Raw genomic sequence first — 56,153 nt, 5'->3', positions numbered from 1 at the left:
TTGACTACCTGGTGGTGGCCACCGGCGTGCGGCCGAGCTACTTCGGGCACGATGATTTCGCCGCCCACGCGCCGAGCCTCAAGACGCTGGCGGATGCCGAAGCCATCCGTGCCCGCATCCTGTCGGCCTACGAGCGCGCCGAGCAGGCGGAGGACATCGCCGAGCGCCGTCGCGCGATGACGTTCGTGCTGGTCGGCGCCGGCCCGACCGGCGTCGAGCTTGCCGCATCGATGGCCCAGATGGCACGCAGCACGCTGCAGCGCAACTTCCGCCGAATCGACCCTGCCCAGACGCGCATCGTCCTGATCGAGGCGGGGCCGCGCACGCTGGCTTCGTTCGACGAGTCGCTGGCACGCAGGACGGTCGAGAGGCTGGAGGCGCTCGGCGTCGAGGTCCGCACCGGCGTGCGCGTGGACGCGATCGACGCCCAGGGCGTGCTCGCGGGCGGTGAACGCATCGAAAGCGCGACGGTGCTGTGGACCGCCGGCGTGCAGGCCTCGCGTCTCGTGGCCATGCTCGACACGAAGACCGACCGCGCGGGCCGGGCCAGCGTCGAGCCGGGGCTGGATCTTCCGGGGGACGCGAAAGTCTTCGTCGTCGGCGACGCCGCCAGCGTGGTGCAGGACGGACGGCCCGTGCCCGGCGTGGCGCAGGCCGCGATCCAGCAGGGTCGGCATGCGGGCCGCGCCATCGCGGCCCGCATTCGCGGGGCGACCATCGATACGCCGCCCTTTCGCTACAGCGATCGCGGAAACATGGCCGTCGTTGGCAAGAACTTCGCCGTGCTGCAGCGCGGTCGGTGGCGCACCAGCGGCATCGCGACCTGGCTCCTGTGGGCGCTGATCCATGTCGCCTTCCTGCCGCAACTGCAGAACCGCCTGCGTGTGCAGATCCAGTGGCTGTGGTCGTACCTGAGCGGCCAACGCAGCTCAAGACTAATCCCTGAAACCCCGTCCGACGCTTGAGAGCAATGGAGACCCCATGTCTGAATTTGCGAACCTGAAGTATCAGAAGAGCAGTGCGATCGCGACGCTGACGATCGACCGTCCCAAGGCGCTGAATGCGCTCAACCAGGCCACGTTGGAGGAGATCCAGCGTGCATTGCAGGACGCGGCGAACGATTCGTCCGTGCATGGCGTCATCGTGACCGGCGCGGGCGACAAGGCCTTCGTCGCGGGCGCCGACATCACCGAGATCGCCTCGGCGTCGCCGCTGCAGGCGCAAGCGTTCACGCGCCACGGACAGGCCGTCTGCGATCTTGTCGAAACCCTGGGCAAGCCGGTCATCGCGGCCGTCAACGGCTATGCGCTGGGCGGCGGCTGCGAGCTGGCCATGGCGTGCACGCTGCGCATTGCTGCGGAGAACGCTTCCTTCGGGCAGCCCGAGGTCAAGCTGGGTGTCATGCCGGGATTCGGCGGCACGCAGCGACTGCCGCGCCTCGTGGGCAAGGGCAGGGCGATGCAGATCATCCTGACGGCGGAGAACATCGATGCGCGCGAGGCGCATCGCATCGGGCTCGTGAACGAGGTGGTCGAACCGGCGCGGCTCATGTCGCGCGCGGAGGAAATCCTGCTGAAGATCATCGCCAACGCACCGGTGGCCGTTCGCTTGTCGATGGACGCCGTGAACCACGGGCTGGAGGCCGGGCAGGCGCAAGGCCTGGCCCTCGAGAGCGCGTCCTTCGCGCTGTGTGCCAGCACGAGCGACAAGCGCGAGGGCACGACCGCCTTCCTGGAGCGGCGGCGGCCGCAGTTCAGCGGACGGTGAGCGAGCATCGGACTTGCGGGGCGAGATCGGCCGAGGTCGATCGTCCGTGCCCCATCCGGGGGATTCAATCCCGAAGACGGGAGACGGATAGTGGTGCCCATGGAACTCTCCAACGACCCCGTGTTGTCCCCGCAACGAACCCATGTCGTCGTCGTCCACGACAACTTTCTGACGAGCGCCGGCCTGACCAGCACGTTGGCGGCTTGCGATGACTTCACCGTGCAAACGATTTCCCCGGAGGACGACGCACTTCTGTGCTGCGACGTCGTCATCGCGGACCTCGAGAGCGGCATGCATGTCTTGAACCTCTTGGGCAAGCTGCGAACGGGCGTGCGACGCCCGAGAGTCGTGATCGTCACTGCCTCGGAGCGGGAGTGGCAAATCCGGCAAGCCTTGGCGCTGGGCGCGGCCGCTTATCTGCTTCTCGGCACGACCGGCGAAGAATTGGTGAGTGCCGTGCGTAGCGTGTCCCGGGGTGGTTGCCATCTGAGTCAGCCTGTCTCGGCCAAGCTGGCGGAGAGCCTCACTGTCGAACCCTTGACCGCGCGTGAGGAAGACGTGCTCGCGCTGGTGACCGATGGGTTGTGCAACAAGCACATCGCTGCGCGGCTAGGCATCTCGGTGGGAACGGTGAAGACGCACTTGCGATCGGCGTTCGAAAAGCTGCAGGTGCGCAGTCGCACGGAGGCCGTCGCTGCGGCAGGGCGGCGGGGAATCCTGCGCCATGCAGCCGGGCGTGGCGAAGCAGAGGCATCCAACGGGTTTCTGGCCGCAGGCACATATCGTCGAGTCCCGAGCGCCGCTCCACTGGGCGCCTGAACCCGTCCAGGTACGACCCCCGAGATATTCCCTGCAATTCGCCTGCCGCAGCTCGAGCGGTAACATGGGTGCCACTCCATTGACGCAGTTCGGTGCCACGAGAAAAGCATGACCGAGGACAATGACCGTCGCAACGGCTTGTAACGCTTCCCATGTCTTCCCTGATCTTTTCGACGCAGGGCCTCGAAAATCTCCGCGAGGAAGGCGGCTTGACCCTGTATCGAGGTGCGAAAGGGGCCGACGGCTCGTCACTGCTGACCGTCGCCGTCACGGCCAACGTGGTCGACGAGGGACGAAGACGACTCGAGCGCGAGTTCGCCCTGCGCGACTTGCTGCATGAGCAGTGGTCGGCTCGTCCGATCGCGCTGGTGACCGAGGGGCCGCGGCTGGCACTCCTGCTGACCGATCCGGGCGGCCAATTGCTGAGCCACCGGAATCGTCATCTCTGGGAGCCGGCTGACTTCTTGCGGACGGCGATCGGCATTGCTGCCGCACTCGGAGGCGCGCACCTCGCCGGGCTGATCCACAGGGACCTCAAGCCCGGCAATATCCTGATCGAAGCGGAGTCCGGCAAGGCTTGGCTGACAGGGTTCGCGGTTGCGTCGCGCCAGCCGCGCGAACAGGTGACCGGTTCACCCGAAGTGATTGCGGGCACACTGGCTTACATCGCTCCGGAGCAGACCGGACGAATGAACCGGTCGGTGGACACGCGCAGCGACCTCTACGCCCTGGGCGTCGTGTTCTACCAGATGCTGTCGGGCGAGCTGCCGTTCCAGGCATCCGATCCCCTCGAATGGATACACCGCCACGTCGCTCATCAGCCCCAGCCGCTGTCCGAGCGGCAGCCGTCCGTGCCGGCTGCGATTTCGGCGATCGTGATGAAGTTGCTCGCGAAGGCGCCCGAATGGCGATACCAGACCGCGGGTCGGCTCGAAGCAGACCTTCGGTCGTGCCTGGAAGAATTGGAATCGCAAGGCCGAATCAGCTGGATCCGACCCGACTCGCCCAAGGTCTCCGGACGCTTGAAGATGCCAGAGAAGCTCCACGGGCGGCCGGCCGAAGTCTTGTCGCTGCTTGCCGCCTTCGAGCGGGTCGTCGCTCGCGGGAGGCCCGAAGTGACGCTGGTCTCGGGGTACTCCGGCATCGGCAAGTCCTCCGTGGTCAACGCGTTGCGCAACGAGATCGAGCCGGCGCGCGGGCTCTTCGTCTCCGGCAAGTTCGACTTCCGGCAGCGCGACACGCCTTACTCGACGGTCGCGGATCCATTCCGAGCGCTCCTGCGGCAGATCCTGGCCGGCGATGCCGCGTCACTTGCCAGCTGGAAGCGGTCGATCAGCGAGGCCGTCGGCGTGCAGGGAGGCTTGCTGTTCGAGCTGCTCCCCGAGCTGAAGGCGCTGATCGGCTCGCAGCGACCCCTGCCGGAGGTCGGTGGGGCGGAGGCCACGCTCCGCTTCCGGTCCGTGTTCCAGCGCTTCGTCTCTGCCTTCGCGCGGGCCGGGCGTCCGTTGGTGGTCTTCCTGGACGACCTGCAATGGCTGGACCCGGCGACGCTCGCGCTCGTCGAATACCTCGTCGTCCATCCCGACACCCGCCATCTTCATCTCATCGGTGCCTACCGCGACAACGAGGTCGCGGCGAACGATCCGCTCATGTCGGCCATCGCATCGATCCGCAGCGGTGGCGCAAACGTCGGGCAGCTGGTTCTCGGTCCTCTGGGCATCGGTGACTTCACTGCGCTCGTTGCAGATGCCCTGCGAGTCGATCCCTCCCGAGCGCGCAGCCTGGCGGAACTGGTGCATGGGAAGACGGGCGGAAATCCGTTCTTCGCCGGACAGTTCCTCGCCAGCCTCGAGGAAGAAGGCTTGCTGAGATTCGACGCTGTCGCCAGCGACTGGACGTGGGATGAGAGCAGGATCGGTGCGAAAGGCTTCACCGACAACCTGGTCGACCTGGTGGTCCAACGCCTCGAGCGCCTGCCGTCACCGACGCAGCAAGTACTGAAGATGCTGTCATGCCTCGGAAGCCGGGCGGATTTCCAGACCTTGGCGCTGCTGGCGCCACCGGAGCGCGTGATGCACCGCCGGTTCGTCGCCGCCGTGGATGCCGGCGTCGTCCTGGCCGACGACGCGAGATACCGCTTCCTCCATGACCGCGTGCGGGAGGCCTCCTATGCGCTCATCCCTGCCAGCGCGCGCAGTGCGATGCACCTTCAGATCGGCAAGACGCTGGCCGAGGGCTTGACGGCGGAGCAGGTTGCGGAACGCGTCTTCGACATCGCCAACCAGATGAACGCGGGGCTGGCTGCCCTCTGCGACCGGTGCGACAGGGTCATGGTGTCCGAGCTCAACCTGCAAGCGGGACGCAAGGCCAAGGCGTCGACGGCGTACGCCGCGGCGTGTGGATATTTCGCCAGCGGCCTGGAGGCGCTGGGCGAGGACGAAGGGGATCATCACCACGCGCTTTCGTTCGCACTGCGCCGCGAGCGTGCGGAGTGCGAGATCAGTCGCGCCAATCTCGACGACGCTGATGCGCTCGTCGACGAGTTGCTCGCTCGTGGGCGTTCGAAAGTCGATCGCGCGCAAGCGGTCGTGCTTCGGATGACGCTGCAGATGATGCGCGGCGATCATGACCTTGCGGTTCGCACGGCGCTCGAGGGATTGCGGCTGCTGGGACATGAGTTTGCCGACCGCTGCGATGCCGACCAGATGCGAGCCGAGTACGACAGCCTGTGCGAAGCCATGGGCCATCGCGCGATCGAGCGCCTCGCCGACCTGCCGTTCATGGAGAACCCCGAGATGCACGCCGCCATGACGATCATGGTGCAGCTCGGCAGGGCGTCATTCGTCAGCGACAAGCATCTCTTCGGCACGTTGGTCTGCCGATTGGTGAAGCTGACGCTGCGCCACGGCATCTCCGAGTCCTCCATCCACGGGTGCGGCGGCATAGCCACCTTCCTCGGACCGGTGTTCCAACGTCATGCGGATGGCGTTCGTTTTGCGCGTGCAGCGGTCGACATCGCGGAAAAGGGTGGCTACCTTGCGTACCGACCGGGTGCCTACCTGGCGATGGAGATGGCCCTGCTCTGGACGCGGCCGGTTTCGGAGGCGTTGGCCTGCGCGGACATGGCGCTCGCGTACGCCAAGGAGGCCGGCGCCCTGCTCTTCGCCGGCATCAGCTTGGAGCACCGTCTCACGGACCTCATCTTCCGCGGCGATCCGCTGGACGAGGTCTGGAACGAGGCCGTCGCCGGCCTCTCGTTCGCCGAGACGAACAACGTCAGGCATTGCGCTGAGCACATCCGGAGCATGATGGCCTTCGTCCGCGCACTGCGAGGACGACCGGACGAGGTTGCGGGGCTCGACGACGTCGAGCTGGACGCCAGGGTCACGAAGTGCCGCGTTCCGCAAATCGTCTGCTTCCATTGGATCCTGCGAATGCAGCGGCTGTTCATGCTGGGCGACGCGGCCGGGTCGCTGGAGTTCGCTGCCAAGGCCGCTCCCATCCTGTGGGCGGCCCAATCCCAGGTTCAGTCCGTCGAATTCCGCGTCTTCCAGTCGCTCGCGATGGCGGAGGTCTACATCAAGACGGACGCGGCGCGGCAAGCGGACTTCCGCGGGGCGATCCAAGCGAACCTCGCCGTGCTGGCGCACCTGGCGGACAGCCACGCCCCGACCTTCTTCCACAAGCATGCGCTGGTCGCGGCCGAATGCGCTCGCATCGAGGGGCGCGACCTCGAAGCGCTGCGCCTCTACGAAGAATCCATCAAGTCCGCGCTCGACAACGGATTCACGCCGGACGCCGCATTGGCCAGCGAACGGGCCGCGCGCTTCTGCCTCTCGCTCGGGTTGGAGACTGCCGGCCGGGCCCACCTGCGCGAGGCGCGCGAAGGCTACCTGCGCTGGGGCGCTGGCGTCAAGGTCGCCCTGCTGGACAAGCAGTTCCCCGGTATCGATCGGCCCGTGATCCATCCCAGACCCACGACCATCGAGGCTTCGGTCGAGCAATTGGACCTCGCGGCCATCGTCAAGGTATCGCAGACGCTGTCGAGCGAGATCGTGACCGGCAGGCTGATCGAGCGGTTGATGGTGATCGCCGTCGAGCACGCCGCCGCGCAACGAGGCCTGCTGATCCTGCAAAGGGGGGATGAGCGACGCCTGGAAGCACTGGCCATGTCCTCCGGCGGCGGCGTCACGGTGCGGCGGGTGGGCCGAGCCGTGACGCCGATGGACCTTCCCGAGACCATCCTCACGCAGGTGACGCGGCAAGGCCAATGCGTCATTCTGGACGATGCCAGCGTGCCGAACGCCTTCTCGCACGACGAATACGTCCGGCAGATGGCGCCGCGCTCGGTGCTGTGTCTGCCCTTGAGGAGGGAGGGCGATCTCATCGGGGTGCTCTACTTCGAGAACAACCTGGCTTCCCACGTCTTCACGCCGGCCCGCCGCACGGTGCTCGACCTGCTTTCATCGCAGGCCGCCATCTCTCTTCAGAACGCCGAGTTGTACGCGAAGCTCGAACACGAGAACGCCGAGCGCAGGCAGTCCGAGGCTGCATTGCGCCGCTCCGAGGAGCGCTACGCCCTGGCGATCGATGCCGCGGCGGACGGCCACGGTGAATACCTCGCCGACGACGGCCTCTTCTATTCGTCGCCCCGCCTGCTCGAGCAATGGGGGCTTCCTCCGGAACTGGCCACTGTCCCGCGGGAACGGATGCTGGAGCTGTTTCCGTTCCACCCGGACGATCGCCAGCGCGCGGTGGCGTTGCTGGACCAGCACCGCGACAGCGACACGAAGCGGCTGGAGTTCGACGCTCGCGTGATCCGGCGCGGGGAGGTCCGCTGGATGCATTGCACGACGCTGTATGTGAGAGACGCGACGGGCAAGCTGCTGCGCTCGAGCACGGCCACCACCGACGTGACCGAGCGCAAGAGGGCCGAGGAGGAGCTGAGGCGGTCCGAGGAGCGCTACGCGCTGGCCCTGGCGGGGTCGAACGAAGGCGTTTTTGACTGGGACCTCCGCACCGATCGCATCTACGCGGCTGCGCGCACGCAGGAACTGCTCGACCTTCCCGTCGGGGACCCGTGGCGGACCCGTGAGGAGTGGGAGAGCCTCCTCCGGTACCACCCCGGCGACTATGAACGCATGCAAGCGGCGCTGGAGGCGCACTTCGCAGGCCGGACGCCCAGGTACGACGGAGAGGTGCGAATCATCCTGGCCAGCGGCCGGATCCGTTGTTTCCGCCATCGCGGCACCGTGCTTCGCGATGCCGACGGCACGCCCTATCGCTTTGTCGGCTCCCTGGACGACATCACCGAGCACAAGCGCCAGCAGAAGGAGATGGCGCGGCTGGAAAGCCGCCTGCGGCAGGCCGAGCGCTTCGAAGCGATGGGCACGCTCGCCGGCGGTATTGCGCACGACTTCAACAACATCCTGGGCGCGATCCTGGGTTTCGGCGAGCGGGCGTTGCACGCAGCGCGGGAAGGCAGTCGGATGCATCGCGATCTGAGCAACGTCGTGATGGCTGGGGAGCGCGGCCGCGCGCTGGTCGACCGCATCCTTTCGTTCAGCCGCGGCACGCCGGGTGAGCAGGTGCCGGTGAACGTGGAGCGTGTGGTGCGCGAGGCGCTGAATCTCCTGCAGGGCAAGCTGCCAGGGCACGTGAGACTGCGCACCCGCCTGCAATCCGGTCGCGCGGCGATCCTCGGCGATGCAGTGCAGATTCACCAGTTGCTGATGAATCTGGCGACGAACGCGGCGCATGCGATGACGCAAGCGGGCAAGTTGACCGTGTCGCTGGAGGTGGCCGAAGTTCTGCAATCGCGCCAAGCCAGGGTGGGCACCGTGGGGCCTGGCACTTGGATCGTGCTGCGCGTTGCGGACCAGGGGAGTGGGATGACGCCCGAAATGCTGGCGCGCATCTTCGATCCATTTTTCACGACCAAGGAATTGGGCGTCGGAACGGGCCTGGGGCTGTCCCTGGTGCTGCGCATCGTGACACAGGCCGAAGGGGCCATCGATGTGCACAGCAAGCCGGGGGTGGGCAGCGTGTTCACCGTCTATTTGCCGCGTGCCGGGGACGCGCCCGAGGAACCGGCGGACGCCGGCGAGGCACCGCCGCGAGGGAGCGGCCAGCGCGTGATGGTGGTCGACGACGAGGAGCCGCTGCTGGAGATCATGACACACGCGCTGCACGTGCTGGGCTACGAGCCGATGGGGCATGGATCGGCGCGAGCAGCCCTGGAGGCGTTCCGCTCGAACCCCGACGATTACGACGCGCTGATCACCGACCAGTGCATGCCGGGCATGTCCGGCGATACGCTCATTCGCGAAGTTCGGCAACTGCGCCCGTTGTTGCCTGTCATTCTGGTCAGTGGCAACGTGGGCGCCGCCGCCGCCGCGACTTCGCACGGCGCCTTGGCCGACGAGGTGCTGACCAAACCCCTGCGGGCCAACGCGCTCGCGACCAGCCTGGCGCGACTGCTCGACGCCGCGTGACTTCAGCAGGATGTGCGAGGTGTCATGATGCGGGCTTCGGGCCGAGGCAGCGCGCAACCGTCGTCGCGCGCAGGCAATTGCCGCCGACGCGGATTTCAGGCTTCTTTCCCGAAGGCGTCGAGGCGCATGGGAGCTCTCAGATCATCCCCAAACCCAAGGCCCGCGACACGGCTTCGACCCGCGTCTGGGCGGCGAGCTTCAACAGGATGTGCTTTGCATGCGACTTGACCGTCTCCGGCGCGATGCCCAGTTGCTTGGCGATGCGCTTGTTCGACAGACCGTGGCTCATGAGCGTCACGATGTGGCGCTCGCGCGGAGAGAGTGACTCGCCGGAGCGATGTTTGGTCCGAGCGCCCGCAGGCTGCTCAGGTCGCTCGGAAAGGCCCACGAGCAGATTGCGGACGTAGGGCCGAAGCTCACCCAGCACACCGGCGTCATCGACACGGCGTTCGTAGAGCCAGCGCAGCAAATGGCGGTTCGTCTCGCCGCCGTCGACGAAGGTGCGATACAAGCCCGCGGTCGCACCCAGTTCGATGGCATGCGTCGCTTCGGCCGCGGCTTCGTCCTCCTCGCCGACCTCGAGCAAGACGCACGCCAGCAACATCGTCAGCTCGATGGCGAGATGGCATTCGCGCCGCCGCAAGGCCTCCGAGACGATGCGTCGCAACGAGGACACCGCTTGCGCGCCGGCCCCTTGCGCCAGGTCCAGGCGAGCGCGCGAGACAGCCACATAGCGCGCCAACAGGTAGTCGTTGGTCGCTGCGGCCGATTTCGCCGGCATCTGCGCGAGCCGCTTCAGGCAGGCCTCGGCTTCGCTCATGCGAGCGTGCTCGACGAGCAGCCGGACACGTTCGGCAAGGCTGGCGGCGATCAGCCGCGGCCAGCGCCGGTCTTCGCCAAGCAGTTCGGCTTCGTGGAGCTGCAGCATGGCGAAAGGAAGCTGGCCCCGTGCCGCGGCGATCCTGGCGCCGACGATGTACGCACTCAAAGCGCCTTCGATGCCGCCCTCCGATCCGCTCGGCGCCAATCGGTCGCGAAGCAGGCGGTCGGCTGCGTCGACAGCATCTTGCTCGTAGAGCACCTTGGCGCTGACTGTTGCGGCCAGCCGGCTGCCGGAGAAGTTGGACCCGTAGAACCGCGTGGACATCTCCAGCGCCTCGTTCGCGAGGCGCCCGGCATACACCAGTCGGAGCTGCTCTGCTTCGACCGCGGCTTCCATCGACAGGTGCACGATGCGCCAGAGGGCCTCGCGGCGATGGGCGGGGGCGTGGCTGACAGAGCCCGACAGCTCGCAGCATGCGTCGAGGCGGCGCGCTTTCCAGTGACCGAGTCGGACAATGAGCGATGTCGCGGGATGGGCGACACTGCCTTCGTACGTCCTCAGGGCGCTCTCCACCAAGTGGGCAGCCGTTTCGGCGTCGTCATTCAGCGCCACCGATGTGGCATGCAGCAGTGCGCATTGCAGGTCGGTTGACGCCATGGACAAGGGCTTGCACTGCGCCTCGATGGTGTCGATGGTCGCCAGGGCTTCGGCGAACTTCATCGTGGCCAATTCCGACCATGCTTGCAGCACGAGCTTCTTGTGGCGCTCCGCTCGGGAAAGTGCTTGCAGTGTGGCCTCCTGATCGTGAGATCGCCAGGCCGCCGGAAAGCAGGTCAGCACGGGGAATGCGGAGGATTCACGTTGACGTTCAAGAAGCATGCGCTGGCTCCGGTTCGTGGGTGCCAGGCCGCTGACACGGGTCAAGTCAGGCCATGCACGATATGGCCCGTACGTTAGAGATGGATCGCTACCTCGGGCTTGCCGGGCAGCCGCGGACGTTGCAGACGAAATATCGAAAATTTCGCTCGTAACACAACTTGCCATATCTCCGTCCCGGGGCGAGACGCCCAGTTCCTCTTTGATCCGTATCGGCAAGGTGTCCATTGAATAGCTGGTGGTGTCCATGACTATCTCCGTAGGTACTCTCTTGAGGCGGGGCACCGGGTAGGGGTATGCTCTGGCGAGCCTGGGCAGCGACCGCATCAGTCTGCGCGCACGCGACGTCATCATCCGCACGCTGCCCGATGGCGAGCCGCGGCGAGAGGACGTCGCCGGGCACCTTTGCATGAGCGAGCGCACGCTGCAGCGGCGCTTCCATGAAGAGGGCATCTCGTTCCAGCAACTGCTGGATGGCACCCGCAAGGACCTCGCGCAGCAGTACTTGCGGCAGCCGAAGTTGTCCTTGGCGCAAACGGCCTATCTGCTCGGGTTCTCCGACCAGAGCAATCTTCACCGCGCCTGCAAGCGCTGGTTCGAAATGTCGCCCGGCCAGTATCGCGCGCGCTTCGAAGCCGACCGGCGCGGCCTGCACGCCACCCATTGAGCCGGCGCCGGGAGGCGTGCGGCCGGTGGCTCAGTTCAGGACTTCGACCGGCGTCGCGAAGACGTAGCCGGCACCGCGCTCGGTCCGAATGAGCTTCTGCGACTCGTCATCCCCGCCAATCTTGCGGCGCAGCCTGAAGACCTGCACGTCGATGGAGCGGTCGTAGATCTCGTCGCCATGCAGGCGCGACAGGTCGAGCAGCTGGTCGCGGGAAAGCACGCGCTGCGGCGCTTCGCAGAAGGCCAGCAACAGGTTGAATTCGCTGTTGCTCAGCACGACTTTCCCGCCTTGCGGATCCATGACATGACGCGCCCAGGCGTTCAGCTCCCAGCCCGAAAAACGATAGGCGCGTGGCTTGGTGTCGCGCGAGGATGCGGCCGCGGCCTGCTTGCCGCGGTAGCGCCGCAAAACCGCGCGCACGCGCGCCAGCAGCTCACGGTTGCTGAACGGCTTGGTGACATAGTCATCGGCGGCGATCTCGAGTCCCATGACACGGTCTGCCTCCTCGCGCCGGCCGGTCACGATGATGAGGGGCATGTCCGTCCGCTCACGCAGCTGGCGTGCGAGCTGCATGCCGTCCTCGGCCTCCAGCCGCAAGTCCAGCAACACGAGGTCGATGACCTGTTCGCTCAGGATGCGATTCATGTCCGCGCCGTCTTCGGCGCTCGACACCCGCAGGCCGCTCTCGAGGAGGTAGTCGCCGATCAGTTCCCGCATGAGCGGGTCGTCGTCGACGACAAGGATGTGGGGCTGGATCGCAGACATGATGGGAAGCGCTTCGTTGCGGCCTCGGGTTCGGCGCTGAAGGTTATCACCAGATCGAAGAGACGTGTTTCATCTGCATTGCTGGCGTGGGCATTGAAATGCCGAGGGAATACTTGCGAACGACATTCAACAGGAACTCAACGATCACAAAACTTCCGAATGAGCAACATTTCTCCCCGCGAAACGGCGAGGCTCGTGCCCCAGGCGGGGGATATTCGCGGTGCCGCTGATTCCCGAGCATTCTGTCCAATCGACGGAGGATTCCCGATGGAAGCAAGACAGCGATCGTTTCGAGCCAGCGTGATCGGCGCGGCACTGGCGACGGCCGCCCTGAGCGGCCGGGCCGAGGGGGTGCTGGACCCCTGGGGCCCCGTCGGTGCGACCCAGCGACAGCTGCTCTACGAGTGCCTGGGCGTGATGCTGCTCGTCGTGGTCCCGGTGATCGTGCTGACGCTCGCCTTCGCATGGTGGTTCCGCGCCTCCAACAAGCGGGCGGCCTACCGGCCGGATTGGAACTACAGCGGCAAGGTCGAGTTCACGATCTGGGTCATCCCGCTGCTGATCGTCCTCTTCCTGGCAGCGGTCGCCTGGGTCGGCTCGCAAGAGCTCGACCCGTATCGGCCGCTGCACGCGTCCAGGAAGCGATTGCGGGTGGAGGTGGTCTCGATGGACTGGAAGTGGCTGTTCATCTATCCCGAACTCGGTGTCGCAAGCGTCAACGAACTTGCTCTGCCCCTCGATACGCCGGTGCGGATGGACATCACCTCGGCGAGCGTCATGAACGCGATCTTCATCCCGGGGCTCGCGGGGCAGATCTATGCCATGGCCGGAATGTGCACGCAGATGTCCGTCCTTGCCGACAAGGAGGGCAGCTACAGCGGACTGTCGTCGCAGTTCAGCGGGGATGGCTTCACGGACATGCAATTCAAGGTGATCGCCGCGGACCGGCCGGGCTTTGAGCGCTGGGTCGAGGGGCTGCGCCGGTCGGGGCAAGTGCTCGACAAGCCGGCTTACGAGCGGCTGGTCGGCCATCGCGGCACCGCTGCGGCCTCCTACTACGCGGCAGCCGACAACGATCTCTTCGACTACGCCATGCAGCGCAGCACCAAGCCGATATCCGCCGTCACGGCTCGAACGGTCGATCCACGGATCGGCATCTGCCGCGACATGATCCTCACGAACGGAGTGCACTGACATGCTCGGCAAGCTGACCTTGGCAGCGATTCCCTTCGATCAGCCCATCATCATGGTGACGTGCGTGGTGCTGCTGATCGGGATCGCGTTCGTGCTCGGCCTTCTTAGCTGGCTCGGGCGATGGAAGTGGTTGTGGGAAGAGTGGCTGACCACTGTGGACCACAAGCGCGTGGGCATCATGTATGTCCTGGTGGCCGTCGTGATGTTGCTGCGCGGCTTCAGCGACGCGATCATGATGCGGTCGCAGCAGGCGCTGGCTGCCGGAGGCGGCGCGGGCTTCCTGCCGCCCGAGCACTACGATCAGGTCTTCTCGGCGCACGGCACGATCATGATCTTCTTCATGGCGATGCCGTTCGTCGTCGGATTGATGAACTTCGTGGTCCCGCTGCAGATCGGCGCGCGCGACGTCGCCTTCCCGGTGATGAACGCGCTCAGCTTCTGGCTTACGGCCGCGGGCGCGTTGCTCATCAACATTTCGCTCGGCGTCGGCGAGTTCGCGCGGACCGGCTGGCTCGTCTATCCCCCGCTGTCCGAGCTGGCCTACAGCCCCGGCGTCGGCGTCGACTACTACTTGTGGTCGCTGCAGGTCTCCGGCCTCGGCACGCTGCTGTCGGGCATCAACCTCATCACGACCATCATGCGATGCCGGGCCCCGGGGATGAAACTCGAACACATGCCGATCTTCTCGTGGACGGCGCTGGCAGCCAACATGCTGATCGTCGCGGCCTTTCCGGTGTTGACCGCCACCTTCGCGATGCTGCTGCTGGACCGCTATGCGGACATGCACTTCTTCACCAACGGCGCCGGCGGCGACCCGATGATGTTCATCAACCTCATCTGGATGTGGGGACACCCGGAGGTCTACATCCTCGTCATCCCCGCGTTCGGCGTGTTCTCCGAGGTCATCGCGACGTTCTCCGGCAAGCCGCTGTTCGGCTACCGTTCGATGGTGATCGCAACCATGGCCATCACCGTGCTTGCCTTCACGACCTGGCTGCACCATTTCTTCACGATGGGTGCGGGCGCGAACGTGAACGGCTTCTTCGGCATCACGACGATGATCATCTCGATCCCGACCGGCGTGAAGATCTTCAACTGGCTGTTCACGATGTACGGCGGACGCGTGCGCTTCACGTCACCGGTGCTGTGGACCATCGGCTTCATGGTCACCTTCACGATCGGCGGCATGACCGGCGTGCTGATGTCCATCCCGCCGGTGGACTTCGTGCTGCACAACAGCCTCTTTTTGGTCGCGCACTTCCACAACGTCATCATCGGAGGCGTAGTCTTCGCATGCATGGCCGCGCTGACGTACTGGTTCCCCAAGGCCTTCGGCTTCACGCTCGACGAGCGGCTCGGCAAGATGGTGTTCTGGTGCTGGTTCGTCGGCTTCTACCTGGCGTTCATGCCGCTCTACGCGCTCGGCTTGCTTGGCATGACCCGGCGCATGAATCACTCCGACAACCCCGCCTGGACGCCGTATCTCTACGTCGCGGTGGCCGGCGCTGCCCTGATCATGATCGGCATCGTGCTGCAGGTCGTGCAACTGGTCGTCAGCATCCGTACGCGTCATCTGCGTCGCGACTTGAGCGGCGATCCGTGGCAAGGGCGCACGCTCGAGTGGTCCACGGCGTCGCCGCCGCCTCCGTACAACTTCGCAGTCCTTCCGGCGGTCCAAGGCATCGACGCACATTGGGCGGCTCGGCGCGACGACACGCCGGCGCAAGCTCAGCCGATCGAAGACATCGAGATGCCGAGGCGATCGGCACTCGGATTCGTCGTCGCATTCTTTGCGGTCACGGGCGGATTCGGCATGGTGTGGCACATCTATTGGCTCGGCGCCGTTTCGCTGCTCGCTGCCGTGGCCTGCTGGATCTTCCAGTCGTGGGGCGACGATGACGAGACGACGCTGACGGCACGCGAGGTCGAGGCTTTCGAGACGAACTCGCGCCTGCGCACCGTTCATGCCTGAGGAGAGCCACATGCAACAACGTGTCCCGGATGTCCGGCTCGCCGCCACCTCCCTCGCTGGCCATTCAGAACGTCGGGGGACGACAGCGTTCGGCTTCTACCTGTATTTGCTGAGCGACTGCATCCTCTTCGCGACGCTCTTCGCCGCGTTTTCGGTCCTGCATCGCTCGGTGGCGGACGGGCCGAGCGGGGCGGAGTTGTTCGACCTGCGCAACGCGTTCATCGAGACGGCGGTCCTGCTGACCAGCAGCGTGACCTGCGGCATGGCCATGCTGGCATGCGATCGTCGGGAAGTCAGGGCGGCCTTCGCAGCGCTTGCGGCGACCTTCGTCCTCGGGCTCGCGTTCCTGGCGCTGGAGATCAGGGAATTCGCGCGGATGGTGGCAGAAGGTGCAGGCCCAGGCAGCAGTGCATTCCTGTCGGCCTTCTACACGCTCGTGGGCACGCACGGGCTGCATGTCACGGCAGGTCTCGCGTGGCTGGTTTTCATCTTCGTGCAACTGCGGCAGCGGGGCTTCAGCGACGGTGTCGTGCGACGGATGTACTGCTTCAGCCTGTTCTGGCACGTGATCGACGTCGTGTGGATCGCCGTGTTTTCATTTGCCTACATCATCGGATCGGCATCATGACCCAGCCCTCGATTGCCTCCAGCGAAATTGTCCGCGTTGCCCCGGGCACCCACGACGGACGGGGACACGGCTCTCTGCGGGGGTACCTGGTCGGGTATCTCGTTGCGATGCTGCTGACGATCGCATCGTTTCTCGCGGCCGGCACGGGCGCGCTGGCGCCGTCGAGCGTGACCGCTGCCGTCACCGTGCTTGCCATCGCCCAGATGCTGGTGCACCTCATCTTCTTCCTGCACATCAGCACGTCGCCGAATCAGCGCACGAACATCCTCGCGTTCGTGGTGACTGCGATGGTCGTTTTCATGATCGTCGCGGGCTCGTTGTGGATCATGTCGCACTTGCACTCGAACATGATGCCTGTCGATCCGCAGATGCTCATGCAGATGGAGCCCTAGGAGCGACCGCGGGAGCATCACGATGAAGCGGGTCGCGTTGGGCGAGAAGGTGGTCTGCATCGCTCCTGCGAGTTCATGCCTTGCCCCAAGGTGGTTCCTGCATGGCTTCAACAAGGAAGTCCACCAGTCGCCGCACCTTCAACGGCAGCTGCTTGCGCGTGGGATAGACGGCGAAGATGCCCAGCTCGGCGGCACGAAACTCGGGCATCAGTTCGACCAGCGTGCCGTTGCAAAGGTCTTCGTGCACCAGGAAATCGGGCTGCAGGATGATGCCCTGGTGCGCCAGCGCCGCGGCGCGGCAGGTGTCGCCGTTGTTGGCGTTGATGCGCGAGCGCGTACGCACCGTCACTTCGCCCCTAGGACCCTGGAAGCTCCACACATCGCCGGATGACCAGTAGGTGTAGGAGACCACGTCGTGCTGTGCGAGCGCTTGCGGCTGCATGGGCGTGCCGTGCTGCGCGAGGTATCGGGGTGACGCGCACAGCACCATGCGCGTCTTGGCAAGCGCGCGGCTGACCAGATTGGAGTCGGACAGCCGCGCGATGCGCACCACCAGGTCGTAGCCTTCCTCGACCAGATCGACCACGCGGTCCGACAGCACGATGTCCAGGGTCACCTGCGGGTTCTCGGCCGCGAAGCGCCCCCAGAGCGCGGCCAGGTGCAGCGCCCCGAAGGTCTGCGGCGCACCGATGCGAAGGCGTCCCATCGCCTGGCCGGTGCTGGACCCCACCTCGGCCTCGGCCTCTTGAACCGCCAGCAAGACCTCCTTGCAGCGCTGGTAGTAGGTCTGACCTTCGCTGGTGAACGACAGGCGGCGCGTCGTGCGCTGCAGCAGGCGAGCGCCCAAGTGCGCCTCGAGCTCGGTGACATGCCGCGACACGGCGGGCTTGGACAACTGCGTCGCCTCCATGGCCCCGACGAAGCTGCCGGCGTCGACCACGGCAGTGAAGGTTTTCATGGCTTGGAGGATGTCCATAGTCTCGAACGGCGAAACAATGTGTGCCGTGAATGGCTGTTTATCTCGCTCTTATATCTTAATAAAGTTCACCCATGCCAGCAGTACGCCACGGCTCAACCACAACCCCATCGCCCGAAGGACTTCCATCATGCACATCACACTCGTCGGCGCCGGCAACATGGGCGCGGGTTTCGTCAAGCAGCTCAGCGCCGCAGGTCACAAGGTCCGCGTCACCGCGCGCGATCTGGCCAAGGCTCAGGCGCTGGCCGCCGCCCATCCGGGCGCCACGGCCGCAACACCGGCCGACGCATTGGGCGACTCGCAGGTCGTCATCGTCGCCACCGGCTACGCCGACGCCGTGCCGGCCTTGAAAGCCCTTGGCTCGCTCGAAGGCCGCATCGTGATCGACATCACGAATCCGCTGACCACCGACTACATGGGCCTGACCTTGGGCTTCGAGACCTCAGCCGCCGAAGAGATCGCCAAGGCGCTGCCTGGCGCGCTGGTGGTCAAGGCCTTCAACACGGTGCTGGCGCAGGTGCTGGCCGAGGGCCCAGCCTTCGCGAACGGCCAGACCGTGCCTGTCTTCTATGCCGGCGACGACGAGCGCGCCAAGCAGACCGCGCGCGCACTGATCGAAAGCATTGGCTTCCAAGCCGTGGATGCGGGCGGGTTGAAGAACGCACGCTACCTGGAGCCCGTGGCCGGTCTCAATATCTATTTCGCCTATGGCGCCGGGCAAGGCACGCAGATCGCGCCGACCTGGATCCACCGCGCCTGAGTCCGAAAAGCAGATCCCCGTGCCATGCGGCGCGGGTCTGCCAGCACCAAGGAATGCTCCCATGAATACGCCTGCCATATTCGTCTCGCACGGCGCACCCACGTTCGCACTGGAACCCGGCCGGGCCGGCCCCTTGCTGCACGACATCGGCAGGCGCGTGCTCGCGCTGTCCGGGTTGAGGGCCGTCCTCGTGGTCTCGCCGCACTGGCGCACGCGCGGACTGCGCATCAGTGCCAGCGCTCGGCCCGAGACCATTCACGACTTCGGCGGCTTCCCGGCGCCGCTGTACGCGCTGCAGTACCCCGTGGCCGGCGAGCCCGCGGTGGCGCGGGAGGTGGCGGCGTTGCTGGCGCAGTCGGGGCTACCCGCGCACCTGGTGGACGAGCAGGGGCTCGACCACGGCGCCTGGGTGCCGCTGTTGCACATGCTGCCCGATGCGCCGCTGCCTGTGCTGCAACTGTCGCTCCCGATCGAACTGCGCCCGGCCGACGCGCTGGCCTTGGGTCGCGCGCTGGCGCCGTTGCGCGACCACGGCGTGCTGATCGTGGGTTCGGGCAGCCTTACCCACAACCTGTACGAGTTCCGGCAGTCGGAGACCGAGGCGCCCGAGGACTACGTGCGCGAGTTCGTGCAATGGGCGCGCCACGCCGCCCTTGCGCACGACGAGGCCGCGCTGGTCGAATTTCGTGGTGCGCCGCACAGCCGCCGCGCCCACCCCTCGGACGATCACTATTTGCCGTTGCTGATAGCTGCCGGCGCCAGCGGTGCGGGTGAAGCCGTCGAGGTCATCGACGGCGGCGTGAGCTACGGCGTGCTTTCAATGGAAGGCTACGTCTTCGGCGATTTGCCGGGCGCCGCGGCACTTGCTTGATTTCATCGCACATGCAGAGAACTGATATGTCATCCACATCCATCATCGTCCAACAAGCTCGGAGTCCGGCTGCACGACTCGTGCTGCTGATGCACGGCGTCGGCTCCGTGCCCCAGTCCATGCTGGGCGTGGCGCGCTGGTTCGCCAACCGCGAGAGTGCCGCGCTGGTCGTCAGCGTCGCCTCGCCCGAGCCGTCTGATATTTCCAACGGACTGCAGTGGTTCTCGGTGCGCGATGTGACGGAGGACAACCGTCAGGCGCGCGTCGATGCGGCCATGCCAGCGTTCGTGGCGAGCGTGCGGCACTGGCAGCAGGTTGCCGGCGTCGACGCCCAGCGCACGCTGATCGCCGGCTTCTCGCAGGGCGCGATCATGGCGCTCGAATCCACCAAGCTCGCGGAGCCACCCGCGCTGCGGATCGTTTCCTTCGCCGGGCGATTCGCCACGCTGCCGGAGCGCAAGTCAGAAGCGGGAATTCATCTGCTGCATGGCGACGCCGATCCGGTCATGCCCGCGACGCTGGCGCGCGCCGCGCAGGCCCGGCTGCTTCAGTTGGGAACTCAGGTCACAGTGGACATCGCGCCCGGTGTGCGTCATGAGCCTCATCCCGCCCTTCTGGAACGCTTGGCTGCACGGCTGGAACCGCCCGAGAGCGTTGACATCGGTTAGATTTCGCGCACCGACTGACCTCGACCTGATTCTCGTGGGGGGCAGAGCGGGTCTGCCTACCTCGCGGCCTCGGCGGACATCTTCAGCGAGTCGAACAGTTCGACGAACACACGGCGCAACCACTCGCTGCCCGGGTCACGGTGGAACCTCTGGTGCCAAGTCATCGAAACGTCGAAGGCCGGAAACTGCACGGGTGGTGCAACGAGCTGCAATTGCATGTGACGCGCAACCATTGCACCGAGGTTGCTGGGCACTGCGCCGATCAAATCGGTGCTCGCCACGACCGGACCCACGCACAGGAAGCTGTGAACCCTCAGCGCAATCCTTGCCTTCACGCGAGCGCTTGCCAGAACCTTCTCGACCGCCGCGGCATGTTGCATGCCCTTGGGCCCAGCCACCACATGGGCCAGCTCACGCAGTTGCTCGCGGCGCAGGCTTCCCCTGACCTGCGGATGATCCGTGCGGGCCAAATAGACGAAATGCTCGCGAAAAAGCCGCTGGTGGTGCATCTGCTTGCCGAGGTCGCCAAGGTAGCCCACCGCAAGGTCGATCTGGCCTGATGCCAAACCGTCGAAGAGCTCGCCCTGGCTCGGCGAAACAGCTTCGATGATGACATTCGGCGCCACGTCGGCGAGGTGCAGCATCAAACGCGGAAGAAAGAGCCGCTCGCCGATGTCGCTCATCGCGACCCTGAATGTGCGCGCCTCCTCGCCTGGATTGAACGTGGGCCGGTTGACGGTGGCGCGCAGGATCTCCAGCGCCGAGCTCACGGGAGATACCAACGCATCGGCGAAGGGCGTCGGCACCACGCCGCGCTGTTGCCGCACGAACAACGCGTCTCCGTACATCTCACGAAGCCGCCCGAGTCCTCGGCTGACCGCGGGCTGGGTCAGGCTGAGTTGTGCACCGGCTGCCGTCAGGTTTCGTGTGCGATAGACCGTCTCGAAGAGTTCAAGCAGATTGAGGTCGACCTGGCGCGAAAGGAGGCGGGAAGGGCGGCTTGTCTTGACATGTGATGAGGACATATCACGAATTCTATTTTTTCATTTCAGGAATGTCACTGAACTTTCTACAGTGGCGGCAGATAGGAAAAAGGAGACATTCCGTGATCAACCTGCTCGACATTCGTTATGTGCGGCTCGGCACCCAGCAGCGTGACCAGACGGACCGCTTCGCGCGTGAGGTGCTCGGCCTGGAGCGGGCACGGCAGGAGGCGGGCGCCTCCTACTTCCGCAGCGACAGTCGCGACCACACCCTGGTGTATTTCGACGGCGACCCCGCGGACCATACGGTGGGCTTCGAATTGCGTACCGCCGAAGACTTGGAGGCGGCCGCAGCGGAACTGAGTAACGCCGATGTCGACGTTCGCCCCGGTTCCGCGGACGAGTGCGAGCAGCGGCACGTGCAGAGCTTCATCCACTTCAGGGATCCCACCGGCAACAAGATCGATCTGGTGCTCGGCCCGCATCACAGCGGGCGCCGCCACTTCCCGTCGCGGGATGCCGGCATCACGGGCTTCAGCCATGTGGGCCTTTGCACGACCGACGCTCGGCGCGACGAGCGCTTCTGGACCCAGGTGCTCGGGGCGCGCGTGAGCGACCGCATCGGCGATGCGCCATTGCTGCGGATCGACGAGGTGCATCACAAGATCGCATTGTTCCCGGCGAACCGCTCGGGCGTTCAGCACGTCAATCACCAGGTCGACAGCGTGGACGACATCATGCGCGCCTGGTACCTGCTCCAGCAGAAAGGGATCGAGATCGCTTTCGGTCCTGGTCGCCACCCGACCTCCGGCGCTCGCTTTCTGTACTTTCGCGGACCGGACGGAATGATCTACGAGTACTCCACCGGCGTGCGCAGCATCTCCGCGGAAGAGGAGGCGACCTATCAGCCGCGGCAGTTTCCTCGTGCCAACGAATCGTTCTGCATGTGGGGGGCTGTGCCGGACATCGCCGAGTTTCGCAAACCCGCCGAAGGAGCGCAGGCTTGAACGCGTCCCCTGCCGATCAGCGCGAACTGCGGGTGGCTGCCCGCGCGTTGGCGCGCCATGGTCTGGCCCACGCCTATGGCCATTGCAGCGTCCGGCTCGATGAGGGCAGCTTCCTGGTCTGCGCTGCGAGGCCGATGGGCCTGATCGGACCCGGCGAGCCAGGCACGGTCGTTCCCGTGGCCGGCGCCTTGCCCGCAGGCGTGCTGGGTGAGGTTCGATTGCATCAGCAGATCTATCGACGCCACGGCCACGTTCACGCCGTGACCCGCACGATGCCGCCCCTGCTCATGGCGCTCGGCACCGCACGGCGTACGCCCCGGACTCGCCATGGGATGGGCGCCTACTTCGGCGCCGGTGCGGCCTTGTGGGACGACCCGCAACTCGTTCGGGACGACGACCGGGCCGCCGCGGTCGTCGACGCGATGGGGAACGCCAACGCGATCGTGATGCGCGGCAATGGGGTGCTGGTCACGAGCGACTCGCTGGCCAAGGCGGTGGTGCTCACCTGGTACCTCGAAGATGCCGCGCGGATCGAGCTTGCCGTGCTGGCTGCCGGTTTGCAGGACGAGTCGGTCGTGTTCGATGCGCTCGAGCGTGAACAGCGGGCCACCGAGGCGGGTGGAATTTTCGAGCGAATGTGGCAGTTCCTGACCGCAGGCGACCCAGAAACCAGTTTCCAGGAGGCACAACCTTGATTCTCAACTTCATCAACGGCGAATACCGCAAGGGCCGAAGCGGTCGGACCTTTGACGACATCAACCCCGTCGATGGCACGCTCGTCGACAAGGTCAGCGAAGCCGCGCGAGAGGACGTCGACGACGCGGTGCGCGCGGCACGTGAGGCGCTCCATGGTCCTTGGGGCTCCCTCGAACTCGCACAACGCTGCGACCTGCTCCATGGGCTCGCTGCCGAGATCGATCGCCGCGCGGAGGACTTCATTGCCGCCGAGGTGGCGGACACTGGCAAGCCGCGCTCGCTGGCATCGCACCTCGACATCCCGCGCGGCGCCGCGAACTTCCGCGTCTTTGCGGATGTGGTGCGCAACGTGCCGACGGAGAGTTTTGCCAGCCACGCGCCGGATGGCAAGCCCGCGCTGAACTATGCATCGAGGCGGCCGAAGGGCGTGGTGGCCGTCGTGTGTCCGTGGAATCTGCCCCTGCTGCTGATGACGTGGAAAGTCGGGCCTGCGTTGGCTTGTGGAAACACCGTCGTCGTCAAGCCCTCCGAGGAGACGCCGGCCACGGCGGCGCTGTTGGGTGAGGTCATGAACGCCGTGGGCATCCCCAAGGGCGTCTACAACGTGGTGCACGGCTTCGGACCAGACTCCGCCGGCGAATTTCTCACCACGCACCCGGACATCGATGCAGTCACCTTCACGGGAGAGACGCGCACGGGTGCCGCGATCATGCGGGCGGCCGCCGAAGGCATCAAACCAGTCTCGATGGAGCTCGGTGGCAAGAACGCAGCGGTCGTGTTCGAGGATGCGGACCTGGACGTGACCATCGCCGGCCTGGCCCGCTCGGTCTTCGAGAACGCGGGCCAGGTCTGCCTTGGCACGGAGCGTGTGTACGTGCAGCGCCCGGTGTTCGACGCCGTCGTGCAGCGACTGGCTGCCGCCGCGGCGCGCTTGAAGCCCGGACGACCCGACGACGCCGAGGCCAATTTCGGACCTCTGGTGTCGGCCGAGCACCAGACCAAGGTCCTCGGCTATTACGCCTTGGCGAGGGATGAGGGCGCCACGGTGGTCCATGGCGGCGGGGTGCCGAAGGTACCGCCAGCGCTCAAGGGCGGCGCCTGGATCGAGCCGACGGTGTGGACGGGACTGCCGCACGGTTCGCGTGTGGCCAGCGAAGAGATTTTCGGCCCCTGCTGCTGCGTCATCCCTTTCGACCGCGAGTCCGAGGCACTGCAGATGGCGAACGACACGCGCTACGGCCTGGCCGCCTCGGTCTATACGCAGGACGTCGACAGGGCGCACAGGTTCGCCGCCGCCTTGAAGGTCGGCGTCGTGTGGGTCAACACCTGGTTCCTGCGCGACCTGCGCACCGCTTTCGGGGGCTCCGGTGCATCCGGCATCGGACGCGAGGGAGGCGTTCACTCGCTCGAGTTCTACACCGAGCTCTCCAACATATGCATCAAGTACAACGGAGCGACGCCATGACGACGCGTGAAATCGAAGCGGCAGCGCAGTCGCTTTGGAGCGCCGCAACCGGCGGCAAGGCGATCGCGCCCTTGCGGGAGACCTTCACCGGATTCGGCCCGCAAGAGGCTTACGCCGTCCAGGAGATCAACACGCAGCGCAAGCTCCAAGCCGGCGGGCGGCTGGTCGGCCGGAAGATCGGCCTCACTGCGAAGGCGGTGCAGAAGCAGCTCGGCGTGGACCAGCCCGACTACGGCATGTTGTTTGCCGACATGGCGATAGCGGACGGCGAGCCGGTGCGCTGGTCGACGCTGATGCAACCCAAGGTCGAGGCCGAGGTCGCGCTGGTCATGGCGCATGACCTGCTCGAACCCGGCATCACGATGGCGCAGATGCTGCGCGGCGTCGCGTTTGCGCTGCCGGCCATCGAGATCGTGGGAAGCCGCATCGCCGAATGGAACATCCGGTTCGTCGACACGGTGGCGGACAACGCCTCCAGCGCTTCGTTCGTGCTCGGAAACACCCCGGTGCGCCTCGACGGCCTCGACCTGCGCCTGGCGGGCATGGTCATGGAGCGCAAAGGCGAGCAGGTCAGTCTCGGCGCGGGCGCTGCGTGCCTGGGACACCCGCTCAATGCCGCCCTGTGGCTCGCCAACAAGATGGCCGCGCTCGGCCGCGGGTTGAAGGCCGGTGACGTGGTGCTCACGGGTGCACTGGGCCCGATGGTTCCCGTCAAGCCCGGAGATGTCTTCGAAGCCCGCATCCAGGGACTCGGGTCGGTACGCGCGGTATTCGAGGAGCAGCAACAATGAACCCGCAACGCATTGCAAGCTTGGCGCAGCGTGTCGACGATGCGGCTCGCCATGCGAAGCCGATCTCGCAGTTCGCTCAAGAGGAAGCGCTCGGCGTCGACGCGGCCTACGAGATTCAACGCGGCTCGATCGCCCAGCGCCTGGAGCGCGGTGAACGACGCACCGGCATGAAGATGGGCTTCACCAGCCGCGCCAAGATGGTCCAGATGGGCGTGCACGACATGATCTGGGGTCGGCTGACCGACGCCATGGCCGTGCCGGACGGCGGGCAGGTGTCGCTGAGCCGCTTCGTCCATCCGCGCGTGGAGCCCGAGTTGGCCTTCCTCCTCGGCAAGCCGCTGCCCGCGGGAGCCAGCCTCGCGCAGGCCCTCGACGCCGTGATCGCGATCGCTCCGGCGCTCGAGATCATCGATTCGCGCTTCGAGAATTTCCGCTTCTCGCTGGAGGACGTCATTGCCGACAACGCATCGTCGTCGGGATACGTGATCGGTCCCTGGTGCGATCCGCGGCAGGACTTCAGCAATCTGGGGCTCATCCTGTCGATCGACGGCAGGCCGCGGCAGGTCGGCAGCACCGCTGGAATTCTGGGCAATCCCCTGCGGTCGCTCGTTGCCGCAGCGCGTTTGAGCGCAGCCGCGGACGAGCCGCTGGCGCCTGGGTGGCTGGTGATGGCCGGCGGTGCAACCGCCGCCGAAGCCCTCGGGCCCGGACAGCACGTTGCGCTCGAGATGCAAGGTCTCGGCCGCGTCGAATTCAACACCACCGAATGAGGCGAACATGCCATTGATCCAGGTCACCCTGATAGAGGGCCGCAGTGCCGAGGCAAAGACAGCCCTGATTCGCGGGCTCACCGACGCTGCCGTCGAAGCCACTGCTGCGCCGCGTGACTCCATTCGCGTGATCCTGCAGGAAGTGCCGGCCGCGCATTGGGGGGTGGGCGGCGTTCCCAAGGGAGTCGCTGCAGCGCAGGGGGCGAACCGTGGCTGATCGAAAATTGAGAGCTGCCATCATCGGCAGCGGCAATATCGGTACGGACTTGATGATCAAGATCCTGCGCCATGGCCGACATGTCGAAATGGGCGCCATGGTTGGCATCGACGCCGCCTCCGACGGCTTGGCCCGCGCGGCGCGCCTGGGCGTGGCCACCACCCATGAAGGGGTGGAAGGGCTCGCGCGCCTGCCGGTGTTCGCGGACATCGACCTTGTCTTCGACGCGACTTCAGCGGGTGCGCACGTCAGGAACGATGCCTTCCTGCGTGAACTCAAGCCGGAGATCCGTTTGGTGGACCTGACACCCGCGGCGATCGGTCCCTATTGCATTCCTGTGGTCAATGGCCAGGCGCATCTGGACGCGCCCAACGTCAACATGGTGACCTGCGGCGGCCAAGCCACCATCCCGATGGTGGCGGCCGTCTCGCGCGTGGCGAAGGTGCACTACGCCGAGATCGTCGCGAGCATCTCCAGCAAGAGCGCCGGACCGGGCACACGAGCCAACATCGACGAGTTCACCGAGACAACATCCAAGGCCATCGAGGTGGTCGGAGGGGCTGCCAAGGGCAAGGCCATCATTGTCCTGAATCCGGCCGAGCCGCCGTTGATGATGCGCGATACGGTCTACACGCTGAGCGAATTTGCCGACGAAGACGAGATCGCGGCGTCGGTAGCCCGCATGGCCGCCGAGGTGCAGGCCTACGTGCCGGGCTATCGCCTCAAGCAACAGGTTCAGTTCGACCGGATCGAGGCCGACCGTCCCATCCGGATCCCAGGCGTGGGTGCGCGCATGCATGGACTCAAGACCTCCGTCTTTCTGGAGGTGGCAGGCGCTGCGCACTACCTGCCGGCCTACGCAGGAAACCTCGACATCATGACCAGCGCGGCCCTGCGCACCGCGGAGTCGATGGCCGAGCGGATGCTCGCCGCCGTGGCCGCTTGAAGGAGACCGGACATGAGCCACGAAGTGAACAAGAAGATCTACATCTCTGACGTGACGCTGCGCGACGGCAGCCATGCCATTCGCCACCAGTACAGCGTGGAGCAGGCCAAGTTGATCGCCAAGGCGCTGGATGAGGCCAAGGTCGATTCCATCGAAGTGGCCCACGGCGACGGTCTGCAGGGCGGCAGCTTCAACTACGGCTTCGGCGCCCACACCGACATCGAGTGGATCGAGGCGGTCGCCAGCGTGATCAAGCATGCCAGGATCGCGACCTTGCTTTTGCCCGGCATCGGAACCGTGCATGACCTCAAGGCAGCGCACGACGCCGGCGCGCGCATCGTTCGCGTGGCCACGCACTGCACCGAGGCCGACATCTCGAAGCAGCACATCGCGTATGCGCGGCACCTTGGCATGGAGGCCGTGGGCTTCCTGATGATGAGCCACATGACCACGCCGCAGGCGCTCGCGCAGCAGGCCAAGCGGATGGAGAGCTACGGCGCGACCTGCTGCTATGTGGTGGACTCGGGTGGCGCCTTGAGCATGAGCGATGTGCGCGACCGGTTCCGCGCTTTCAAGGATGTGCTCCGGCCCGAGACAGAGACGGGCATGCACGCGCATCACAACCTGAGCCTGGGCGTTGCCAACAGCATCGTTGCGGTGGAAGAGGGCTGCGACCGTGTGGACGCGAGCCTCGCGGGCATGGGCGCAGGAGCGGGCAACGCGCCGCTGGAAGTGTTCATTGCCGCAGCCGCGCGCCTGGGATGGAACCATGGAACGGACCTGTACAAGCTGATGGATGCGGCCGACGACATCGTGCGCCCGCTGCAGGACCGACCCGTGCGGGTGGACCGCGAGACGCTGGCACTGGGCTATGCCGGTGTCTATTCGAGCTTCCTGCGCCATTCGGAAGTGGCTGCCCGGAAGTATGGCCTGAAGACGGTCGACATCCTGGTTGAGCTGGGACGGCGCCGCATGGTGGGTGGCCAGGAAGACATGATCGTCGACGTGGCACTCGACCTGCTGAAAGACATCGCGCACGGGCGTGTTCACCCCACACCCGGCATGAGCGAGGCCGGCTGAGCTTCGACCCCGGGCGCCGCTGGGCGCAGCGGCGTTCTCGTCGCTCGATACGCACCACGTACGCGAACTCGGAGCTGCACGTGGAGTTTGAAAATGACAAAGGAGACTTTCATGAATCGAATGAGCGTTCGCCGATCGCTTGTCGCATTGGCGATTTCGATGGTCGCCGTGATGCCCGCGGCACAGGCGCAGTCCGCTGGCGCGAAGTGGCCGAGCCAGCCGGTGCGCTTCGTGGTCCCATTTCCTGCTGGCTCAGCCCCCGATGTGCTGATCCGATTCGTCGGTGTCAAGCTCTCCGACAAGTGGGGGCAGGCGGTGGTGATCGACAACAAGCCCGGCGGCAGCGGTGTCATTGGCATGAACACCCTCCTCACCGGCCCCACCGACGGCAGCACCTTCGGTTTCGTGCAAGGTTCCGCGATCTCGGTGGCTCCGAGCACGATCAAGGGCGTGTCCTACGATTTCAATCGCGACTTCGTGCCGGTCACCCTGGCGGCCGTGGCGCCTTTCATGCTGGCTGTGCCGGGCGATTCTCCCTACAAGTCGCTTGGCGATTTCATCGCCGACGCGAAGGTGAAGCCGCAAGGCATCGAAGTCGCCGACAACGGTCGCGGCACCGCGCCTCACCTTGCCTCTGCGCTGCTCGGCCTCCAGTCGGGCGCCCAGTTTCTCGAGGTGCACTATCCGGGTGGGGCCCAGGCCATGCAGGCGACGCTCGGCGGTCAGACCAAGATGATGGTCGAGACGTACAACGTGGTGGCAGGCAATGTGCAAGGTGGCAAGATGCGCGTGCTGGCGTCGATGAGCGATCGCGTCGAGCCTGGCCTGGACAAGTTCCCGCTTGCCAAGGACACAGTCCCCGGCGCCGTGGCCTTCGGCTGGTTCGCCGTGATCGCGAAGAGGGGGGTCGACCCCGCCATCCTCGCCAGGCTCAACAAGGACATGGGCGAAGCATTGCTGCTGCCTGATGTGGTTGCCAAGTCCCGAGAGCTGGGCACGTACCCGCGCCCCGGCACGCCGGAGCAACTGGCAAAGTACATCGACGACGACCGCAGGACCTGGCAGGGCGTTCTCGACAAGCTGAACATCAAGCCGGAGTAGAACGCAAGGCAGATTCCTTGCGCTGCTCCGCCCGCTCGCGCAAGCAGCAGCCCCATCACGTATTCATCCACGGAGTGCGCCGGGTCGGAGAGATGTCGTCGGGGAGGGCGAGGCGGCGCATGGCTGTGCTGCAAAGAAGGCGGCCGAGTGTCGCCGGCCGTGCGGGCTATGCTTGGGTCCGCATGTCCTTCCTACCCGCGTTGCGGCGCCCGGTCTCGCTCGCCGCTGCCCTCCTGTCGCTGGCCGCGCCGCTTGGCGCCGCCGCGGCTTCGCGCTGCCTCGAGACCGCCGCGCAGTCACCGGCGCCGGCCCGTGCGCTGGCCATGGCCGCCGCCGCGCGGCGCGAGCATCAGGCCTTCGGCGGCCAGGCCATGGATGCCGAGGGACGGTTGATCGAATCGGGTCTTGCGGAGGCCGAGGACGTGCGCTCCCGTCCGTGGTCGTCGGCACCCTGGGAGCGGGTGCTCGGCTATTGGCGCGCGGTCGATCCCCAGCCGGGCCGCCTGCCCTCGCTGGTTCGATTCGGCGCCCTCCGGCCGGCCGATCGCCAACTGCTGACACAGGCATTGAACCAGGCCACGAGCGCGCGCCTGCAGGGCCTGGGCGTCGGGCCCGACCAGGGGCTGGAATCGCACGAACTGCGCGCCGCGCAGGCCGCGATCGACCGCGTCGCCGTGATCGACACGCCCTGGTCCGCTGCCTTCGTGAGCTGGCTCGCGCGCGAGGCCGGGCTCGGCGCCGAGGAATTCCGGTTCTCCGAGGCACATGCCGACTATGCGGGCGCGGCGTGGCAGGCCGGCAGCGCCGAAGCGGCCGGCCGCCCGAGCGCCTATGCGATGCGCGCCTGCGACATCACGCGCACCTCGCCGCGCGTCGGCGACCTGGTCTGCCAGGCGCGCGGTGCCGGTGCCGGCCTCGACAGCTTCGAGAAGATCGGCGAGGTGCTGGCCGCGCGCCGCACCGGCGGCGGCGGGCTGCCGATGCACTGCGACGTCGTCGTCAGCGTCGATGCCCAGGGGTTCGACGTCATCGGCGGCAATGTGCTGCAGTCCGTCACCTTGCGCCGGCTGGCCTTCGCCCCGGGCAGCACGCTGCTCGACCCGAGCTACCTGCCCGATGGCTGCGGTGCCGACCGGGCCGGCTGCGTCGACCGCCACATGAGCCGCCAGCCCTGGTCATTGCTGCTGCAGTGGCGTTGATTCAATGCGCCAGCGCCGCATCGAGGGCCGAGGCGTCCTCGGTGCCGCTGCCGTCCAGCGCTTCCTCGACTTCCGTGCGCGGCAGCGTCGGCGCGAAGGACTCGATGAAGGCGTAGACATAGCCGCGCAGGTAGTTGCCGCGGCGCACCGCCAGCTTGGTCTCGTTGATGCCGAACAGGTGGCCGGCATCGACCGCGCGCAACTGCGTGTCGCGCTCGGTCTCGTAGGCGATGCCGGCGACGATGCCCACGCCCATGCCGAGCTCGACATAGGTCTTGATCACGTCGGCGTCCATGGCCGTGATGGCGAAGTCGGGCCGGATGCCGCTGTGGGCAAAGGCCGCATCGATGCGGGTCCGGCCGGTGAATCCGGCGTCGTAGGTGACCAGCGGGAAGCGTGCCAGCCGCTCGAGAGTGAGCGGGCCGTCGAGCAGCGGATGCCCGGGCGGCGCGATGACCGAGTGGGTCCAGCGGTAGCAGGGCAGGGCGACCAGCTGGGGGTAGTCGGCCAGCGCCTCGGTGGCGATGCCGACATCGGCCTCGCCGTCGAGCAGCATCTGCGCCACTTGCTTGGGCGAGCCCTGGCGCAGGTGCAGCTGCACGTTGGGAAACTTGCCGCGGAACTCCTGCACGGCGACCGGCAGCGCATAGCGCGCCTGCGAGTGGGTCGCGGCGATCGACAGCGAACCGCTCTCCTGCGCCAGGAACTCCTGTCCCGCCTGGCGCAGGTTGTGGCTTTCGAGCAGCACCCGCTCGATGATGGGCAGCAGATGGTCGCCAGGCGCGGTCAGGCCGGTCAGCCGCTTGCCGGCGCGGGCGAACAGGGCCAGGCCGAGCTCGTCCTCCAGTTCGCGGATCTGCCGGCTGACGCCGGGTTGCGAGGTATGCAGCGCCTGGGCCGCTTCGGTGAGGTTGAAGCCGCATCGCACGGCCTCGCGCACGGAGCGCAGTTGTTGGAAATTCATCGGAGCCAGATCGGGAGACCGTGCCAATCAGCACGAGGCTGCCGATTCTGCGGGCGCGTCCGCCCATGGCGAACGACCGATTCGTTGCATTCAAATAAGGGAAACTTCTGTAGCGATCAAGGCCCGGGATTCAATTGAACCCGAAGTGCGTCGGCAAACGCCTGCGGGCGCTCGATGTGGGGGATGTGTCCCACCCCGGGCAAGACAGTGAGCGTCGCCTGCGGGATCCAGGCTTGCAGCGAACGGGCCTGCGCCAACGGCGTGATGGTGTCCTGCTCGCCCCAGATGAGCCTGACTGGCGGTCCGCCGCTGGCCCACGCCCGGATCATCGAGGGCGAGAGACTGGCAGCGGATTCGCAGGAAGCGCCCGCGAATGCGAGCGCCCAGTCTCCGAGCGCCGCGCTGAAACCTTGACGTTGGAAAGGCACCTGGTAGTAGGGCGTGAGCTGATCGGTCACGACTTCCGTGCGGTGCACGAACTTCTTCAGAAGGGTTCCCGTGAGCCCTGGCCACGTCGCGGTCGCTGCGACGACGGCGGTTCGAACGCCACGGTTGGCCAGCAAGAAGTTCGGGCCTGCGTCGACATCGCAGGCAGGCGCTTCGCCGAGGGGGCCAAGGCCAAGTGCCGGATCGACGAGCACGAGCTTGCGAACACGCCCGCCTGCGAGCATCGCAGCCTCGAGCGCCGGGCCCGAGCCGAACGAATGCCCCACGAGGGTGACCGAACCCCCCAGGCTGTCGACGAGACTCAACACGCGCCGGGCTTGCGCCGAACGCGAATAGTCCAGTCCCGCATCCTGCCCCGCGGCCTTCGACAGACCGAACGGAGGCAGGTCCACCGCCACCACGTGCCAGCCCGCTTCGCCGAGCGTCCGGGGCAGTTCGAACCAGGTCCCGCTCCAGGCGCCGGTGCCGTGCAGAAGGAGAACGGTCGGGCGCTGGGGGTCGCCCCACTCCTGCAGGTACAGCTGCGCGTCTCCCGCGCGCACCCATCGGCCCTTCCCGGCGACGATCTGCTCGACGGTCTTCGTCTCCCGCATGGCGCGAGCCACCTGTGCGCAGGCGGTCCATCCCAGGATGGCCGCCAGGACAGCGCCAAGGAGGAGCAGCAGCACGGTGGCGCCACGCTTCGCGGCCGAGCCGCCCGCGCTGGCCTTCGGTCCGCTCATGGCCTAGAAGTCGTAGACATGTTCGATCGCACCGGCGCCCAGATCGGCTTCGACCTGGCGCACAAGCGCGCCGAGCCGGGCGACGGGCGCGGCGAGCACCACACGCACCGTCCCCGGCCGAGTCAGGACGGGCTGCTTGAAGAGCAAGCGCGTCCGAGGGTCTGCGGCCGACCAGTTCTCCGGCACCCGCAGGCTGACCACGATCTCGCCGCTGTTGCCGGCGATCTCCTTGAAGTCGATGCCCTGGCCCGCGAGCCAGCGGCTGTAGCTCGTGAATCCCTCATAGCGCGGGATCGTCGCCAGCCCATCGGGCGCCGTGCCGCTCAGGACCTTGTAGTCCGGGTGTGCGCCGTCCTTGACGGGCTCCTTGCTGAGGACCACCGCGGTGACCGGCAAGGGGGCGTCATAGATGGCATGCGTGCCGAGCTGGATGGCCTGGGCATAGCCGGCCTTCACGAGCAACTCGGTGGTGAGCGCGAAGCGGCGCTCCCATCGCCGGATCAGGTCGGGACCGGTGAGCGGGAGCTGGGCCGCCCACAACTGCTGGAGTTGGCCCCAGAAGTCGAACAGGTACCAGGGGTCGACGCGGATGAAGTTCACGTAGGCCTGCGCATAGCGGGCGGCGAACTTCTCCTCGGGGACGCCGGCCGGGCCGGACTTGGTGGCTTCCGCCAGCCGGCCCACGGTGTGCTCGTAGATGCCTTTCAAGGCGTACTCGACGGTGGTGCTGGTGCCGATCACCATCACCATCAGGTGGTAGCCGCCGTTGAAGGGGTACTTGCCGAGCTCGCCATTGACCGCGCCGTAGCCCTGCCAGAACTGCCCGATGTGGGCAAAGAGCGGAAAGGCGCTCGGCGTCGCGCCGCTGGACAAGTAGGCGGCGTACTCCGCGGGGCTGTGCACCAGGTACCACTCGGGGAAGGTCAGGAAGGTCTGGTCGGGCGTGCGCCGATGCGCTGCCGGCGTGACGGGGGCCGCGCCCGCGGCCAGTGCGCCGGCCCAGATCGCCGCGGCGAGGCTGAACGTGCGAAGGCGCTTCATGCGGCCAGCTGCCGAGTCGCCGGGGCTTGCTTCACGAAGCACAGCAGCACGTTGTCGGTCGGGTCGTTCTCCTGAAGAACGCGCGCACCGGTGTCCGAGAAACCGGCGAGTGCCAGCCGCTCGACCCACGTCGACACCGGCTCGAAGAAGCGAAGCTCCGCCTGGTTCGTCTCCCAGGTCTCGCCGAGACCGGCGTTGAAGACCGTGTGGGCGAGCGACACCATCGCGCGCAGCTCTTCGCAGCGCACATCGTGATCGCGAACGATGAAGGCGCCGCCCGGGCGCAACGCCCGATGGATCGACGCCAGGAACCCTTCCAGGCGCTGCACCGTCATGTGATGAAGCCCGACGTAGCAGGCCACGAGGTCGAGGCTCTGGTCGGCAATCGCGTCGGGTGGCAGCGGGGCGTAGTCGGCCAGCGGGAGGTGCACGCCGCCGAGCTTGCGCAGCTGTCCCCGCTCCATGATGTCGACGGGCGAAAAGGTGGGCGCCTTGTCGTCGATGAAGAACCGGGGCCCGCTGATCTGGAGCGCGGCATCGAGCCCGCGGAAGTACCGGCCCTTGGAGCCGATCTCGGCGTAGCCTTCGAAGCGGTCGCGGCCCCCGAGGACCTGCAGGGTCTGGCGCGTCATCTCCGCCTTCTGCTTGAACAGCGAGGGCAGGGCATGGGTCAGGTCGGCGAGCAGCGGCTTGATGCCCTTGAGCTCGCGCTGGATGTAGCGGTAGACGCTCTCCTCGTCGGGGTGCAGCTGGCACGCCTCGCGAATGAGCTGGTGGAACCGGTCCTCCGGGACGGTTCGGAACACGCTCTGGAGAAAGCGATAGAAGGCATCGGACTGCCGCACGTCGCCGAAGACCCGATGGAATTCGGAACGGTGTGGCAAAGCTGGCGTACTTGCCGTGCCGCTGCCGACCAAGCCCGTCCGGTGGTACTTGTTCCAGAGGACATTGGTGAACCTGAAGTCCGGATCCAGCTTCTCCTTGAGCGCGAGGTACTCCTTCGCCCGCGGGTAGGCGCGATGGAACTGCTCCGGCGTGCCATGGGGCTGGTAGGGCAGGTAGTAGGTGCCGCCGACCGACAGCACGGCGTCGATCAGCTCGCGCGTCCAGACGCCCACCCGGCTCTTCGCGTTCTCGCGGGTGCGCTGCTTGTGGTAGAGCACAAAGGCGAAGGTCTCCCTCGGTGCCCAGCTCAAGAGCGTGTGGGGGTCGGGCATGGCATGCCGGATCGAGACGTTCAGCGCATTCACCCGGTGGCGCCGAAGGACGGCGGCCATCAGGGGCACGAATTGCTCCAGCTTCTCGACCGGCACGAAGTACTCCTGCAGGACGTAGGTGCGGTCCTTGCGCGAGGGCGGCTCCAGCTCCGCGACGTCGTAGCCGGCCTCGTAGTTGCGCCAATGCACCTTCTTCCGGAGGTACAGCAGGGGGTCGATGAACTTCTCGCGGCGCTCCTTGCCGAAAGGCGTCTCGGAGACAGCCCAGAGGAAGTACTGGTGCAGCGGGTACGACGTCGCAAGTGGCTGCAGCCGCGCCGTCGTCGTCGCCGGTGCTTCGGTCTCGACCCAGGTCACCGAGCGCACCGTGGCGTAGTGCGGCGCGTACAGGTCGGCGTTGTGGAACACCGCCTTGGGGTTGTTCCGGATCTCGTTCTTGAAATGCGTCCAATAGTCGGCCAGCGGCATGACCTTGTCGACGCGCTGAACGCGCTTGTTCTCGGCCAGGTCGAGTTCGATCTCGACCACCACGCCCAGGCCGCCGTAGCCGCCGATGACACCGAAGAACAGGTCCGGGTCGAGCTCCCGGCTCGCGTGCCGCAGCTCGCCGTCATGCAGGGCCACCTCGATGCTTCGCACCGACAGCACCAGGGGTCCCAGCCCCACGTATCGACCGTGGCAGTTGACGCTCAGCGCGCCGCCGACTGTGAAGTTGGCATAGGTCTGCATGATCTTGACCGCCATGCCATGCGGATCGACGAACTTCTGGATGTCGCACCAGCGCACGCCGGGTTGCACGCGGATCGTCTTGTCGCCGGGCGAGAAAGCGACGATTCGATTCATCGAACGCATGTCGAAGTGCAGGCTGCCGGGGCTCGCCGTCTGCCCGCCCATGCTGAAGCGGCCGCCGCCGATGGAGACCGGTCCGGAGGTCCGGCGCAAGGCCTCGACGACATCCCCGGTGCAACTGGGTGCGACGATGGCCATGACCCGCACCGGGTTCAGTTGCGTGACGTCGTTGACGATGTGATGGTTGGTCATTGCAGGGAAGCGTCGGCAGGAGAGGTCACGCGAAGGTAGTCGGCTCGCAGATCGGCAGGCGATCCGTAGCGTTCGGCGCCGGCGGCCGTGCCGCGAAATCCGCACTCCACGAGGAGGACGATGGCGCCGGCGACAGGAACGGCGGCAAGCAGGAGCCACGCCGCCGACCGGCCCCGGTCATGAAGCCGGCGGCCCCATACCGAGACCATGTGCACCACGAGGGCCAGCACCGGGATCAGGTCGAAGGGTGGGCCGAGGTGCTGCCGCACCCCGATGCACAGCCAGAGACCGAGCGGCAGGAGCGTGCCGACTCGAAGCCAGAACGAGGCTCGACCGAGTCGACCTCGCAGAGTGAACTCTTGAAGCCAGGACTTCTTCATTTGCCTTGTGATCCGTGGGAGGTCCGGTATCGACCGGGGGCTGACGCCCCGCATCCTACCGCGGGTGTATCGAAATGTGTTCGGGGCGGCTCCGGGTTTCGAGAGGCCCACTGTCGGTCGCAGGATCAGAATGTGGCGGCGGCCCTGACCGAAGCTGGCCTGGGGTTCGCGCGGCGCTGGAGCGCGGCCTGACGATCGGGCCCGGCCGGATGTTCTCGACCTCAAACACCTACGGGCACTTCATGCGGCTCAACGACAGCTATCGGTGCTCGCCGGAGATCGAGGCGCCGGTGATCGAGCTCGGTCGGATGGCGGCGACCATGTCGGGCCGGAGCGCGCCATGACTGCGGATGCGCTGCTGCGGACGATGCTGGCGCGGCGCTCGGTTTCGCCGCGGCGCCTGGGGCTGCCGGGGCCGAGCGCGGCGCAGCTCGGACTGATGGTGGATGCGGCGCTTCGCGCGCCGGACCACGGGCGCATGCTGCCCTGGCGACTGATCGATTTCGCGGCCGCGCAGCGGGAGGAGCTGGCGCAGCTGTTCGAGGACGAGAAGCGCCGCCGGACGCCGGATGCGACACCCCAGGACATCGAGCGCGCCCGCGCGCATGCGACGCAGACGCCGACCATGCTGGCCTTCGTCGTGCGGCCCGAGTCCGATGCCAAGGTGCCTGTCCATGAACAGTGGCTGGGCGCGGGCGCGGCGCTGGGCCAATTGCTGCTGGCGGCCCATGCGATGGGCTTCGGCGCCATCGTGCTCAGCGGGGAGCGCTGCAGGGACGCGATCCTCCGCGAGGCGCTTGGCATCGCCCCTGCGGAGACGCTGGCCGGGTTCGTCAGCATCGGAACGATCGTTGCTGCACCGCCGCCCGCGGTGCGGACGGAACGGGACCGCGTCTTGTCGAACTGGAAGCCCTAGCTGTGAATTCTCAGTTCCCGCGCCAGATCGACGAACGCGCGCAGCTTGGGCGCCTGTGACGCGCGCCTCGGAAAGTACAAGAACAGACCCGGCTCCTCGAAGGCCGACCTGGGAACCAACTGCCGGAGCTGTCCACCCCGAATCTCCGCGCGCACCAGCGGTTCGAACAGGTACGCGATGCCCACGCCGGCCAGCGCGAGCTCTTTGGCGTACAACGCATCGGTCACGCGCACCGAGCCCGGCACCTCGACGGACACCTGCGCGCCCCGCTCGCGCAGGTCCCACGCGTACACGCCGCCGGAACTCACGAAGCGATAGCCGATGCAGTTGTGCTTCGCGAGCGCCGCGATGCTTCGCGGTTCGCCGGCGCGCGAGAGGTACGCCGGCGACGCCACCATGATGGCGTCGAACGGCGGCGTGAGCCGCACCGCCACCATGTCCTGAGCCACCGTGTGGCCGAGGCGCACGCCGGCGTCGTAGCCGGCGGCGACGATGTCGGTCAGGCCATCGTCGGAGGCGACCTCGACCACGAGTTCGGGATGGCGACGCGCCATTTCCGCCACCAGCGGCGTGATGGCGAGCGGCAGCGCCACATACGGTGCGTTGATGCGCAGCAGGCCGCCCACGCGCCCGCTCTCGGCGCCGAAAGCATCGACCGCGTCCGAGATCTCGTCCATCGCAGGCGCCAGCAGGCCGATGAAGGCCGTGCCGGCCTCGGTGAGCCGGACGCTGCGCGTGGTGCGCGCGAACAGCGGCTGGCCGAGCTGCTCTTCGACCGTGCGCACCGCATGGCTCACGGCCGATGCGCTCATGCCCAGTTCGGCCGCCGCCGCCGCGAAGCCGCCGCGGCGATGCACCGCGAGAACGATCGCGAGATGGGGCAGAAGCGTTCGATCCATTCATGCATCGTATCGCACAGTGCTTTCGATCAAAACGATCTATTCGCCGAATCGAATTGCTGCGAAAGTCAGGCCATGCCCCGATGAAACCCGTCGCACCCACAACGCACCGAAGGAGATCCACCATGACCGCAGCCACCCCTCAGACCTGGTTCATCACCGGCGCCGCCTCGGGCTTCGGCCGTGCCTTCGCCGAGCATGCGCTGGCGCAAGGCCACAACGTGGTCGCCACCGCGCGCGACACCGACCGCCTCGCCGGGCTCGTCGCCCTCGCCCCCGGCCGCGTGCTCGCCGCCTTGCTCGACGTCGACGCGCCCGGCGCCGCCGAAGTCGCCGTGCAAGCCGCGGTCGCGCGCTTCGGCCGCATCGACGTGCTCATCAACAACGCGGGCTACGGCGTGGTGGGTGCGCTCGAAGAGACCTCCGACGCCGACCTGCGCGCGCTCATGAACACCAACTTCTTCGGCGCCATGGCCGTCACGCGCGCCGCGCTGCCGGTGCTGCGCGCGCAGCGATCGGGCGCCATCGTCAACATCTCGAGCCTGGGCGGCCAGCTCTCGTTTTCGGGGTTCAGCGCCTACTCGGCCTCGAAGTTCGCGCTCGAAGGCGCGTCCGAAGCGCTGGCGCAGGAGGTCGCGCCCTTCGGCATCAAGGTGCTGATCGTCGAGCCCGGCCAGTTCCGCACCCAGCTGGGCGGCAGCGGCATGCGCCACATGCCGGTGATCGAGGCCTACCAGCCCATCGTCGGACCGACGCGCGAGTTCGCGCATGCGATGCACAACACGCAGCCGGGCGACCCGCGCAAGGCTGGCGCGGCGATCGAAGCGGCGCTGAATGCCGAGCGCACGCCATTGCGGCTGCAACTTGGCGGCGATGCCGTCGATGCGATCCGCGCCCACTCCGAAGCGCTGCTTGCGGAGACTGCGGCTTGGGAAGCCGTGAGCCGCGGCACCGATTTCGACCCGGCGTGACCGCGCGATCTGGTCCGATGCAGCTCGCTACCGCACCTTCGTCGGTCGGCGGTCATCGTCGAGCGCCACATAGGTCATCCGGCATTCAGTCACCTTGGTCGGTACGCCGCCGCCTCGCCGTTCGGTCACCGCTTCGACGTGGACCGTGACGGAGGTCGTTCCGATGCTCACGACGGTGGCAAGGAAGGTCACCAATTCCCCCAGAAGTATCGGCTGCGCGAAGACGAGCTTGTCGACAGCAACCAGCGCGACCAGTCGTCCGGAGATCCTCATGGGCAGAACGCTGCCGGCGGCATCGAGCTTGCCCATGACCCAGCCGCCGGAGATCAGATTCTCCAGAACCGTGTCCGCCGGCATGGGGATGACGCGAAGGACGACCTCCGGCTCCGCGGACAGGTCGCTCGCCGCATCGACAGGTTTGTTCATTGGGTGTTCCTTCGCCGAGGCTGCTCAGCGCTTGTAGGGGAGCATTGTCGAGAGCGAGTCGGCAACCTCCAGCATCGCCTTGGCGATCGCCGTCCCGGTCGGTCCGTTCAGTTGATCCGAGAGGCCAGCCGCAACGAGGGAGTGACTCATGCGCTGCCCTTCATCCAGCACCGGAACGGCGACGATCGTGACGCCGTTGATGTAGTTGCCGCGGTCGATGCTGTAGCCGTTCTTGCGCGCGAGCTCGACCTCTTTCTTCCACGCCGCGAACTCGATCGGCTTGTCCCAGCGTACGGTCTTGAAGCGCTTCTGCAACTGCGGCCACGACGCCTGGCCGAATGCCGCCACGAGTCGGCCTGTGGCGCTGACCAGGGCGGGGAAACGGCTCCCGATGTCCACGTGGAGTCCGAAAGGCGCCTGCGCTCTCGACAGCGCGACGACCGCCATGTGCTCGGCGCCCGCGGTCTCGACCCCCATCGTCGTCACGCCCCATTCCTTCGACAAGTCGTCAAGCATCGGCTGAGCCAGACTGGAGAAGGTGCTGTTCTTCACCACGCTGCGCGCGAGGCTGAGCATGCCGATGCCGAGCGAGTAGCGCTTGCTTCCCTCATCGACCTTCAGGAGCTGCTCATCCACCAGCACGCGAACGATGTGCAGGCAGGTGCTGGGTACCAGCCCGAGGTGTTCCGCGATGGATTTGACGCCCATGGGCGGCGACTCTCCCAGAAGGCGAAGGATGGCGATCGAGCGCGTGACTGCGGGAACGGGACGAACGCGACGCGCCTTCGGCGCGGGTGGCGCAGGCGAACGCGACTTTGAGATATCAGGTGGCATGGCGTTGGGGAGGGTTGGACGCGTTTTACCAGAAACGATGCGCGGAACTCGTGAGCCGGAGCCGTGACTTGTCGCTGGAGGCCAGGCGTCGCGCAGGCCCTTGGGCAGCATGACAAGAGCGTCGACAGTGATTGTCTTAGTACAATTACATAATGCGATTGACAATAAGTGAACTGGCACGCATAGTTGCATCAATCCGATTCACAACGCAGAGACAACAGACACCATGAGGAAGCTCACAGACTTCACCTCCTATGCGGATGCCCAGCGCCTCTGTTCAACAGACAAGCTGTGGGAACTGTTCGACGGAGACCGTGACTCCCTGAACATTTCGCACGAGTGCATCGACCGGCACGCCAACGGTTCGCGGCAGGCGGTCATCGTGGCGCATGCGGACGGCAGCGAGGAGACGTTGGCCTTCGCCGAACTCGCCGACGCTTCCTCGCGCTTCGCGAACTACCTCGTCGACAAGGGAATCCAGCGCGGCGACCGGGTGGCCGTGATGCTCGAGCCGTCCCGCGCCTTCTATGTGTCCATCTTTGGCGCCATGAAGGCCGGGGCCGTTGCCGTGCCGCTGTTCACGCTGTTCGGACCCGACGGCATCCGGCTTCGGGTGAACGACTGCAATCCCAAGCTGCTGATCACGAACGCAGAGAAGTCGCCGATGGCGAGCGGCATCGAGAACGTCGAAGTCGTCGTGGCCTCGAACGAGTTCCTCGCCGCCCTCGAGGGCTACCCGAGCCAGTTCGAGCCGCAAACCAGGGGCGACGATTTCGCCATCTTCCAGTACACCTCCGGCACCACGCGGGAGTTGCCGGCCGCGGTGCGTCACACGCACAAATCCATCGTCACGCTCATGCTCGCGGCGCTCTACGGAACGGGCATTCGCCCGGGAGATCGCTTCTTCTGTCCTTCGTCGCCGGCCTGGGGCCACGGGCTCTGGCATGGCACCCTGGCGCCGCTGGCGCTGGGCGTGACGATCGGCGCCTACGCCGGGAAGTTCAACGCCGAGCGTCTGCTTCAAGCACTGCACGGCGGGCGGTTCACGAACATCTCCGCGGCCGCCACCCACTACCGGATGATGCGGCACTCGGGCGCTGCCTCGAAGTACGACTACTTCCTCGAGAAGCTCTCTTTCACGGGCGAGCCGATCGACAGCGAAACCTCAGCCTTCGCCGAGGCGACCTTCGGCCGACCGGTCTGCAGCATGTACGGAACCACCGAGATCGGGGTCATCCTCGTGAACTACCCGGGCGCGGCGGATTTCGTGGTCAAACCGGGTTCGCTGGGCAAGGCGATCCCCGGCACGCGGGTCGAGGTGCAGGACATCCACGGTGCGCCGTGTGCGCCCGGTGTCACGGGTGAGCTGAAGCTTTGGCGGAAGGACGGCTGGGTGCCCACCAAGGACCTTGGCCGGATCGATGACGACGGCTACTTCTATCACGGTGGGCGTGCCGACGACGTGATCATCTCCGCCGGCTGGACGATGAGCGCCGTCGAGATCGAGGACGCGATTCTCAAGCACCCCGATGTGCTCGAGGCCGCTGCGATCGGTGTGCCCGACGAGCTCCGCGGCCAGGTGGTGAAGGCTTTCGTGGTCTCCGGCCGGGCCGGGGACGACGCCTTCCTGGGTGAGATCCAGGAACTCGTGCGCAGCCGCCTCAGCCAGCACGAGTATCCGCGCCAGGTGGCGTTCGTGGCGGAGCTTCCCAAGACGCCCGCCGGCAAGGTCCACCGAAAGATTCTCCGTGAGCGAGAGCTTGCGAATTCAACCGCGGCGCTCGCCGCAATCCACTGAAGTAAAGCAAAGGAGACATTGATGTCCACGCAGACCGAACGAAGCTTCCCCAAGATCACGGAGAGCGGCCTAGACGAATTGAGGGAGCGCATCGGCAAGCCGATCGGCGCGACAGCGGAGCCGTGGTGCCACGAAGCGACACGCGACAACATCCGGCACTACGCCCACGGCATCGGCGATGACAATCCCCTGTGGTGCGAGCCGGACTATGCGGCGAAGACCAAGTACGGCGGCATCGTGGCGCTGCCCAGCTTCCTCTTCTCGACCAGCCGGATCGTGTCGGGCTACGTCGGCGGTCTGCCCGGCGTGCACGCGATGTGGTCCGGTTCCGACTGGACCTGGCACAAGCCGGTGCTGCGCAACGACGAGATCTCGACCGAGGCCTATCTCAAGGATCTGGTCGAACACCAGACCAAGTTTGCCGGTCGCGCCGTTCAACAGATCTACCACGTCGATTTCTTCAACCAGAAGGGCGACAAGGTGGCGGAGGCGGACAGCTGGTGCTTCCGCACCGAGCGCGACCACGCGCGTGAGCAGGGCACGAAGTACAAGGAAGTTCGTGCGCGCGAGCCCCGCCGCTACACGCCCGAAGAGATCGGCGAAGCCTTCAAGCTCTATCGCGACGAGCCCGTGCGCGGCGCGACGCCTCGGTACTGGGAGGATGTCAAGGAAGGCGAGGCGCTGCCCGTCATGATGAAGGGCCCGATGACGGTCACCGGCTTCATCGCCTATGCCCAGGGATGGGGGGGGCTCTACATCCGGGCCAACAAGCTGGCGTGGAAGCTGATCGACGCCCACCCGGGCGTCGGCATCACCAACCGCTTCGGCATTCCTGACGTTCCCGAGCGCGTGCACTGGGAAGAGGACTTCGCACTCGAAGTCGGCGCGCCCGGCGCCTACGACTACGGTCCCGAGCGGACGTCGTGGCTGACGCACCACTTGACGAACTGGGCCGGCGACGACGGCTTCCTGGCCAAGGCCAGCTGCAAGATTCGCCGCCACAACCCCGAAGGCGACATGCTCTTCATCAAGGGCCATGTGAAGCGCAAGTTCGTGGAAGGCGGGCGCCATCTGGTCGAGATCGCGCAGGAAGCGCGCAACCAGGACGACGAGCTGTCCGTGGTGGGTTCCGGCATCGTCGAGCTGCCCTCGCGGTCCTGACCACCCTCGGCGGGACGGGGCCCTTCGGTTCCGTCCTGCGAGCCTGACGACGTGCTCGACCGCCTGGTCGGCACGCCCCAGCCACCGAGCTGCCCTTTTTTTTCCGGCGGAGCCGTATGCGGACCCCTTCGAACCCGACCACTGAACGGACGAATCAAGCTCGAGGCTCATTGGACGGCATCCGCGTGCTCGACCTGTCCCGGGTATTGGCAGGTCCGCTGTGCACGCAGATGCTCGCCGATCACGGCGCCGATGTCGTCAAGATCGAGCCTCCGGCTGGAGATGACACGCGATGGCTGGGCCCGCCGTTCGACGCCTCGGGCGACGCGGCGTACTTCTCGGCTGTCAATCGCGGCAAGCGCGCGATCGGACTGGATCTTGCCAAGCCCGAGGGAAAGGCCGTCCTCTTTCACCTGCTCGAGCAGGCAGACGTCCTGGTGGAGAACTTCATTCCAGGCACGATGAAGCGATGGGGACTGGATTTCGAGACGAAGCTGTCGGATCGGTTCCCCCGGCTTGTCTACTGCAGCATCAGCGGCTTCGGCGCCGACGGGCCGCTGGGCGCGTTGCCCGGCTACGACGCGGTGCTTCAGGCCATCTGCGGACTGATGAGCATCAACGGCGAGCCCGGATCAGGAGCCACTCGTATCGGCGTACCGATCGTCGATCATCTGACCGGATACACCGCGCTTTCCGGGATTCTGATGGCCTTGCATGAGCGCCACCGTACCGGCCGCGGTCAAGCGGTCGAGGCGACACTGTTCGACGCCGCACTGAGCCTGCTGGTGCCGCACGCAGCCAACTGGTTGAGCTCAGCCCAGACACCCGGACTGCTGGGCAGCGCGCATCCCAACATCGCACCCTATGACAAGTTCATGTGCGGCGATGGCGAGATCTTTCTCGGCATCCTGAACGACGGGCAGTTCCGTCGATTCTGCGAAAGCGTCGGTCGCCCCGAGTTGGCCACCGACCCTCGATTCATCAACAATTCGCTTCGCCTCGCCCATCGGCCCGCGTTGCGGGCTCGGATCGAGGAGGCATTGAGCGCCTGCTCGCGCCAAGTGCTGTGCCAGAGGCTGATGCAGTGTGGCGTGCCGGCCGGGCCGGTGAACACTGTCGCCGAAGCCTTCGGTCAAGACCACGCGCTGCACCGCAAGATGGTCGTCGAACGAGAGGGGTACCGGGGCGTCGGCCTGCCGATTCGGCTGTCGCGGACCCCTGGAGCGCCCAGTTCAACCCCGCCAAGCTACGCCCAGCACACGGACGAGGTCATGGCGGAGGCCGGAATTCCCGCCAGAGAGGTCGCCGCGCTTCGTGACAGTGGCGTGCTCCCGGGTCAACCGCAGCGCTAGCCGCCTGATGCACAACCCAGAGCCGTCCCAGTCGAGACGATCCGTGGCAGACGAGGTGTCGGGTGAAACCAAGAAGGAGACAAAGATGAAGTACGCAGTGAAGATGGCTTTTCTCGCCGCAGTGGTGGCGCTGGCGGGCGCGGCCCATGCCGACGACTACCCCTCGAAGCCCGTGAAGATCGTCGTCGCCTACCAGGCCGGCCAGGGTACGGACGTGGCGACGCGCTACATCGCGGATCGGCTGAGCGTGGCGACGGGAAAAACGTTCTATGTCGAGAACCGGGGCGGGGCAGGTGGCAACATCGGCACCGAGTTGGTCGCTCGCGCCGCGCCCGACGGCTACACCTTGACCATGGGGACCAATGGGACGCATGTCCTCAATCAGTTCATGTATGCGTCCTCCGGCTTCAATGCCGAGACGGGATTCGATCCAATCATCCTCATCGGGACTTTTCCAATGGTCCTGCTCGCACAGGCCGGCTCGCCGCTGGGTTCGCTGCAGGACGTCCTCAATGGCGCCAAGACCGGCCCGAAGTCCGCCGACATCGGCATTCCCAGCACGACGGCGCGCCTGGTGTTCGAATTCCTGAAAGAGAAGACCGCCAGCCCTCTCTTCGGCGTTCCCTACAAGGGGTCCACGGCAGTCTTGACGGACGTCTTGGGCGGACAGATCCCTTTGATGATCGACACGGTCACAGCGGTACGGCCGCAGGTGGAGGCCGGCAAGCTCAAGGCCTTGGCGGTGACCTCCGGGAAGCGGACCTCGCTTCTTCCCGACGTTCCGACAGTGGCCGAGCAAGGCGTGCCTGGTTTCGAGGTCATCGCGTGGAATGCGCTGTACGCGCCGAAGGGTACGCCTCCCGCCGTGATCGCGCGGCTCAATGCGGAGGTGAACAAGATCCTTGCGCAGCCTGAAACCAAGGCGCGCTTCCTGGAGCTTGGGTTCGATGTCGGAGGCGGTACGCCGGAGGAACTTGGGCGGTTCGCGCGCGCGGAGCGCGGCAAGTGGGGCCCGCTGATTCAGAAGACAGGCATGCGCGCCGACTAGCAGCGGATGCTGGTGGAAGCGCGGGGAAGGGTATCCGCCGCACGCCTGGGCTCGTCTTCACGCAAGGCAGTGCTGGTGGCCCAAGCCATCATGCGAATTCTCAAGGGTTGAGAGGGTCCGCGCCGCCCTGCGAAGACCGGTCGGCGATGTCGCACGATGGCACTGCATCCGGCGGCGTATCGGCCGGCGCAATGTAGGCGGCGCCGACCAATGCACCCGACGCGACGACGAGTCGATGAACAACCGATCCGACATGCCGGAGCCAGTTCAGCATGGTCAGTCCAAGCTGACTTTCGCCTTGCGGGTGACCTCGCGCCAGCGGGCAATATCGGCCTCCAGTTCCGATCGGAAGCGCGCCGGTGGTTCGAGAACAGGCTCGACGCCGCGCATCGTCATCGCTTGGCGGGCTGCGGGCGTGTCCATGCTGTCGTGAATCGCCTCGTAGAGGCGGTTGGTCAATTCGGCGCTGAGACCGGGCGGCGCGAAGACGCCGAACCAGGTCGTGGCTTCGTAGTCGGGCACACCCGCCTCGCGCAGGGTCGGGATCTCGGGCGCGGCGCCGGACCGTCGGCCACTGGTGACGCCCAGCGCCCTGAGCTGGCCGCTCTGGATGAATGGGAGCGACGAAGGCAAGGTGTCGAAGTAGGCGGCGATGTGGCCGCCGATCAGGTCGGTGATGACCTGGCTGCTCCCCTTGTAGGGGATATGCCGCAGTCTGGTCGTGCCGGTCGATTGCGCGAAGAGCTCGGCGGCCATATGGGTGATGTTGCCCGTGCCCGCCGAGCCGTAGGCAACCGGCTCGCTGCGCGCGTTCACGTACTTCACAAACTCATCCACGCTGTTGACGGGTGTGCGGTTGTTGACGACAAGCACCAGGGGGGTGTAGCCGATCTGGGTGATCGGCGTGAAGTCGCGCAGCGGGTCGTAGGCCAGTTTGGGCATGAGAACCGGGCTGATCGACTGACTGGCACTGACACCCAGCAGGAGCGTGTAGCCATCGGCGGGCATGCGCGCCACGTCCGCGGCTGCGAGGGTGCCGTTGGCGCCCGGCTTGTTGTCGACGACGACGCTGGTGCCCAGCGCCTGCGAGAGATGCTGCGCGACCTGCCGGGCGACGAAATCGGCCCCGCCTCCCGGGAGGAAGCCCACCAGCAGGCGGATCGGGCGCGCAGGATAGTCCGCCGCGTGGGCCGCGGCGGCAACGCACAACAGGCATGCAACGAGGACCTTTCGCGCGGCGGGGTGGATCATCTCGATTCGCTCCAGTATCGGGTGTTCGGTCGGATCGGCTTGCAGCCGTTCGCTTGTGCATCAGGCCGCGTGTCGCACCGCGGCCCAGGCGAAATCGTCGGGCTTGGCCGAGCCGATGACGCCGTGGGCGAGCAGTTCGTCGCATTTCTGCGCTGCCACCCCCGCGGATTTCAGCAGCTCCAGCGTGTGTTCGCCGAGCTCGGGCGGGGGCAGGGTGGCGACCTTGTCGGTCGCCGCGTCCAGCCGCGGGAACTCGGGCACGTCGAATCCGAGTCCGCGATAGTGAACCCGCCGCAGCTTGCCCGGCTGGCGTGCCTGCGGCGCGTCGAGCACGTGCTCGAGCGGCAGTACCTCCGTGAACCCGACATCCCCGGCCTTCAGGCGCTCGGCGGCCTGGTCGAAGGTGCAGGCCGCCACGGCGGATCTCACGATGTCCTCCACCTGCTCGCGCGCCTTCTTGCGCTGGCGCAGGCTGGCCAGGGAGGCGTCGCCGGCCTGCGGCAGGGCCATGGCGCGGCAGAACTTGAGCCAATGGGCGTCCGTCAGCATCAACAGATAGATCCAGCGCTCGTCGCGGGTGGCGTAGGCCCCGTAGCCCGGCATGCTGAACTCGCCGTTGGGTTCGCGCTCCGGCCGGCCCAGCAGTTGCAGCTTCAGTTGAGCACCAGTCAGGTCACGCGAGGCGACATGGAGGCCTGTCTCGTAGAGACCCACTTCGACGGGCCGCACGGGCCGGCCCGCCTTCGATCCCAGCATCGAGGCCAGGATGCCGATCACCGCGTAGGCGCCGGCGAACTGGTCATGGTAGGAGGGGCCGAGCCGGCTGGGCCGGCCGTCGATGCGGTTGGATTCCATCACGCCGGAGGAGGCTTCGGCGACCGGGTTCGAGGCCAGATCGTCTTGCTGCGGGCCCGCCGCGTAGCCGCGGATGTGGCAGTAAGCCAGGCGGGGATTCACCGCTTCACAGTCCGCACGCGTCAGCTTGAGCTTGCGCGCCGCTTTCGGCGCCAGGTTGTGGATGAAGATGTCGGCCGTTGCCAGCAGCTTGCAGAACGCGGCATGTCCTTCCGGGTCGGACAGGTCGATGCAGACGCTTTTCTTGCCGTGGCTGTACGCGATGAAGGTGCCGCTCGGGCCGCCTCGAACCAGGCTTCTCGTCGGGTCGCCGCGCGGCGGTTCGACCTTGATGACCTCGGCGCCGAGCTGCGAAAGGATGTGCGCGGCAAAGGGTGCGGCGAGCATGGTGCCCAGCTCGATCACACGGCGTCCCGCCAGAACGGATTGCTCCATGGGTGATGTCTCCTGAATTAGAATGCATTGTATATTTTAGTAGTGAGCACAGAAAAGCCAAAAACACTTGCTTAACCTGGGGCAAACCCGGATTCTGGCCAAGGATGCAACTTATACAATGCATTCTACGAGCTGTGACTCGCCCACCAGACCTCAAGAACATCCAGGAGACAACGTCATGCGCAGAAGGACATTTCTCTACAGCGGCGCCGCCGCCGCCGCCGCCTCGGTCGCCTTGCCGGGCTGGGCCCAGGCGCAGCAGGTGTCGCCCGGCATCGACCTGGCGAGCAAGACCGTCACCGTGGGGGCGTTCACCCCGATCACGGGGCCGGTGCCCTTCTATACGATCCTCACGCATGCGGCGGACTCGTGTTTCAAGTGGGCCAACGACACCAACGCGCTGAGTGGCTGGAAGATCAACTTCGTCACCTACGACGACGGCTACGAGCCGGCGCGCAGCGTGGCCGTGACGCGCCGCCTGGTCGAGGAGAACAAGATCTTCGCGCTCACCGCCGCAACAGGCACCGCCCAGTCGGTGGCCGTCATTCCCTATGCCAAGGAGGTGGGCTTGCCGATGATCGGGCCGATCGGCGGCGCCAGTGCCCTGTTCTCCGAGCGGCTGGTCTTCCCCCTGCTGCCGGACTACGGCTGGTCGGCGGCGTCCAATCTCGACTACGCCTGGAGCGGCCTCAACGCCAGCCGCGTCGCGCTGCTGTGGGAGAACGACGAGCTGGGCCGCTCGGCCAAGCGCGGCTTCGACCTGTACATGGAAGCGCGCAAGAAGCAGCCGGCCGAGTCGATTCCGTTCGAGGTCCGCAGCACCGACTTCACGCCGCATGTGCGCCGGCTCGCCAACGCGAAGGCCGAGGTCGTGATCCTGTTCGGCTCCAACGCCAACCTGGCGGCGGCGCTCAAGGCTGCCGAGCGCATCGGCTACGAGGCCAAGTGGATGGGCCCCTTCTTCACGGCCGACCCGACCACCCGCAAGCTGGCCGGCCCGCTGCTCGACGGGGCCTGCTTCTCCTCGTGGCTGCTGCCTGTCACCTCCGACGAACCCGAGGTCAAGGCCTACCGCGACAACGTCGCCAAGTACTACCCCAGCGACCCGATCGGCGTCTTCGGCCTCAACGGCTGGAGCAACGGCGCGCTGTTCGTCAAGGGCTTCCAGGCCCTGCTGGCGAGCGGCAAGCCCTTGACGCGGGAGAACCTCGTGGACGTGATGGAGACGATGACCAACCAGACCATCGGCGGTGCGCGCAACGTGAGCTTCAGGCCCGGCGACCACCGTGGCGTGCGCCAGGAGGGGATCATCCAGGCGATGCCCGACGGCAGCTTCAAGCTGCTGCGCGAGTTCCGGCCCTTCCCGGCCGAAGTGTTCGACGCCAAACTGTCTTGAGGACCTGACTTGAGCACTGCATACGACGACTGGATCGGCCGCGAGGAAGAGCGCACGCAGCGCATCCTCGCGCCCGCGGTGCAGGCCATGGCCGCCACGCTGGACCTCGACACCGCACCTGCCGCCGGCGACCCGCTGCCACCGGGATGGCAGTGGCTGTTCTTCAACCCGGCGGCGCGGCGCAGCGAACTCGGGCTCGACGGCCATCCGAAGCGCGGCGGCTTCCTGCCGCCGATCGCGCTGCCGCGCCGGATGTGGGCCGGCAGCCGGGTGCGCTACCTGGCCGACCTGCCGGTCGATGCCGAGGCGAGCCGGCGCAGCCGCATCCTGAGGGTGGAGAACAAGGTCGGCAAGCGCGGCTCGCTCTGGTTCGTGACGGTGGCGCACACCATCGCCAGCGAAGGCCGTCCGTGCATCGTCGAGGAACAGGACATCGTCTATCGCGAGGCGACCCCGCCGGGCGCCGCGCCGGCGCCGGCGCCGCAGCGCCACGACGGCGAGGCCCAGTGGGGCCGGGCGTTCCAGCCCGACACGACCTTGCTGTTCCGCTATTCGGCGCTGACCTTCAACGGCCACCGCATCCACTACGACCCCGCCTATGCGCGCGACGAGGAAGGCTACCCCGGCCTGGTGGTGCATGGCCCGCTGACCGCGACCCTGCTGCAGCAGTTGGCGGTCGAACACGGCGGCGGCAGGCGGCTGGCGCAGTTCGACTTCCGCGGTGTCAGTCCGCTGTTCGTCGACCGTGCGTTCCGCCTCGAGGGGCAGGCCCTGGCCGACGGCAGCCTGGCGCTGTGGGCGCGCGGCCCCGACGGCGAACTGGCGATGTCGGCCACCGCGGCCTTCGACTGAAGCCGGCGCGCGCACCCAGACATTCACATCATCGAAGCAGGAGACAAGAGACATGGCACAGCACTTGAGCGGACCGGCGAGCCTCGAAGGCCAGGTCGCGCTGATCACCGGCGGCGCAGGCGGCATGGGCCGCGCCATCGCGCAGGCCTTCAAGGCGGCCGGCGCGCACGTGGTCGCCACCGACCGGGCGGAGCACGAGGACATCGGCCCCGGCATCGCGTATCGCCGCTACGACGTGGTGTCCCGCACCGAGACCGACCGGGTGGTCGACGAGGTGATCGCCGAGCATGGCAAGGTGGACATCCTGGTGCTGTGCGCCGGCATCATCGCGCGCACGCCGCTGGCCGACAGCACCGATGAAGAATGGGACGCGATCATGTCGGTGAACCTGCGCGGCGTGGTCAACCCGACGCGCAAGCTGTTCCCGCTGATGTGCCAGCGCGGCTTCGGCAAGATCCTCGCGGCCGGGTCGATCGCCGCCAAGAACGGTGGCGTCGCCTCCGGCCCGGCCTACGTGGCCTCGAAGGCCGCGGTCCACGGAATGATGCGCTGGGTCGCGAAGGCCGGCGCGCCGCACGGCGTCTACGCCAACGTGCTGGCCCCCGGCCCGGTGGAAACGGCGATGTGGGCCAAGGTCACGGGCGGCAGCGTGGCGCCGTCGGCCAACGCCACGGTGCCGCTCGGCCGCTACGGCAACGCGGAGGACATCGCGCAGGCGGCGCTGTTCCTGTGCTCGCCGGCCTCCAACTGGATCACGGGCACGTCGCTGGACATCAGCGGCGGCATGTGGATGGACTGACGAGGAACAGCGCATGGCAAACGACGCAGCAACCGTGATCGGCTTCATCGGCCTCGGCGTGATGGGCGGGCCGATGTGCCGCAACATGGCCGTCAAGCACGCGGGCGAGCTCATTGCCTTCGACATGAATCCGAATGCGTTCGAGGTGCTGGAAGGCACACGGGCGCGCCGCGCCGGCACGCCGGCCGAGGTGGCGGCGCAGGCCGACGTGGTCTTCCTCTCGCTGCCCGGCGGCCCGCAGGTCGAGCAGGTCTGCCTCGGGCCGCAAGGTCTTGCTGCCGGTGGGCGCCGTCCCTCGGTCATCGTCGACCTGAGCACCACCACGGTCGAGAGCGCCCGCCGTGTCGGCGCCGCGCTCGGCCAGCGCGACGTCGATTTCGCCGACGCCCCGGTGGCGCGCACCCGCGAAGCCGCGCAGCGCGGCGAGCTGAGCATCATGGTCGGCGCGAGCGAATCGCTGTTCGCACGGATCGAGCCGCTGCTGCGCTACATCGGCTCGGACGTGACGCGCTGCGGCGCGCTGGGCTGCGGCCAGGTCGTGAAGCTGATCAACAACGCGCTGGTCTTCGAGCACACGATGGCGCTGGCCGAGATGATGGTGATCGGCGAGCGCGCCGGGGTGCAGCCGGGCGTGCTGCTCGACGCCGTCTCGAAGGGCTCCGGCGACAGCTTCGTGCTGCGCAACCACGGCCGCAAGGCGATGCTGCCGCGCCAGTTCCCCGAGAAGGCCTTCCCGCCCGAATACGCGCTCAAGGACATCGGCTACATGCTCGAGCTGGCGAAGCAGGTGGGCACCTCGGCGCATGTCACCGAACTGGCGCAGCGCTACTACGCGGCGACCGCGAGCCAGGGCTGGAGCGGGCGCTACTTCCCGGCGGTGATCGAGCTGATCGACCGCAACCTCGGTCCGGCGCCCGCCGCGGCCGCCGACAACGCCTGACCCCATGTCCGACTTCATCGGCCTGGTCTGGGCGGGCATCATCAGCGGCTCCTTGTACGCGATGGGCGCGATCGGCATCGTGCTCATCTACAAGAGCTCGAACGTCGTGAATTTCGCGCACGGCAACCTCGCCGGGTTCGCCGCCTTCCTGGTGTTCGGCTTCACGGCCGGCACCTTCGCCGACATGCCGTGGCTCGCGGGCGTGCTGCTGACGCTGGCGATCATGGTCGCCGTGATGGCGCTGAGCTACCTGCTGATCGCGCCGCTGGTGTTCAAGTCCGACCTGATCAGCACCATCGCGACGCTGGGCGTCGGCCTGGTCGTGCAGGGCCTGACGCAGCTGATGTTCGGCTCCAACGTGGTGTCGATGGAGCTGCCCCTGCCGCGCTGGCGCCTGCACCTGGGGCCGCTCCAGGTGTCGTCCTACGACCTGGCGGTGCTGGTCGTGACGGCCCTGGCGATCGGGCTGCTCTACCTGCTGATCGAGCGCACCCGCATCGGCATCGCCTTTCGGGCCGTGTCGGCGAATCCGTTCGCCAGCCGGGTCTGCGGGCTGAACCTGCGCGGGGTGCATGTGTTCTCGTGGGTGGTGGCCGGCCTGCTCGGGCTGGTCGCGTCGCTGCTGATCGTGCCGACCACCTTCCTGTCGTCCACCAGCGTCGCCTCCTTCATGCTGCAGTCCTTCGCGGCCGCGGTGGTCGGTGGCTTCAGCAGCCTGGCGGGCGCGGTGGTGGGCGGCATCTTCATCGGCGTGCTGATGAACCTGCTGTCGTTCTACGTCTCGGCGGAGTTCAACAACAGCTACCTGCTGGTGACGATCCTGCTCGTGCTCAACGTGTTTCCCAAGGGCGTGCTCGCCATTCGAGGGGGTGCCCGTGTCTAGCCTGCCGATCCGTCCGACCCTCGCCTCCGCCGCCGCGGCGCCGTCCGGCCCCGAGGCCCGGGCCGCCGGCAGCGGCTGGGCGCGCAAGACCGGCAGCGCGCTCGGCCTGCTGGTGCTGCTGCTGCTGCCGCTGGTGTCCGGCGGCTACTGGACCTTCACGCTCGGCGTCTGCTTCGCCAACGCGATCGCGATCATCTCGGTGAGCTTCCTGGTGCGCTATGGCGGCGAGGTCTCGATCGGCCATGGCGTGTTCGTCGCGGCCGGCGCCTACACGGTCGCCCTGGTCGAGAAGTACCTGGGCCTCTCGCTGCTCGCCAGCCTGCCGCTGGCCGCGGTCCTCGGCGCGCTGCTCGGCGTGGTGTTCGCCTTTCCGTCGCGCAACATGTCCGGCATCTACCTCGCGGTGACGACCATGGCGTTGGCGCTGGCACTGCCGGAACTGCTGCTGCATTTCTCCAGCGTGTCCGGCGGCTACGAGGGGCTCTACGTGAAGCTCGACGCACTGCCGGGCGTTCCCAAGAACCTGCAGCGCTACTACCTGCCGCTGGCCGGACTGGTTGCCGTGGCCCTGTTGCTGCGCCACTTCCGCCGCTCGCGGCAGGCGATGGCGCTGCTGCTGATCCGCACCTCGGCGCATGCGGCCGAATCCTTCGGCGTGCGCCGCAGCTGGGCCCGCCTGTCGTGCATGGCGCTGAGCGCCGCGATCGCCGCCATCGGCGGCGCGCTGCTGTCCTTCAGCTCCTCCACCGTCTCGCCCAACAGCTTCACGCTGTGGACGTCGATCTTCCTGCTGGTCGGCTCGGTGGTGTGCCTGCACGCGATGTCCTTCGCCGGCAGCCTGGTGGGCGGCATCTTCCTGACGCTGGTCCCCTTGCTGCTCGCCGGTGCCGGCGACTGGGTGCCGATCCTCTACGGCGGCGCGCTGCTGGCGGTGGTGCTCGGCGTCAACGCGCTGCCGGCGTCCGTGCGGGCGCGTCTCGAGGGAGGCCATTCATGAGCGTCGCCGTGGCCATGGATTCGACGCTCCCGCTGGTCGTCGACGCGCTGGCGCTGTCCTTCGGCGGCATCCAGGTGCTGCAGGGCATCGCGCTGCAGATGCAGCCCGGCGAGATCACGGGCCTGATCGGCCCCAACGGCGCCGGCAAGACCAGCTTCTTCAACTGCCTGACCGGGCTGTACGCGCCGCAGCAGGGCCGCATGCGCCTGGGCGACATCGCCCTCGAGGGCCTCGCGCCGACGGGCCGCGCCGCGCTCGGCTTCTCGCGCAGCTTCCAGCACGTGGCGCTGTGCCCGGAGCTCAGCATCGTCGAGAACGTGATGATCGGGCTGGACCGCCAATCGGCCGCGGGCTGGCTCGATGCCTTCCTGCCGCTGCCGCGCGGCCGCCGCGAGCGCACGCTGCATCGCGAACTCGCGCTGGCGGCGCTGGCCCGGCTCGGCATCGCGCAGGTGGCCGACGAGGCGCCCGCCAACCTGCCGCCGGGCGTGCTGCGGCTCGCCGAGATCGCCCGCGCCATCGCCGGCGCGCCGCGCGTGCTGCTGCTCGACGAGCCCGCGGCCGGACTCAACTCGGTCGAGACGCGCGACCTGTCGACCGCGCTCATGCGCTTGCGCTCGCCGAAGCTGGTGATGGTGGTGGTGGAGCACGACATGGACCTGATCATGGAGGTGTGCGACACCATCCACGTGCTCAACGTGGGCCGGCTGCTGGCCTCGGGCAGCCCGGCGCAGGTTCGCGCCAACCCGGACGTGGTGCGCGTCTATCTCGGAGACGACGATGAGTGAGGCCGCCATGGACCTGCTGCAGGTCGAGGAGCTGACGGTGCGCTACGGCGCCGGCCCGGTGGTGCACGGCATCGCCCTGGGCGTGCCGAGGGCGACGGTGGCGGCGCTGCTGGGCGCCAACGGCGCCGGCAAGTCGAGCACGCTGCGGGCGATCGCCGGCCTGGAGCCGGCGCAGGGGCGGGTGCTGTTCGAAGGCCAGGACATCAGCGGCTGGTCGTCGGCCAGGCGCTTTCGCGCCGGCATCGCCTACGTGCCCGAGGGCCGGGCGATCGTGGCCGACCTCTCGGTCGCCGACAACCTCACGCTCGGCTCCTACTTCGTCGATGCCGCCACGCGCGCGCGGCGGCGCCAGGTCGTGCTCGACTTCTTCCCAGAAATCGCCAACCGCCTGAAGTCGCCCGCGGGCCTGTTGAGCGGCGGCGAGCAGCAGATGCTGGCCATCGGCCGCGGGTTGATGTCGGCGCCGCGCCTGCTGCTGCTGGACGAGCCTTCACTCGGACTGGCGCCGCTGCTGGTCGCCCGCGTCTACGAGCGGCTGGCCGTGATCCAGCGGGAGCAGAAACTGGCCGCGCTGCTGGTCGAGCAGAGTTTCCACGCCGCGGCCAAGCTGGCGGCGCGCGCCTGGGTGATGCGGCACGGCCACATCGTGGGCGAGCTCGACGCCCGGGCGCTGCGCACCCGCGAAGGGCGGCAGCAGGCCATCGAGGCCTACCTGGGCGCACGGCAGGACGAGGCGGCCCACGCATGAAACAAGGAGAGCCCGTGACGCTGAAGTTGCAAGGCGAGTTGATCGCCACCGGGTTGCAGTTTCCCGAAGGCCCCGTCGCGCTGCCCGACGGCAGCGTGCTGGTGGTCGAGATCGCCGCCGGCCGGCTGACCCGCGTCCTGCCCTCGGGCGAGCTGAGCGTGGTGGCGACGCTGGGCGGCGGTCCCAACGGTGCGGCGATGGGACCGGACGGCCACTGCTACGTCTGCAACAACGGCGGCTTCAGTTGGCGCACGGACGACGGCTTCACGCGGCCAACCGGCCCGGCCGCCGACTACGAGGGCGGCGCGATCCAGCGCGTGAACCTCGCCACTGGCGCGGTGCAGATGCTCTACACCCACTGCGATGGCGTGGCGCTGCACGGCCCGAACGACATCGTGTTCGACGCCGACGGCGGCTTCTGGTTCAGCGATTTCGGCAAGACCTTCGAGGACCGCATGCTGCGCGGCGCGGTGTACTACGCCCGCGCCGACGGCAGCTTCATCCGCCGGGCCGCGCACCCGGTGCTGACGCCCAACGGCGTCGGCCTGTCTCCGGACGGCCGCACGCTGTACGTGAGCGAGACCGAGACCAGCCGGCTCTGGTCCTACCCCGTCACCGGGCGCGGACAGCTCGGGCACGAAGCCTGGCCGTCTCCGAACGGCGGCCGGCTGGTGCATGGCCTGCCCGGCTTCCAGCGATTCGATTCGTTGGCGGTGGAGGGGGGCGGCAACATCTGCGTCGCGACCCTGGTGCGCGGCGGCATCAGCGTGTTCTCGCCGGCCGGGGATCTGCTCGAGTTCCACGAGGCACCCGAAGGCTATTGCACCAACATCTGCTTCGGCGGCGCGGACCGGCGCACCGCCTTCATCACCCTCTCGGGCCACGGCCAACTCCTGGCCGCGCGCTGGCCGCGCGCCGGCCTGGCGCTTTCGGCCTGACCCCGTGCAGCACGCGCCAACCCACAAGGACGCACCCATGAACCAAGGCACCTGCTTCGACCGACGCTGTTTCCTGCAGGCCGGCGCCGCCACCGCCGCGGCCGTCCTCGGCGCCGGGCCGCTC

General features: G+C 67.0%; 53 protein-coding genes (1 of these 53 running past the window's edge). 38 read left to right on the top strand and 15 right to left on the bottom strand.

The genetic code is table 11. From position 1 onward, the window contains the following. The 4 genes from AC1DYD_RS14335 to AC1DYD_RS14320 form a co-directional block, all read left to right on the top strand. Positions 1-965: the 3' portion of an NAD(P)/FAD-dependent oxidoreductase gene (locus AC1DYD_RS14335; protein WP_478173413.1), read on the top strand. Its footprint begins 319 nt before the window's first position; the window shows 965 of its 1,284 coding nt (coding positions 320-1,284); its start codon lies beyond the left edge, outside the window; the stop codon is at positions 963-965. A 16-nt stretch (positions 966-981) separates the two neighbouring features. Beyond that, on the top strand, positions 982-1,767 hold the full coding sequence (locus AC1DYD_RS14330; RefSeq protein WP_478173412.1) for an enoyl-CoA hydratase-related protein: 786 nt from the start codon (positions 982-984) through the stop codon (positions 1,765-1,767). A 99-nt stretch (positions 1,768-1,866) separates the two neighbouring features. After that, the gene (locus tag AC1DYD_RS14325; protein ID WP_478173411.1) at positions 1,867-2,586 is read left to right on the top strand and encodes a response regulator transcription factor; all 720 of its coding nucleotides are present in this window, start codon (positions 1,867-1,869) and stop codon (positions 2,584-2,586) included. Positions 2,587-2,738: 152 nt separating this feature from the next. Next, positions 2,739-9,080: an AAA family ATPase gene (locus AC1DYD_RS14320; RefSeq protein ID WP_478173410.1), complete on the top strand. Its 6,342-nt coding sequence runs from the start codon at positions 2,739-2,741 to the stop codon at positions 9,078-9,080. Positions 9,081-9,216: 136 nt separating this feature from the next. Here AC1DYD_RS14320 and AC1DYD_RS14315 read toward each other — a convergent pair whose 3' ends face one another. After that, positions 9,217-10,782 (bottom strand): LuxR C-terminal-related transcriptional regulator, encoded by a 1,566-nt coding sequence (locus AC1DYD_RS14315; RefSeq protein ID WP_478173409.1) that lies wholly within the window; start codon positions 10,780-10,782, stop codon positions 9,217-9,219. Positions 10,783-11,080: 298 nt separating this feature from the next. Here AC1DYD_RS14315 and AC1DYD_RS14310 point away from each other — a divergent pair, with 298 nt between their 5' ends. Further along, entirely contained in the window at positions 11,081-11,446 is a 366-nt protein-coding gene (locus AC1DYD_RS14310) for a helix-turn-helix transcriptional regulator (protein WP_478173484.1), read from the top strand. A 30-nt stretch (positions 11,447-11,476) separates the two neighbouring features. Here AC1DYD_RS14310 and AC1DYD_RS14305 read toward each other — a convergent pair whose 3' ends face one another. Next, entirely contained in the window at positions 11,477-12,211 is a 735-nt protein-coding gene (locus AC1DYD_RS14305; RefSeq protein ID WP_478173408.1) for a response regulator, read from the bottom strand. Between the two features lie 267 nt (positions 12,212-12,478). On the opposite strand from AC1DYD_RS14305, the gene cyoA reads away from it, so the two are divergent. The 4 genes from cyoA to cyoD are packed head-to-tail and all read left to right on the top strand — an operon-like array spanning position 12,479 to position 16,397. Then, on the top strand, positions 12,479-13,405 hold the full coding sequence (gene cyoA / locus AC1DYD_RS14300; protein ID WP_478173407.1) for a ubiquinol oxidase subunit II: 927 nt from the start codon (positions 12,479-12,481) through the stop codon (positions 13,403-13,405). Position 13,406: 1 nt separating this feature from the next. After that, positions 13,407-15,377 (top strand): cytochrome o ubiquinol oxidase subunit I, encoded by a 1,971-nt coding sequence (cyoB, locus tag AC1DYD_RS14295; protein ID WP_478173406.1) that lies wholly within the window; start codon positions 13,407-13,409, stop codon positions 15,375-15,377. 10 nt (positions 15,378-15,387) lie between these two features. After that, positions 15,388-16,005: a cytochrome o ubiquinol oxidase subunit III gene (gene cyoC / locus AC1DYD_RS14290; protein WP_478173405.1), complete on the top strand. Its 618-nt coding sequence runs from the start codon at positions 15,388-15,390 to the stop codon at positions 16,003-16,005. Further along, on the top strand, positions 16,002-16,397 hold the full coding sequence (gene cyoD / locus AC1DYD_RS14285; protein ID WP_478173404.1) for a cytochrome o ubiquinol oxidase subunit IV: 396 nt from the start codon (positions 16,002-16,004) through the stop codon (positions 16,395-16,397). The genes cyoC and cyoD overlap by 4 nt, the downstream gene beginning before the upstream one ends. Positions 16,398-16,470: 73 nt before the next feature. On the opposite strand, the gene AC1DYD_RS14280 is transcribed toward cyoD, so the two are convergent. Next, positions 16,471-17,355 (bottom strand): LysR family transcriptional regulator, encoded by an 885-nt coding sequence (locus tag AC1DYD_RS14280; RefSeq protein WP_478173403.1) that lies wholly within the window; start codon positions 17,353-17,355, stop codon positions 16,471-16,473. Positions 17,356-17,503: 148 nt separating this feature from the next. Here AC1DYD_RS14280 and AC1DYD_RS14275 point away from each other — a divergent pair, with 148 nt between their 5' ends. The 3 genes from AC1DYD_RS14275 (at position 17,504) to ypfH (ending at position 19,675) form a co-directional block, all read left to right on the top strand. Beyond that, positions 17,504-18,136, top strand: coding sequence for an NADPH-dependent F420 reductase (locus tag AC1DYD_RS14275; RefSeq protein WP_478173402.1), 633 nt, complete (start codon positions 17,504-17,506; stop codon positions 18,134-18,136). Between the two features lie 61 nt (positions 18,137-18,197). Continuing rightward, positions 18,198-19,007: a dioxygenase family protein gene (locus tag AC1DYD_RS14270; RefSeq protein ID WP_478173401.1), complete on the top strand. Its 810-nt coding sequence runs from the start codon at positions 18,198-18,200 to the stop codon at positions 19,005-19,007. A gap of 26 nt (positions 19,008-19,033) precedes the next feature. Continuing rightward, positions 19,034-19,675: an esterase gene (gene ypfH / locus AC1DYD_RS14265; RefSeq protein ID WP_478173400.1), complete on the top strand. Its 642-nt coding sequence runs from the start codon at positions 19,034-19,036 to the stop codon at positions 19,673-19,675. 56 nt (positions 19,676-19,731) lie between these two features. Here ypfH and AC1DYD_RS14260 read toward each other — a convergent pair whose 3' ends face one another. Continuing rightward, complete coding sequence (locus AC1DYD_RS14260) at positions 19,732-20,700, bottom strand: LysR family transcriptional regulator (RefSeq protein ID WP_478173399.1); 969 nt, start codon at positions 20,698-20,700, stop codon at positions 19,732-19,734. A gap of 80 nt (positions 20,701-20,780) precedes the next feature. Between AC1DYD_RS14260 and AC1DYD_RS14255 the strand changes: the two genes are divergently transcribed. The 10 genes from AC1DYD_RS14255 to AC1DYD_RS14210 all read left to right on the top strand — a co-directional run bounded on the left by AC1DYD_RS14255 (position 20,781) and on the right by AC1DYD_RS14210 (position 29,930). Further along, positions 20,781-21,665, top strand: coding sequence for a VOC family protein (locus AC1DYD_RS14255; RefSeq protein ID WP_478173398.1), 885 nt, complete (start codon positions 20,781-20,783; stop codon positions 21,663-21,665). Continuing rightward, positions 21,662-22,360, top strand: coding sequence for a class II aldolase/adducin family protein (locus tag AC1DYD_RS14250; RefSeq protein WP_478173397.1), 699 nt, complete (start codon positions 21,662-21,664; stop codon positions 22,358-22,360). Before AC1DYD_RS14255 ends, AC1DYD_RS14250 begins: the two co-directional genes overlap by 4 nt. Further along, entirely contained in the window at positions 22,357-23,826 is a 1,470-nt protein-coding gene (locus AC1DYD_RS14245) for a 2-hydroxymuconic semialdehyde dehydrogenase (protein WP_478173396.1), read from the top strand. The genes AC1DYD_RS14250 and AC1DYD_RS14245 overlap by 4 nt, the downstream gene beginning before the upstream one ends. Next, positions 23,823-24,617 carry a 2-keto-4-pentenoate hydratase gene (locus AC1DYD_RS14240; RefSeq protein WP_478173395.1) on the top strand — a complete coding sequence of 265 codons (795 nt, stop codon included), beginning with the start codon at positions 23,823-23,825 and terminating at the stop codon, positions 24,615-24,617. Before AC1DYD_RS14245 ends, AC1DYD_RS14240 begins: the two co-directional genes overlap by 4 nt. Beyond that, positions 24,614-25,387: a 2-keto-4-pentenoate hydratase gene (locus tag AC1DYD_RS14235; protein WP_478173394.1), complete on the top strand. Its 774-nt coding sequence runs from the start codon at positions 24,614-24,616 to the stop codon at positions 25,385-25,387. Before AC1DYD_RS14240 ends, AC1DYD_RS14235 begins: the two co-directional genes overlap by 4 nt. Positions 25,388-25,394: 7 nt before the next feature. Then, positions 25,395-25,604 carry a 2-hydroxymuconate tautomerase gene (locus AC1DYD_RS14230; RefSeq protein WP_478173393.1) on the top strand — a complete coding sequence of 70 codons (210 nt, stop codon included), beginning with the start codon at positions 25,395-25,397 and terminating at the stop codon, positions 25,602-25,604. After that, positions 25,597-26,550 (top strand): acetaldehyde dehydrogenase (acetylating), encoded by a 954-nt coding sequence (locus AC1DYD_RS14225; protein WP_478173392.1) that lies wholly within the window; start codon positions 25,597-25,599, stop codon positions 26,548-26,550. The genes AC1DYD_RS14230 and AC1DYD_RS14225 overlap by 8 nt, the downstream gene beginning before the upstream one ends. A 12-nt stretch (positions 26,551-26,562) precedes the next feature. Next, positions 26,563-27,630 (top strand): 4-hydroxy-2-oxovalerate aldolase, encoded by a 1,068-nt coding sequence (gene dmpG / locus AC1DYD_RS14220; protein WP_478173391.1) that lies wholly within the window; start codon positions 26,563-26,565, stop codon positions 27,628-27,630. Between the two features lie 93 nt (positions 27,631-27,723). After that, complete coding sequence (locus AC1DYD_RS14215; protein WP_478173390.1) at positions 27,724-28,731, top strand: Bug family tripartite tricarboxylate transporter substrate binding protein; 1,008 nt, start codon at positions 27,724-27,726, stop codon at positions 28,729-28,731. 182 nt (positions 28,732-28,913) lie between these two features. Further along, positions 28,914-29,930, top strand: coding sequence for a DUF2272 domain-containing protein (locus AC1DYD_RS14210; RefSeq protein WP_478173389.1), 1,017 nt, complete (start codon positions 28,914-28,916; stop codon positions 29,928-29,930). A gap of 1 nt (position 29,931) precedes the next feature. On the opposite strand, the gene AC1DYD_RS14205 is transcribed toward AC1DYD_RS14210, so the two are convergent. From AC1DYD_RS14205 to AC1DYD_RS14185, 5 genes are all read right to left on the bottom strand, one after another. Further along, the gene (locus tag AC1DYD_RS14205) at positions 29,932-30,894 is read right to left on the bottom strand and encodes a CysB family HTH-type transcriptional regulator (protein WP_478173388.1); all 963 of its coding nucleotides are present in this window, start codon (positions 30,892-30,894) and stop codon (positions 29,932-29,934) included. 116 nt (positions 30,895-31,010) lie between these two features. Further along, a complete protein-coding gene (locus tag AC1DYD_RS14200; protein WP_478173387.1) occupies positions 31,011-32,063 on the bottom strand; it encodes an alpha/beta fold hydrolase in 1,053 nt (350 codons plus the stop codon). Positions 32,064-32,066: 3 nt separating this feature from the next. Further along, on the bottom strand, positions 32,067-33,104 hold the full coding sequence (locus AC1DYD_RS14195; protein ID WP_478173386.1) for a hypothetical protein: 1,038 nt from the start codon (positions 33,102-33,104) through the stop codon (positions 32,067-32,069). Continuing rightward, complete coding sequence (locus AC1DYD_RS14190; RefSeq protein WP_478173385.1) at positions 33,101-35,362, bottom strand: FAD-binding protein; 2,262 nt, start codon at positions 35,360-35,362, stop codon at positions 33,101-33,103. Before AC1DYD_RS14190 ends, AC1DYD_RS14195 begins: the two co-directional genes overlap by 4 nt. Continuing rightward, positions 35,359-35,742: a DUF805 domain-containing protein gene (locus AC1DYD_RS14185; protein WP_478173384.1), complete on the bottom strand. Its 384-nt coding sequence runs from the start codon at positions 35,740-35,742 to the stop codon at positions 35,359-35,361. The genes AC1DYD_RS14190 and AC1DYD_RS14185 overlap by 4 nt, the downstream gene beginning before the upstream one ends. Positions 35,743-35,951: 209 nt before the next feature. On the opposite strand from AC1DYD_RS14185, the gene AC1DYD_RS14180 reads away from it, so the two are divergent. After that, positions 35,952-36,086, top strand: a complete 135-nt coding sequence (locus AC1DYD_RS14180; RefSeq protein ID WP_478173383.1) for a hypothetical protein — start codon at positions 35,952-35,954, stop codon at positions 36,084-36,086. After that, on the top strand, positions 36,083-36,658 hold the full coding sequence (locus AC1DYD_RS14175; protein ID WP_478173382.1) for a nitroreductase family protein: 576 nt from the start codon (positions 36,083-36,085) through the stop codon (positions 36,656-36,658). Before AC1DYD_RS14180 ends, AC1DYD_RS14175 begins: the two co-directional genes overlap by 4 nt. On the opposite strand, the gene AC1DYD_RS14170 is transcribed toward AC1DYD_RS14175, so the two are convergent. Further along, entirely contained in the window at positions 36,655-37,557 is a 903-nt protein-coding gene (locus AC1DYD_RS14170; protein ID WP_478173381.1) for a LysR family transcriptional regulator, read from the bottom strand. The two genes, AC1DYD_RS14175 and AC1DYD_RS14170, sit on opposite strands and share 4 nt — an antisense overlap. Before the next feature lie 125 nt (positions 37,558-37,682). Between AC1DYD_RS14170 and AC1DYD_RS14165 the strand changes: the two genes are divergently transcribed. Beyond that, a complete protein-coding gene (locus AC1DYD_RS14165) occupies positions 37,683-38,528 on the top strand; it encodes an oxidoreductase (protein WP_478173380.1) in 846 nt (281 codons plus the stop codon). A gap of 27 nt (positions 38,529-38,555) precedes the next feature. On the opposite strand, the gene AC1DYD_RS14160 is transcribed toward AC1DYD_RS14165, so the two are convergent. Then, on the bottom strand, positions 38,556-38,954 hold the full coding sequence (locus tag AC1DYD_RS14160) for an acyl-CoA thioesterase (protein WP_478173379.1): 399 nt from the start codon (positions 38,952-38,954) through the stop codon (positions 38,556-38,558). Positions 38,955-38,978: 24 nt separating this feature from the next. Further along, a complete protein-coding gene (locus AC1DYD_RS14155; RefSeq protein WP_478173378.1) occupies positions 38,979-39,899 on the bottom strand; it encodes an IclR family transcriptional regulator in 921 nt (306 codons plus the stop codon). 115 nt (positions 39,900-40,014) lie between these two features. On the opposite strand from AC1DYD_RS14155, the gene AC1DYD_RS14150 reads away from it, so the two are divergent. The 4 genes from AC1DYD_RS14150 (at position 40,015) to AC1DYD_RS14135 (ending at position 45,147) form a co-directional block, all read left to right on the top strand. Further along, on the top strand, positions 40,015-41,586 hold the full coding sequence (locus tag AC1DYD_RS14150; protein ID WP_478173377.1) for an acetate--CoA ligase: 1,572 nt from the start codon (positions 40,015-40,017) through the stop codon (positions 41,584-41,586). Between the two features lie 21 nt (positions 41,587-41,607). Next, positions 41,608-42,747, top strand: a complete 1,140-nt coding sequence (locus tag AC1DYD_RS14145; protein ID WP_478173376.1) for an FAS1-like dehydratase domain-containing protein — start codon at positions 41,608-41,610, stop codon at positions 42,745-42,747. 170 nt (positions 42,748-42,917) lie between these two features. Further along, positions 42,918-44,099: a CaiB/BaiF CoA transferase family protein gene (locus tag AC1DYD_RS14140; protein ID WP_478173375.1), complete on the top strand. Its 1,182-nt coding sequence runs from the start codon at positions 42,918-42,920 to the stop codon at positions 44,097-44,099. A gap of 85 nt (positions 44,100-44,184) precedes the next feature. Next, positions 44,185-45,147 carry a Bug family tripartite tricarboxylate transporter substrate binding protein gene (locus AC1DYD_RS14135; RefSeq protein WP_478173374.1) on the top strand — a complete coding sequence of 321 codons (963 nt, stop codon included), beginning with the start codon at positions 44,185-44,187 and terminating at the stop codon, positions 45,145-45,147. A 100-nt stretch (positions 45,148-45,247) separates the two neighbouring features. Here AC1DYD_RS14135 and AC1DYD_RS14130 read toward each other — a convergent pair whose 3' ends face one another. From AC1DYD_RS14130 to AC1DYD_RS14120, 3 genes are read right to left on the bottom strand one after another with little or no spacing between them, the layout of a single operon-like run. Then, positions 45,248-45,421, bottom strand: coding sequence for a hypothetical protein (locus AC1DYD_RS14130; RefSeq protein WP_478173373.1), 174 nt, complete (start codon positions 45,419-45,421; stop codon positions 45,248-45,250). A gap of 2 nt (positions 45,422-45,423) precedes the next feature. Further along, complete coding sequence (locus AC1DYD_RS14125; protein WP_478173372.1) at positions 45,424-46,398, bottom strand: Bug family tripartite tricarboxylate transporter substrate binding protein; 975 nt, start codon at positions 46,396-46,398, stop codon at positions 45,424-45,426. A gap of 60 nt (positions 46,399-46,458) precedes the next feature. After that, positions 46,459-47,688 carry a CaiB/BaiF CoA transferase family protein gene (locus tag AC1DYD_RS14120; protein WP_478173371.1) on the bottom strand — a complete coding sequence of 410 codons (1,230 nt, stop codon included), beginning with the start codon at positions 47,686-47,688 and terminating at the stop codon, positions 46,459-46,461. A gap of 178 nt (positions 47,689-47,866) precedes the next feature. On the opposite strand from AC1DYD_RS14120, the gene AC1DYD_RS14115 reads away from it, so the two are divergent. From AC1DYD_RS14115 to AC1DYD_RS14075, 9 genes are read left to right on the top strand one after another with little or no spacing between them, the layout of a single operon-like run. Next, positions 47,867-49,084 (top strand): ABC transporter substrate-binding protein, encoded by a 1,218-nt coding sequence (locus AC1DYD_RS14115; RefSeq protein WP_478173370.1) that lies wholly within the window; start codon positions 47,867-47,869, stop codon positions 49,082-49,084. A gap of 9 nt (positions 49,085-49,093) precedes the next feature. Beyond that, positions 49,094-49,936, top strand: coding sequence for an HTD2 family dehydratase (locus AC1DYD_RS14110; RefSeq protein WP_478173369.1), 843 nt, complete (start codon positions 49,094-49,096; stop codon positions 49,934-49,936). A gap of 52 nt (positions 49,937-49,988) precedes the next feature. Continuing rightward, positions 49,989-50,735, top strand: coding sequence for an SDR family NAD(P)-dependent oxidoreductase (locus AC1DYD_RS14105; protein ID WP_478173368.1), 747 nt, complete (start codon positions 49,989-49,991; stop codon positions 50,733-50,735). A gap of 13 nt (positions 50,736-50,748) precedes the next feature. After that, positions 50,749-51,675, top strand: a complete 927-nt coding sequence (locus AC1DYD_RS14100) for an NAD(P)-dependent oxidoreductase (RefSeq protein WP_478173367.1) — start codon at positions 50,749-50,751, stop codon at positions 51,673-51,675. Positions 51,676-51,679: 4 nt separating this feature from the next. Further along, a complete protein-coding gene (locus tag AC1DYD_RS14095) occupies positions 51,680-52,558 on the top strand; it encodes a branched-chain amino acid ABC transporter permease (protein ID WP_478173366.1) in 879 nt (292 codons plus the stop codon). Continuing rightward, the gene (locus AC1DYD_RS14090) at positions 52,551-53,555 is read left to right on the top strand and encodes a branched-chain amino acid ABC transporter permease (RefSeq protein WP_478173365.1); all 1,005 of its coding nucleotides are present in this window, start codon (positions 52,551-52,553) and stop codon (positions 53,553-53,555) included. Before AC1DYD_RS14095 ends, AC1DYD_RS14090 begins: the two co-directional genes overlap by 8 nt. Beyond that, complete coding sequence (locus AC1DYD_RS14085; RefSeq protein WP_478173364.1) at positions 53,552-54,343, top strand: ABC transporter ATP-binding protein; 792 nt, start codon at positions 53,552-53,554, stop codon at positions 54,341-54,343. The genes AC1DYD_RS14090 and AC1DYD_RS14085 overlap by 4 nt, the downstream gene beginning before the upstream one ends. Then, positions 54,336-55,091 (top strand): ABC transporter ATP-binding protein, encoded by a 756-nt coding sequence (locus AC1DYD_RS14080; RefSeq protein ID WP_478173363.1) that lies wholly within the window; start codon positions 54,336-54,338, stop codon positions 55,089-55,091. The genes AC1DYD_RS14085 and AC1DYD_RS14080 overlap by 8 nt, the downstream gene beginning before the upstream one ends. Before the next feature lie 14 nt (positions 55,092-55,105). Continuing rightward, a complete protein-coding gene (locus tag AC1DYD_RS14075) occupies positions 55,106-56,029 on the top strand; it encodes an SMP-30/gluconolactonase/LRE family protein (protein ID WP_478173362.1) in 924 nt (307 codons plus the stop codon). Positions 56,030-56,153 lie beyond the last annotated feature (124 nt).

The organism is Variovorax sp. P4_B11 (genome assembly GCF_056402355.1).
Note: the sequence above shows the minus strand (reverse complement) of the source record. Positions and strands in the feature narration are given on the sequence as shown.

Bases quoted from the DNA above. Each gene is read 5' to 3' on its own strand.
- AC1DYD_RS14080 (WP_478173363.1), top strand. From the start codon at position 54,336: ATGAGTGAGGCCGCCATGGACCTGCTGCAGGTCGAGGAGCTGACGGTG.
- AC1DYD_RS14155 (WP_478173378.1), bottom strand. From the start codon at position 39,899: ATGCTGCCCAAGGGCCTGCGCGACGCCTGGCCTCCAGCGACAAGTCAC.
- AC1DYD_RS14330 (WP_478173412.1), top strand. From the start codon at position 982: ATGTCTGAATTTGCGAACCTGAAGTATCAGAAGAGCAGTGCGATCGCG.
- AC1DYD_RS14275 (WP_478173402.1), top strand. From the start codon at position 17,504: ATGCACATCACACTCGTCGGCGCCGGCAACATGGGCGCGGGTTTCGTC.
- AC1DYD_RS14115 (WP_478173370.1), top strand. From the start codon at position 47,867: ATGCGCAGAAGGACATTTCTCTACAGCGGCGCCGCCGCCGCCGCCGCC.
- AC1DYD_RS14105 (WP_478173368.1), top strand. From the start codon at position 49,989: ATGGCACAGCACTTGAGCGGACCGGCGAGCCTCGAAGGCCAGGTCGCG.
- AC1DYD_RS14325 (WP_478173411.1), top strand. From the start codon at position 1,867: ATGGAACTCTCCAACGACCCCGTGTTGTCCCCGCAACGAACCCATGTC.
- AC1DYD_RS14165 (WP_478173380.1), top strand. From the start codon at position 37,683: ATGACCGCAGCCACCCCTCAGACCTGGTTCATCACCGGCGCCGCCTCG.
- dmpG (WP_478173391.1), top strand. From the start codon at position 26,563: ATGAGCCACGAAGTGAACAAGAAGATCTACATCTCTGACGTGACGCTG.
- AC1DYD_RS14085 (WP_478173364.1), top strand. From the start codon at position 53,552: ATGAGCGTCGCCGTGGCCATGGATTCGACGCTCCCGCTGGTCGTCGAC.
- AC1DYD_RS14215 (WP_478173390.1), top strand. From the start codon at position 27,724: ATGACAAAGGAGACTTTCATGAATCGAATGAGCGTTCGCCGATCGCTT.
- AC1DYD_RS14315 (WP_478173409.1), bottom strand. From the start codon at position 10,782: ATGCTTCTTGAACGTCAACGTGAATCCTCCGCATTCCCCGTGCTGACC.
- AC1DYD_RS14120 (WP_478173371.1), bottom strand. From the start codon at position 47,688: ATGGAGCAATCCGTTCTGGCGGGACGCCGTGTGATCGAGCTGGGCACC.
- AC1DYD_RS14135 (WP_478173374.1), top strand. From the start codon at position 44,185: ATGAAGTACGCAGTGAAGATGGCTTTTCTCGCCGCAGTGGTGGCGCTG.
- AC1DYD_RS14125 (WP_478173372.1), bottom strand. From the start codon at position 46,398: ATGATCCACCCCGCCGCGCGAAAGGTCCTCGTTGCATGCCTGTTGTGC.
- AC1DYD_RS14160 (WP_478173379.1), bottom strand. From the start codon at position 38,954: ATGAACAAACCTGTCGATGCGGCGAGCGACCTGTCCGCGGAGCCGGAG.
- AC1DYD_RS14180 (WP_478173383.1), top strand. From the start codon at position 35,952: ATGTTCTCGACCTCAAACACCTACGGGCACTTCATGCGGCTCAACGAC.
- AC1DYD_RS14205 (WP_478173388.1), bottom strand. From the start codon at position 30,894: ATGAATTTCCAACAACTGCGCTCCGTGCGCGAGGCCGTGCGATGCGGC.
- AC1DYD_RS14320 (WP_478173410.1), top strand. From the start codon at position 2,739: ATGTCTTCCCTGATCTTTTCGACGCAGGGCCTCGAAAATCTCCGCGAG.
- AC1DYD_RS14210 (WP_478173389.1), top strand. From the start codon at position 28,914: ATGTCCTTCCTACCCGCGTTGCGGCGCCCGGTCTCGCTCGCCGCTGCC.
- AC1DYD_RS14240 (WP_478173395.1), top strand. From the start codon at position 23,823: ATGACGACGCGTGAAATCGAAGCGGCAGCGCAGTCGCTTTGGAGCGCC.
- cyoB (WP_478173406.1), top strand. From the start codon at position 13,407: ATGCTCGGCAAGCTGACCTTGGCAGCGATTCCCTTCGATCAGCCCATC.
- ypfH (WP_478173400.1), top strand. From the start codon at position 19,034: ATGTCATCCACATCCATCATCGTCCAACAAGCTCGGAGTCCGGCTGCA.
- AC1DYD_RS14145 (WP_478173376.1), top strand. From the start codon at position 41,608: ATGTCCACGCAGACCGAACGAAGCTTCCCCAAGATCACGGAGAGCGGC.
- AC1DYD_RS14260 (WP_478173399.1), bottom strand. From the start codon at position 20,700: ATGTCCTCATCACATGTCAAGACAAGCCGCCCTTCCCGCCTCCTTTCG.
- AC1DYD_RS14130 (WP_478173373.1), bottom strand. From the start codon at position 45,421: ATGCTGAACTGGCTCCGGCATGTCGGATCGGTTGTTCATCGACTCGTC.
- AC1DYD_RS14200 (WP_478173387.1), bottom strand. From the start codon at position 32,063: ATGAGCGGACCGAAGGCCAGCGCGGGCGGCTCGGCCGCGAAGCGTGGC.
- AC1DYD_RS14190 (WP_478173385.1), bottom strand. From the start codon at position 35,362: ATGACCAACCATCACATCGTCAACGACGTCACGCAACTGAACCCGGTG.
- AC1DYD_RS14175 (WP_478173382.1), top strand. From the start codon at position 36,083: ATGACTGCGGATGCGCTGCTGCGGACGATGCTGGCGCGGCGCTCGGTT.
- AC1DYD_RS14170 (WP_478173381.1), bottom strand. From the start codon at position 37,557: ATGGATCGAACGCTTCTGCCCCATCTCGCGATCGTTCTCGCGGTGCAT.
- AC1DYD_RS14195 (WP_478173386.1), bottom strand. From the start codon at position 33,104: ATGAAGCGCCTTCGCACGTTCAGCCTCGCCGCGGCGATCTGGGCCGGC.
- AC1DYD_RS14305 (WP_478173408.1), bottom strand. From the start codon at position 12,211: ATGTCTGCGATCCAGCCCCACATCCTTGTCGTCGACGACGACCCGCTC.
- cyoA (WP_478173407.1), top strand. From the start codon at position 12,479: ATGGAAGCAAGACAGCGATCGTTTCGAGCCAGCGTGATCGGCGCGGCA.
- AC1DYD_RS14280 (WP_478173403.1), bottom strand. From the start codon at position 17,355: ATGAAAACCTTCACTGCCGTGGTCGACGCCGGCAGCTTCGTCGGGGCC.
- cyoD (WP_478173404.1), top strand. From the start codon at position 16,002: ATGACCCAGCCCTCGATTGCCTCCAGCGAAATTGTCCGCGTTGCCCCG.
- AC1DYD_RS14270 (WP_478173401.1), top strand. From the start codon at position 18,198: ATGAATACGCCTGCCATATTCGTCTCGCACGGCGCACCCACGTTCGCA.
- AC1DYD_RS14095 (WP_478173366.1), top strand. From the start codon at position 51,680: ATGTCCGACTTCATCGGCCTGGTCTGGGCGGGCATCATCAGCGGCTCC.
- AC1DYD_RS14100 (WP_478173367.1), top strand. From the start codon at position 50,749: ATGGCAAACGACGCAGCAACCGTGATCGGCTTCATCGGCCTCGGCGTG.
- cyoC (WP_478173405.1), top strand. From the start codon at position 15,388: ATGCAACAACGTGTCCCGGATGTCCGGCTCGCCGCCACCTCCCTCGCT.
- AC1DYD_RS14185 (WP_478173384.1), bottom strand. From the start codon at position 35,742: ATGAAGAAGTCCTGGCTTCAAGAGTTCACTCTGCGAGGTCGACTCGGT.
- AC1DYD_RS14235 (WP_478173394.1), top strand. From the start codon at position 24,614: ATGAACCCGCAACGCATTGCAAGCTTGGCGCAGCGTGTCGACGATGCG.
- AC1DYD_RS14230 (WP_478173393.1), top strand. From the start codon at position 25,395: ATGCCATTGATCCAGGTCACCCTGATAGAGGGCCGCAGTGCCGAGGCA.
- AC1DYD_RS14150 (WP_478173377.1), top strand. From the start codon at position 40,015: ATGAGGAAGCTCACAGACTTCACCTCCTATGCGGATGCCCAGCGCCTC.